Source organism: Candidatus Manganitrophus noduliformans (assembly GCF_012184425.1).
In the GTDB taxonomy this organism is placed as follows: domain Bacteria; phylum Nitrospirota; class Nitrospiria; order SBBL01; family Manganitrophaceae; genus Manganitrophus; species Manganitrophus noduliformans.
On sequence record NZ_VTOW01000005.1, the window covers coordinates 284,795 to 331,920 of the forward strand.

The following is a 47,126-nucleotide window of genomic DNA, read 5'->3' on the forward strand; positions in this document are numbered from 1 at the left end:
TTTTAAAAGTACAAGCAAGCTTCAGGAGATGCCCCGAAAACAAAAGAGAGAGTGAACAGCGATGAGATCCTATGATGCGATGACCAAATCGGAACTGATCAAGGCCATCCGATCGCTCGAAAAAAAGCAGGGAAAGACGGCGGAGCAGCAGAAGAAAGCAACGCGGCGCAAGGGGACGGAGGAGGCGTTCGAAGTCCGCGTGCAAGAGCGGACCGCGGAGCTTGAGACGATCAACCAAGCGCTGCGAAAAGAGATGACGGCGCGCCAGCGGGCGGAGGAGCAGTTTCGCGAGATGATCGAGTCGGCTCCCGATGCGATTGTGATCGTCAACGATCAAGGGCGGATTCTGCGTGTGAATAGTGAAATGGTAAAAATGTTCGGATATCGACGCGAGGAAATACTTCAACAGCCGGTTGAGGTATTGCTTCCGGAGCGCTTTCGAAGGGGGCATATCGGCCATCGGGAGGCCTATGTCATGCATCCGCAAACCCGGCCGATGGGGGTGGGGCCCGATCTCTTCGGTTTGCGCAAGGGTGGGAGCGAATTTCCGGTTGAGATCCGCTTGAGCCCGATGAAAACCGACGAAGGCATTCTGGTCATCAGCGTGATTCGGGACATCACCGAGCGTAGAGCGGTGGAAGATTCCCTTCGTCTTCAGAAAAAGCTTCTGGAAGAAAAGGTCCGGGAGATGGATGATTTTGTCCATGTCGTCTCTCATGATCTGAAGGAGCCGCTTCGCGGGATCGACGCCTACGCCGGGTTCATCCTCGAAGATTATGCGGACCGTCTGGATGACGAGGGAAAGCGCTATTTAAATGCGCTTCGGGCTTCCGCATTGCGGATGAATTACCTCATCCGCGACCTGCTCACCCTCGCCTCCATTTCCCGGAAGGGCTCCACCCGTGCGAGTGTTGACCTTAAGAAAGTCGTCGCCGATGTGCAGCATGATCTGGACTTTGCGATCCAACAGAAGGGAGCCGAAATCCGGGTCGGTTCAAACTTACCGACCGTCTACTGCGATCCGACGCAGATCCGCGAGGTGTTCAAGAACCTCCTGTCGAACGCCATCAAGTTCAATGACAAGACTCCCAGTGTGGAAATCTCCTCCCGAGAGGAGGGAGACTTTCATCACCTCTCGATCAAAGACAACGGGATCGGAATTGAGTCCCGCTACACGGAGCAGATCTTCGGTCTCTTTGAGCGGCTCCACAATCAGGAAGACTTTGAGGGGACCGGCGCGGGATTGGCGATTTGCAAAAAGATGGTCGAGGGCAACGGCGGGACGATCTGGGTGGAGTCGCAGCCGGGAGAGGGGAGCACCTTCTTTTTTACTCTTCCGAAGAGAGAGGGGTAGCACTCAGCCGGCCGTTTTGGGTCTAAATGGAAAATCAGAACCTTACTTTTCAGACATTGTAGGATCAATTCTTCCTTCCTGAAATCAAAAGCATCGAGTATCCACACAGAATAGCGGTTTTATCATTGGAAATCGTTCGCCCATTCTCGCTATAATCGTCCCAGTATTGAGTCCGCCAAATGTCTGCCTCATCATTAGGCAATGGTGAATCCTGGATGAACTCTCCCATTACGGAGAATAAGGATCATTCCTCTCTTCACCCTGCAGGAGGAATGGAAGGCCTTCATTTGATTCGCCTTGCGATCGACCTCGTTGCAGAAGGAGATCGGCTGCGCCAAGAGAGGCCTCGCTATCTGCCAACTCATTGCAGGGAATCAGCCAGAAAAAAAGAGGAGGACTGACATGTCTGAAAAGAAGGTGTCTGATACGAAGAAAGCGACTGCGAGCGTCAGCGAAAGCGAGAACCCGGCCATTCCCTCTCCGACGCCCAAGCGGCATCGGCCCAGGACGAACAAGGACTGGTGGCCGAATCAGTTGGACCTCTCGATTCTCCACGCGCACTCTCCCCTGGCGGATCCGATGGGCAGGGACTTTAACTACGCGGAGGAATTCAAGACCCTCGACGTCGAAGCGCTGAAGCGGGACCTCATCCAGGTCATGACGACCTCGCAGGAGTGGTGGCCGGCCGACTACGGCCACTACGGACCGTTCTTTATCCGGATGACGTGGCACGCCGCCGGCACGTACCGCATCGCCGACGGCCGAGGCGGCGCCGGCAACGGCATGCAGCGCTTTGCCCCCCTCAACAGTTGGCCCGACAACGCGAGCCTCGACAAGGCGCGCCGGTTGCTCTGGCCGATCAAGCAGAGGTATGGCCGGAAGATCTCCTGGGCCGATCTGATCACCTTGGCCGGCAACGTGGCCTATGAATCGATGGGGTTCAGGACGTTCGGCTTCGGCTTCGGGCGAGAGGACCGCTGGCAGCCCGACGAGATCTTCTGGGGGCCCGAGGACACCTGGCTGGGAGACGAGCGTCATGCCGGCGAAGGGGACCTCCGGGAGGCGCTCGGCGCCGATCACATGGGCCTGATCTACGTGAATCCCGAGGGGCCGGGCGGCAACCCGGATCGGGCCCTCGCAGCGAAGTACATTCGACAAACGTTCGCCCGCATGGCGATGAATGACGAGGAGACCGTGGCGCTCATCGTCGGCGGCCATACGGTCGGCAAGGCCCACGGCGCGGCCCCCGCCACCCGGTACGTCGGTCCGGAACCCGAAGGGGCTCCCCTGGAGGAGCAAGGCTTTGGCTGGAGAAACAGCTACCGCAGCGGGAAGGGACCCGACACGATCACCAGCGGGCTGGAGGGCGCCTGGACCAACGAGCCGACGAAGTGGGACAACGGGTTCTTGGACAACGTGTTCAAGTACGAATGGGAGCTGACGACGAGCCCGGCGGGTGCGAAGCAGTGGACGCCCAAGAATCCCGAGGCCCAGGGGACGGTGCCGGATGCGCATGACCCGTCGAAGCGGCACCCCCCCATGATGCTGACGACCGACCTTGCGCTAAAGGCCGATCCGATCTACGCGCCGATCGCGAAGCGCTTCCACGAGAACCCGGACCAGCTCGACGCCGCGTTCGCCAAGGCGTGGTACAAACTGTTGCATCGCGACATGGGCCCCCTCTCCCGCTACCTCGGCCCGTGGGTTCCCGAGCCGCAGCTGTGGCAAGACCCCGTCCCCGCGGTCGATCATGCGCTGATTGGGGAGCAGGACATCGCGGCCCTCAAGGGCAAGCTCCTCGATTCGGGACTGTCCATCTCCCAACTGGTCTCCACCGCCTGGGCGTCGGCCGCCACCTTCCGCGGCACCGACAAGCGCGGGGGGGCCAACGGGGCGCGGATTCGCCTCGCACCGCAAAAGGACTGGGAGGTCAACAACCCGGCCGAGCTCATCAAAATATTGCAGACCCTCGAGCAGATCCGGCAGGACTTCAACCGCTCACAGTCCGGGGGAAAGAAGGTCTCGCTCGCCGACCTGATCGTCCTGGGCGGGTGCGCGGCCGTCGAGCAGGCGGCGAAGAACGCCGGACACGACGTCACGGTGCCGTTCGCGCCGGGGCGCACGGACGCCTCGCAGGAGCAGACCGACGCGGCGTCGTTCGCCGTGCTCGAACCGCGCTACGACGGGTTCCGCAACTACCTCCACGCCGGAGAGGCGCTGCCGCCGGAGGAGCTGCTGGTGGAGCGGGCATTCATGCTGAATTTGACCGCTCCCCAGATGACCGTTCTGGTCGGCGGAATGCGCGCCCTGAACGCCAACGTCGGGCAATCCAAGCACGGCGTTTTGACCGACCGGCCCGAGACGCTGACCAATGACTTCTTTGTGAACCTGCTCGACATGCGAACGCAGTGGAAGGCATCCGCCTCGGATGCGAACCTGTACGAGGGGCGCGATCGCGCGACGGGCAAGGTCAAGTGGACCGGCACCGCCGTCGACCTCGTCTTCGGTTACAATTCCCAACTCCGGGCCTTCGCGGAGGTCTACGCGCAGGACGACTCGAAGGAGAAATTCGTGCGTGACTTTGTGGCTGCGTGGAACAAAGTGATGAATCTCGACCGCTTCGACCTCGCCTAATCATTGCATCAATGTCTTCGAGGTCTTCTAACGGGGTGGCGAAAAAACAGCTACCTTTCAGACATTCTAAGGCTAAACTGTTCTTCCTGAAACTTACTTTTTGGTATACTAAACGTAGCTGAAGAATCCAACCGGAAATTATTTATGTGATCTGAGAATGAAATCAAAATGTCCACGCTGTAAAGGTGTTTTTCGTTACCGAGATTTCTATTGGATCCTTCCTCCTGTTTACCTTCTAAAGTGTCACAAATGTGGCTTGATTACCCATGTTAGATGGTATCAGCATCTACTTACTCAAATAATTGGGACATTGGCTGGAATAATGATTTGGCTCAGTTTAGTCCAAATATTTTTCTCGTTCCACTGGCCGGAATATTTGAGAATCATTTTTCTGACAGCTGGAGTGTTTTTGGGAACTGCGATCGGGTTTTTTACTCACTGTGAATTGTTTTCTTTGGTTAAGGAAAAGTCTCTCTGAAGAGGCTGAGAACAATATACTGTAATTTCGGTGTAGTTATCTCTAATACCTATTTTTTTTACTTCTTGCTGACTTGTAGGTGTAGACATCCCGCTGAGATATTCTTCCTGAAATCGAGTTTCATGAACGTTGCCCATTCACAGCGTATTTTAAGCGGTAATCACTAAACACAAGACGCCCTGATTCTCCGCCCTCGATCCTGGCCGGCATTCGGAAGAATGCCGGCCAGGATCCGTGCGCTGTTATGCGCCGCAGCAGGATCGACCGGCAACCCGGCTGCTTAAAGAATTCTCTCGGGGTCCTGGCTGTACCGATATGGCAGGATAATCCGCCCCGGTGAGGACCTCCTTCATACGCTCAACCGTAATGCGTGTATCGTCGTAGTCGACCTCTGCCTGCTTCGACGGAATATCGACGGTGACCTTTCGCACTCCGTCCAGCGGTTGGAGCGCTTTGATGATCGTCTGCTCGCAATGTCCGCAGGAGATATCTGGAATATTGAAGGTTACTTTCGCCATGTTGTTTCTCCTTTCGTTTTTAATCGACACGGGCCCATTGCCCGACGTCTGTCTCTTTTTCAGAGGCCTGGGTGAATCGTGTGATCTGCCGGGGCGAAATAGAAGGCCGCCGCGCCGATCAGCAGGGCCGCCAGGATGAGGCCCGCAAGAAAGGCATATTCACCGAGCGAATCCCTAAGAGAGGGATGAAGAATCTCCTCTGCGGTTTGAGGCGGCCGGAAACGGCGCAGCCTCAAAGCATTGGCGACCACGCTCACGCTGCTCATTGCCATTGCCGCCGCGGCCAATACCGGATTGAGCAAGACACCCAAGAGAGGATAGATCGCCCCCATGGCGACCGGGATGAGCGCGATGTTGTACGCGAATGCCCAGAAAAGCCCCTGTTTGATCTTGCCGACCGTTTTTCGGGAGAGCGCGATTGCCGTTACGATATTTCTCAGATCTCCCCCTATCAGCGTAATGTCCGAGGCCGCCATCGCCACGTCGGTGCCGGTGCCGACTGCGATGCCAAGATCGGCCTGGGCCAGCGCCGGCGCGTCGTTGATGCCGTCCCCCACCATCGCAACGATTTTTCCCTGAGCCTGAAGGGCTTTCACTTTCGCTGCTTTCTCTTCCGGCCGAACCTCTGCAAGGACATGCTCGATTCCGACCTGTCGTGCGATAGCCCCCGCGGTCGCCCGGTGATCACCGGTCAGCATCCAGACATTCAGACCCAGCGCCTTGAGCTGAGCAACGGCCTCCTGAGATTCGGGTTTCAAGGTATCGGCTACAGCTAACAGACCCGCCGCCTCACCGTCGACCGCAACATAGACCGGTGTGGCTCCTCTTCCAGCAAGCTCTTCGGCCTTTAGGTCGAGGTCCTCTGTGAATATGGTCCGTTCTCTCATCCATGCACGGTTTCCGAGAAGAATCTGTCGTCCTTGCACTTCCGCCCGGATTCCTTTGCCTGGAGCGGCTTCAAACGCATCGACTGAAGGAAGGTTGAGTCCTTCTTCCTCGGCTTTGTTGACAACGGCCTCTCCGAGCGGGTGTTCCGAGCCGACCTCTGCGGCCGCTGCGAGGCGGAGCAGCGCTTCCTTCGTCATCCCATTTCGGACCACGATCTCGGTCACCGTCGGTCTTCCGTGGGTGAGCGTACCGGTCTTATCGAGCACAAGTGTATCGATCCTCCGCGCCTGTTCTAAAGCCTCACCCCCTTTCACCAGAATGCCGTGTTCCGCCGCCTTTCCGATGCCGACCATCATGGCCGTCGGAGTTGCCAGTCCGAGCGCGCAGGGGCAGGCGATAATTAAGACTGCAATTGCAGCTGTCAGCGCAAAGATCAATGATGGCCCAAAAGCGAGCCAGATGACGAACGTCAGCGCCGCCAGAACGAGAACGATTGGAACAAAGTATCCGGAAATCGTATCAGCGAGTCGCTGGATCGGTGCCTTGGAGCCCTGCGCTTCCTCCACGAGTCGGATGATGTGAGCCAGCGCCGTCTCCTGGCCAACCTGCGTTGCCTTAAAGAGAAAACTTCCCGTCTTATTCAGCGTGGCCCCGATCACAGGGTCCTTCGGCCCTTTCTCCACCGGCAGGCTCTCGCCAGTCAGCATGCTTTCATCTAACGTGGAGCGGCCTTCGATGATGACTCCATCAACTGGAACTTTCTCACCGGGGCGGACCCGAATGAGATCTCCGACCTGAACCTGCTCGATTGGAACATCCTGTTCTATTCCGTCCCGAAGGCGTCTGGCCGTTTTCGCCCGGAGTCCCATTAACGCCTGGATTGCGGCCCCTGTTCGACTTTTTGCCCTTGCCTCCAGCCAACGCCCTAACAAGATCAAGGCAACAATGAGAACAGCCGTCTCGTAATAGAGATGAAAGGGGAGCCCCCAACGCGCGGCAAGGTCTGGCCAAAGGGTGACGAAGGCGCTGTAGCCGTAGGCGGCGCTGGTGCCGACTGCTACTAACGTATTCATGTTGGTGGTGCCATGTTTGGCCGCGGCCCAAGCAGCCCGATAGAAATCTCCCCCCGCCCAAAACTGGACGACTGAGGCTGCGATTAGAAACAGCGGGGCCAAGAGGCGAATATCGAGTAGCAGAGGAAGATACATCAACGCCATCATCAGAATACCGATCGGAAGACTGATCTGCCACTTCCGCCGCAGATCGTCTATTTGCTGCTGACGCTCCCGGTCCTGGGACCTGCCTCTCTCATGATCCAAGTCCGTAGGATTGATCGCGGGAGTCTGTTTAGAGGGTGCATCCGGCCCGTCCCGAACTTCGTAGCCCGCTTTCTCCACCGCCGCGCGAAGTTGATCCGTTTCGGCTTCGGTGGCGTCATAAAAGACGTGCGCCTTTTCGGTCACCAGGTTCACAGTGGCCTCTTTTACTCCGGGGACCTTCATGAGTGCCTTTTCAATCCGCCGAACGCAGCTCGCACAGGTCATGCCGCTGATACGGAGCGTCTGTTCTTGGCGGTTCGGTTCAGTCGTTGTTGCCAGGTTCGATTTTTCCATTTGTCGAGTCTCCCTGATCCTTTGCGATGAGATTGTTCTGTCGTTTATCGTTGCTAATTCATGCAGCCTTGGTATGGTGATGGGCATGATGTCCTGCAGCACCGGGTTGTTTCTGAGCAGCCGCAAGGATTCTTCCCTTCTCCGCTTCATTTTGATCCGAGGAGATCTTGGCTCGTCGCAACAGTTGAGCGTTCATCGCCACCACGATCGTGCTCAACGACATCAGGAGGGCGCCGACCGCCGGCGAGAGGACGATGCCGTAGGGTGCCAAGATCCCCGCCGCCAGCGGCAGGGCAACAATGTTGTAACCGGCCGCCCACCAGAGGTTTTGATACATTTTGCGGTAGCTCGCCCGGCTGAGCCGGATGATCTTCACGATATCGAGCGGGTTGCTCCTCACCAAAATGATCCCAGCCGATTCAATCGCCACATCGGTGCCGCTTCCGATCGCGATCCCGACCTCCGCTCGGGTCAGCGCCGGCGCATCGTTCACTCCATCGCCGACCATCGCGACCCTCTTCCCCTGGCGCTGTAGCTCGGCGATCTTCTGATCTTTGTGCTCGGGGAGTACCTCCGCAAAATAGCGGTCGATCTTGAGTTCCTCGGCCACTGTTCTGGCCACCGCATTGCTGTCGCCGGTGAGCATCGCGACCTCCACTCCCATTGCATGGAGTTCCTCGACGGCGCGTTTACTCTCCGGTCGGATGACATCCGCCAGAGACACTCCGCCGATGACCTGCTTGTTTTCGATGACGTAGACCGCTGTCTCTCCTTTTTGGTTTGCCTCCCGCTGAAAGGTCATCAACTCCTCCGGGAGATCAAGCCGGATCATCTCCAACAATCGGGGCCCCCCCAGGAAGATCGCTTTGCCGTCATGATTCGCCCTCACACCCCGCCCCTTGATCGCCTCAAAATCAACGACCTCTGGTACGATAAGGTTTCGATTCTCAGCGGCCTTCCGAATCCCTTGGGCGATGGGGTGCTCTGAATCTCTTTCCAATGCCGCAGCAAGGGTGAGGATTTCCGCGTCACTCCTTCCGGCAACAGCGGCGATCGTTACGACGCCGAAGGCTCCTTCGGTGAGGGTTCCCGTTTTATCAAACACCACCATGTTTATTTCGCGGGCTTTCTCCAACGCCATCCGATCCCGCACGAGAATGCCGTTTCGAGCGCCCATCGCTGTGGTGATCGCCACCACCAATGGAACAGCCAGGCCTAACGCGTGGGGGCAGGCGATGACTAAAACCGTGGCGACCCGAGCGATGACGTCCACATTGAGCCCCACCGCAATCGTCCAAAGGAGGGCGGTCAATGCCGCAACACCAAGCGCTACATAGAAAAGAAGATTCGCCGCTTTATCAGCGAGAACCTGGCTCTTTGACTTGCTCTCCTGGGCCTGCTTTACCAGCCGCATAATCCCCGCAAGCGCCGTCTCTTGCCCGGTGGCGGTGACCCGAATACGAAGGCTGCCGTCGGCATTGATTGTGCCTGCGATGACGCGATCTCCAGGACGCTTGAAGACCGGCTTTGACTCTCCGGTGATCATCGATTCATTGACTTCCGATTCTCCCTGTTCCACCTCGCCGTCGGCGGGAATGCCGGTTCCGGGGCGAATCAGGAGGCGATCCCCGCCCCGCAGATCAGTCGCCGGGATCTGAGCGATACTTCCGTCTTCCTCGATCCGCTCTGCCGTATCGGGCAATAGCCGGGCGAGTTCATCCAGAGCGCCGGATGCCTGACGGACACTTCTCATTTCGATCCAATGGCCCAGCAGCATCATGTCAATTAAAGTAACCAGTTCCCAGAAGAAGCCCATCTGCCCCGGCATGAACAACGCTGCCACGCTGTAGCCGAAAGCGACCGTGATGGCGAGCGAGATGAGCATCATCATCCCAGGCCGACGCCGGCGCCATTCGGGAATCGCCATCCTGAGAAATGGAAGACCGCCATAGAAGAAGATGAAGACGGCCAAAAGGGGAGTCATCCATCGGCTTCCAGGAAAATAAGGCATTGTAAATCCGAGCCACTCTTGGATCATCGGATCGTACAGAACGGTTGGGATAGAGAGAAGCAATGAAATCCAGAACCGTTTTCTGAAAGTCTCCTCGTGACCGGTGTGATCGATGTGAGTTGCGTGGTTCTCCTCCGTTTTTCCATGGGACATATTCATATCGCTTCCGTGTTGATGAGATTCATGATGGTGTGCGTGCTCTTTCATCGCCTTCTCCTTTGTGGATAAAATGTACTGATTTGTTCCCGCCGTCTCTATAGACGTGCAACTGATATTTCGGTTACATCATTTTGATCAAGTCCTGTTGTCTCCATAGACGGAAGAGGTGCCTCGCGGTTACACCTTGGGAGGCTGTATTGTAAGTTTCTGAGATTAAAAGGAAATCAGCAAGGCGCTCAAAGTGCTTACGACAAAAGGATAGTAATAAGGGGCATCCGGAATCAAAAAATGGAAGGCGAGAAAAATTATCCTCAGCGGCAAATCTGCTGAATTTGGTAGGAAGTTGGACGACCTCTTAATTGTGCTTGCAGGTGCAGTCGAGGCAGCCGTGCTTCGCACACGAGCGGCAGGTCTCCTCCAAGCGTTCGCGTAACGCTTGGCGGGCCCGGTGTCGGCGAACCTTCAGATTATTGAGGGTGATTCCGAGCCCTTCGGCTACTTTCTTTGGATCCCGCTCGTTCAGATCGAGTGCTTCAATCAGTTCGCCATATTCTGGCTTCAATGTAGGGATGAGCTCTCGAAAACAGTTACAGAGGTTCTCCTCATCCTCAGGGGTAATGGCAAGATCCTTCTCTTCAGAATAGGGCTCAAGATGTTCTGTTTCAATGTGTTTCCGTCGGTAAACGTCGATGATTGCATTGTTCAGGATTCGGTAAAACCATGGAAGGAGCTTCTCCTCATCTCGTAAATCTGGCGCTGCTCGGAGCGCCTTGATTAGGCTCTCCTGGAGCACATCTTCCGCTAACTCGGGGCTTGAGAGTCGCTTCCTTACGTAGCCGAGCAGCTTTTCCCGATGGTTAAGCAGTTTAGAAACGACTTCGTCGTTCATCCGAAAATCCTACAGGTTCCGCTTACTGCTATATAACACTGGCATTGAGACAGAGAGCGAGGTGATCTTAACATATGACTATGTTTTAGATCTATTAGATCTGTTAGATCTGTCGGGAGCAAGCTTAAAGATCAGTCACAACATAATTTTTCTTCTTTCAAAGCCTCGTATCCCTCTTTAGCGGCAAAAAAGACGATGATCAAACCATCCACCGGGTCCGCCCACCTTTTTCGGGGAAAGGTCAAGGTGTAGCCGCGGTTGCCTTTGACATCGCTTGAAAGTTCAAGTTCTGTTTTCAATGGCAAATTGAATCTCCCATTCGTCGCAAAGTGAAGGGCTGCTGCCCATTCCTGCTTATTAACCCGGTTTCACCTTCACCCCCTCCTTCACCGCATCACTCGGATAGACAATCACCTGTTCTCCAACTGAAAGCCCCCCCTCGATCATCGCCTCGGCCCCGCTTCGCCGTTCCACTTCGACCGTCCGTTTCCGCGCCCGTCCATCCGAGAGGGTAAAGGCGGCCCAGCGATCTCCTTCCCTGAAGAGCGCGCCGGAAGGAACCTTTAGAGCGTCCTCTTTGGTAAAGACGAAAATCTGCGCCTCCACCCGGTATCCGTCTCCCAACGTCTCCCATCGCTCCCGGGGGGAGGTCAGGTCGATCACCACGTTGACCCGTTGCTCTTCCACACCGAGGGCCGAGATCTTCGTGAAGGCGGAGGGCTCCACCCGGCGGACGCGCCCTTCCAGCGGGGCTTCCCCGCCGTACCGGACGATCCGCGCCGGCATTCCGGGCCGGATGTCGACGGCATCGGTCGTGAGAACATCGACGACGACTTCCAGATCGGACGGATCGGCGATTTCCAGCAACGGGGTTCCGAGGGGGACGACCCGCTCGCTTTCTTGCAGAATGCGCAGCACCTTTCCATTCACCGGCGAACGAATTTCCAAGCGCTCCCCCGCGCCGGCCCCTTGTTTGGCGCGGATCAGCGCCGCGCGCGCCAGGTCGACCTGATGCTCGGCGACTTGAGATTCGAATTGCGCCGCCTCCAACTCCCGCGTCCGGAGGGTGACCGTCAGCTCTCTCTGCTCTCGTTCGGCGGCCGAAACCAGTCCTTCCTCCGCCAACTGGCGGGCCCGTTCAAGATCGCTTTGCGCTTGCGCGAGGGCCGCTTTCGCCCGCTCGACGGAGGCGCGCGCCCGCATCCGCTCCGCCTCCGCCGCGCCGAGCCGCTCCTGCAGTTCCCGTTCCGTCCGGACATCGAGCAGGGGAGGGGCCGCCGGAATCATCGCCGCCAGGACATCGCCTCGTTTCACCGAATCGCCCGCTTCAAGTTGAATCCGCAGGAGCTGTCCCGCCAGCGGTGCGGAGATCAGATAGCGCTCCCGGACGCGTGTCATTCCCTCCTCTTCCACCGACTGCGCAAAGGGGCCTTGAGCCACCGGGGCGGTCTCCACCTCCACCGGCTTCGGCAAGAAGGCGACGATCAGGAGAGCAAGGAGGCCGAAGAAGATCGCCGCCGAGATTCCTCTTTTGATCCATCTTCGCATCATTCCCTCGTTTTCAAAACCCCGACCAGATCGAGATGATCAATCCGATTCCGCACGATCAGCGCGCTGACGACCCCGGCGATCAGAATCGCTAGAACCGCATAGGCGTAGGTTCGCGGGGCAATTACCATCGGAATGATAAAGTTCTCGGAGTGGGCCGACCGAACCAGTCCCAGGGCGAGGAGATACCCAAGCCAGAGGCCGAATGGGATTGCCAGAATCAGCTCCGCCGCCAGCTCGCCGAGTAAAAGGGCCGAGACCTCTCCTCGCGTGAAGCCGAGGATCCTCAGACTGGCGAGCTCCCACGCCCGCTCCGCCAGCGCGATCCGGGCGCTGTTGTAGACGACCCCCACCGCAATCGCGCCGGCGAAGATCGTCACGATTGTCGTGAAGAAAAAGATGTTCCGGGCCGATTCCTTCTCAAACGTCTCCAGCGCGGTTCGCTTCATCCCCACCGTCGCGACGGCGGGAATCTCCTTCAGGCGGGCGTTGAATGCATCGACCCCGGCGCGATCGACCCGGACCGCGACCGAAGAGATCAAGTTTCCTTCTCCCATTGCCCGATTCAACGCGCCGATTTCCATATAACCGACCATGCCGACGAGGTCATTCACCAGGCCGGCAACGAGAAGCGTCCGCCGGGTCCGCTTCCCCTCCAGCGATTCCACCTCGATCCGGTCGCCCGGTTTTACGCCGAGACGCGCCGCCAGGCGATCGGTCAAGAGCAGCCCGTCGTGGGGGAGCGGGATGGGGTTTCGATCGGCATCGAGGAGCTGCCTCAGCTTCCCCTTTTCGGGAAGTCCCATGACGGCGGTTCGATAGCTCCGGTGTCCGGCGCGCAGTTGGACCGGAACGCTGCGCGAGGGCTCCGCGTAGAGAACGCCGGGAATTTCGTCGATCTCATAGCGGACCGCTTCGGAGAGCGGCTCGATGAAGTTGATGTCGGCGTCTTCCCGCTGAATTTCGTCGAACTGGACTCGGATCAAATAGTCCACGGCGTCGCCCCAGAAGGTCCCGCCGATGATGATGGCGATCGACGAAGCGATCCCGAACGTCGTCAAGGCGGCTCGCAAGGGGCGGCGCTCCAGTGTCCGGACGACCATGCGGGTTTGTGAAGAGAGAAGATGCGCCCATCCGAGCCGTTCCAGAATCATTCTCCGGAAAGTCGCCGGCGCCGGCGGGCGCATCGCCTCGGCCGGAGGGAGGGACGCGACGCGCCGGACCGTCTGAAGCGCCGCCGCGACCCCGGCCGTGAGGCTGATCGCGGCGGCCAAAAGCGGAATCCAAGGTTGAATCCGGTAGGTCAGCTGAGGAAAATGAAAGAAGCGGGTGTACATTCCGGTCATGTAATATCCGAGCCAAGCGCCGATCCCGATCCCCCCCGCGATTCCGGCCGAGACGATCACCAGAACGAACTTCAGGTAGTGAAGCGCAATCGTCCGGTCGGCATAGCCGAGCGCTTTGAGAGCGGCGATCTGCTCCCGCTGCGTGCTGATCTGGCGGGCCAAGACGACGTTCAGCAGAAAGGCGGCGACCCCGAGGAAGATCGTCGGAAAGACGGTGGCGTTCACCTTCAACTGATTGAGCTCCTGGTCCAGAATCCGATGCGAGATCTGATCCTCGCGGCCATAGGCGCCGAGCCCGCCGTAAGGGGCCAGCAGCCGGTCGAGAGCGCTGATCACGGCGGGGGCGTGGGCATGCGGCGCCAGCCGCAGCGTCACGAAATTAAAGGCCCCCTCCATATTGAAGGCCGCCTCGACTCCGTCCCGCTCCATCCAGAAGATGCCGAATCCCTTGTCGTCCGGGAAAGCGCCTCCCCGGTTCGCGTAGATATACTCCGGGGAGAGAGCCACCCCGACGATGCGAAGTTCCTCTCTTTTTCCGTTCAAGAGCGCCGCCAGGCGATCCCCCGGCTGAAGCCCCCGGGCGATCGCAAAGCCTTCGGAGACGAGGACTTCGTTCCGCTCCCCCGGCTCGATCCATCTTCCTCTTCGGAGGGTCAGCCGGTTCAAACGGGGCGGGCGGCCGTCGGTGAGACCGATCATCCGTCCGGTCACCGGTTCGGCGACATTCGGAATGTCGAGGGTGACATCGAAGAGGGTCGTTGTCTCGGCGTCCGAAACGCCGGGAAGCTGCACGATCGGGTCGGCGAGCGATTCGGGGGCCCGTTTCACGCCGGAGAAGAGGTCGGCGAAGCGGGTGCTTTCATAGTAGGATTGGCGCGACCCGTTGAGCGAATCGTAGGCGGTCAGCATCCCGATGAATCCGCCGATGCCGGAAGCGACCACCAGCGCGATCGTCACCGCCTGGCCCTTCATCCGGGAGAGGTCCCGGAGCAGCTTGACGTTGAGCATCTTCACCAGCGAAGCTCCCCCGGGGTGAGTTTGCGCGCGTTTTTCTCGATCGACGCGATCTGGCCGTCGGCGAGATGCATCACCCGGTCGGCCATCCCGGCGATCGCGGCGTTGTGGGTGATCACGACGGCGGTCGTTCCGAATTCCTGATTGATCCGCGCGATCACCTCCAGCACGACCTTCCCGGTTTCATAATCGAGCGCCCCCGTCGGCTCGTCGCAGAGAAGGACTTCCGGGCGCTTGGCGATGGCGCGGGCGATCGCGACCCGCTGTTGCTCTCCTCCCGAGAGCTGGGAGGGGAAATGGTCGAGCCGATGCTCCAGCCCCACCCGCCGCAGCGCCTCCTCCGGTTTCAACGGGCGCTCGGCGATTTCGGTCACCAAGGTCACGTTCTCCCGCACCGTCAGGCTGGGGATCAGGTTGTAGAACTGGAAGACAAAGCCGACATGCTCCCGGCGATATTGGGTGAGGCCCCGCTCGTCGGCCCGCCCGAGGTCGTGGTTGCGCCAACGGGCTTCTCCGCTCGTCGGCGTGTCGAGACCGCCGAGAATGTTCAAGAGGGTCGACTTGCCGCTTCCGGAGGGGCCGAGCAGGACGATGAATTCACCTTCGTAAATATCGAGATCGACCCCGCGAAGCGCATGAACCTCCACCTCACCCATCCGGTAGATTTTTGCGAGTCCCCGGGCATAAAAAACGGTTGTCTGTGTCAGCTCATTCAATGGCGTTCCTAATGGAGGGACCGAGGCCGCCGCGCGGACGGCGGAAAATGGCCTTGTCGATTCTATTTTGAGGGAGGACTGAAATAGGGGCAATCCCCCGAAGGGGGTGTTCGATGCGCCGATGGGATTAGAGAGAATTCGTTGATAGGAGGTTTATCGCTTCGGCTAAAGTTTTTCCCGAGAACCTTTGAATTCTCCGTTCGTTTCGACAAAAAGAGGGGGTGTTGGAAGATCCGCCGGGTGTTCCCTGCCGGCGATGATACGCATTCTCTCCTCCATCTCATGCAGACGCTTCATCACCGCCGCATTTAGCGTCCCCTCCGGATAGGTTCCGTCCGGCTGCAGGGTCCCGGCCGGTTGTCCCGTCAGAATTTCGATCGCCTCATCGACGTTCGAAACCGCATAGATATGAAACCGTCCGGCCGCGGCCGCTTCGACCACTTCCTCTTTGAGCATCAAATGTTTTATATTTTGTCGCGGGATGATCACCCCTTGCTCCCCCGTCAGGCCCAAGATCGTGCAGGTGTCGTAGAAGCCTTCGATCTTTTCATTCACCCCGCCGATCGCCTGGATCTCTCCGCGCTGGTTCATCGAGCCGGTCATCGCGATTCCCTGCCGGAGGGGGATCTCCGTCAGCGCCGAAAGAAGGACGGCCAGCTCTGCGGCCGAGGCGCTGTCTCCTTCCACTTCAGCATAACTCTGCTCAAAGCAGAGGGTGGCCGAAAGCGAGATCGGGTTGTCGCGACCGTAGCGCCCGCCGAGGTAGCCGGAGAGGATCATCACCCCTTTGTTGTGTGTCTTCCCGCTCAGATGCGCCTCCCGCTCGATGTTGACGATGCCCGATTCTCCCATGAACACCCGGGCGGTGATTCGAGAGGGACGGCCGAATGAGAAATCTCCCAGATCGATCACCGAGAGCCCATTGACTTGACCCACCGCGGTCCCGCCGACATCAATCATCAAGGTTCCCTCCGCAATCCACTCTTGGATTTTTTCTTCATAGAGATTGGACCGGTAGGTTTGCTCTTTCACCGCCCTGCGCACGTCGCTGCAAGAGACCGTCGCTTTTCCCTCTTTGTGCGCCCAGTGGCTCGCCTCCCGGATCAGGTCGGCGATCGGGCTGAATTGCAGGGAGAGTTTTTTCTGATGTCCGACCATTCGGGCGGCCTGCTCCAAGAGGGCGGCGACGGCGGTTCGATCGAGGTGGAGAAGTCCTTCCTTCCGGCAGAGCCATGCGGCGAAGCGGCCATATTGGAGGGGGGCTTCGTCGGTCCACTCCTGCTCCAGATCAAAATCGACTTTGACCTTAAAGAGCTTCGCGAAGTCTTCATCGAACGTTCGCAACAGGTGGTAGATCAAAGGGCTTCCCACCAGAATCACACGGAGACGGACCGGGATCGGGTCGGGCTTGAGCACCGTGGTGGCGCTGATGCCGTAGAGGTCTCCGAGATCTTCGATCTTCACCTCCCGGTTTTTGATGGCCCGTTTGAGCGCCTCCCAGGAAAAGGGATTGCGCAGAAGGTCGACAATGTTCAACAGCAGATAGCCGCCGTTGGCCTGAAGGAGAGAGCCTGCTTTGATGAATGTGAAATGGGTGAAGAGGGTTCCGAAGCGCCCCCTTTTCTCGATCCGGCCGATCAGGTTGTTATAGGTCGGATTAACCTCTTCGACCCAGGGGGCTCCTTGGGCGCCGCTGTTATCGACCACCACGTTGACGGCATAGCGGGTCATCAACGCCTGGGCCGGCGCGGCGTCGATTCCGGTGAACGGGAGAGGGGTCTCCGGTTGGGGAAGAAAATCGGCGAAGTTCGCCACGATATTTTGCTGCAATGAAGCGATATATTCCGCCACATGGGGGAGGTCGTGATATTTTTCTTGGAGGCGCTCGAAGGCGTCCTCCGAGGCGTAGCGGACCACCCGGCGATTGAGCTCATCCAGCTTCCGGTTCACCTCTTCCCGAATCACACGGACTTGTTGGACGAAGCGGTGGACCCGCTCATGAACCTCCTTCTCCTTTTTCTCGATTTCCACGCGGGTCTCGGGGTCTAAATTTTTGATCTCCTCCGGCTCCAACGGTTTTCCTTTGAGGAGGGGGGTCATCATCACCCCCAGAACCGAGAAGTTGATTGCAAAACCTTCTTCTTCGGCCTGTCTGTTCAACTCCTCCGCCGCCTTCGAAAACGCTTCCTCGATCAGGCGGCGCTGATCTTCATACTCTTTGCTTTGGAACGCCTTCTGAAACGCTCCTTTCAGAACGCCGATCAGTTGGTCGACATCTCTCTGAAAGAGTCGTCCCCGGCCGGCGGGGAGGTTCAGCGCCTTTGGGCGATCTGGGTCGTGGAAGTTGTTGACGAAACACCAATCGTCGGGGGTCGGCTGCGTCATTGCCAGGCGAGCGATCATCGACTTGATGATCGTGCTCTTCCCCGTTCCGGGCGTTCCCGAGAGATAGATATTGTAACCCTGATCCTGAATGGAGAGACCAAAGTCGATCGCCCTGAGGGCGCGCTTCTGGCCGATAATGGTCTCCTCGGGAGGAAGCTCCTCCGTGGTTTCGAAAGGAATTTGCAGGGGGTCAAAACGATGCGTGAGCTCTTTCTCCGCCACCTTCCAGCGATGATCAGCCATGGATTCACCCTCCCGTTCGATCACATTCGCATCTATCCCGCACAACATTAAACACGCCACGCTAGTATCAATATGAAGAGATGAGGGGAAGATCACAATACCCCCTTTGGGGGGTTGCTCCTTTCTCGGGTTCTGCGTGAGAATGAGACAGAAATTCCGATCATCTCAACGTTGAGATAAGGCAGCCGATGTCGATGGAAAGCAAACAGCAGACCTTCTCATTCTGGTATTTCATCATCGCCATGATTGCCCTTTTGGCGGTGGAGAGCTATTTCGTTTCACCCCACGCGGAGACCCTTTCCTACAGCGAATTCAAGGTCCTTCTGAAAGCGGGGAAAGTGTCGAACCTGACACTGGGTGAACGCGACATTTCCGGTCAGTTTCATTCGGAGGGGGTGCAAGGGCTTTTCCCCGAAGAGAGGGGAAAGGAGCTGGAAGAGCTCGAAGGGAGCGAACATCGTTTTATAACGACACGCGTTGACGATCCGTCTTTGATCGAGGAGCTGGACCGGATGAAGGTGCAATACGCCGGCAAGGTGGAGACGACCTGGATCGTGACCCTTCTCTCCTGGATCATCCCGGCCTTGCTTTTCTTCGGTCTCTGGGCGTTTTTCTTCCGAAGGATGGGAGCCGCCGGCGGGATGATGGAGATCGGCAAGAGCAAGGCGAAGGTCTACATGGAAAAGGAGACAAAAGTCACCTTCGACGATGTCGCCGGCATCGACGAGGCCAAAGCGGAGCTAATGGAAGTCGTTGAATTTCTCAGAAGCCCCGAAAAGTATCGCCGGTTGGGTGGGAAGATCCCGAAGGGGGTGCTGATCGTCGGGGCCCCCGGCACCGGCAAGACGCTGCTCGCCAAAGCGGTGGCGGGGGAGGCGAAGGTCCCTTTTTTCTCGATGAGCGGGTCGGAGTTCGTCGAGATGTTCGTCGGGGTCGGCGCCGCGCGGGTGCGCGATCTCTTCGCCCAGGCGCAGGAGAAGGCCCCCTGCATCATCTTCATCGACGAGCTCGATGCCTTGGGCAAGGCCCGCGGGATCAGCCCGATGATCAGCCATGACGAACGGGAGCAGACCCTCAACCAGCTTCTGGTGGAGATGGACGGCTTCGACACCGCCAAAGGGGTCATTATCATGGCGGCGACGAACCGGCCGGAGATTCTCGACCCTGCGCTGCTTCGTCCGGGACGGTTCGACCGGCATGTCGCCCTCGACCGGCCCGATCTCAACGGCCGGGAGAAGATCCTCAACGTCCATGCGAAGCAGATCACCCTGGCGCCGGAGGTTGATCTTCGCGCCATCGCCGCCAAAGTCCCCGGATTCGTCGGGGCCGATCTGGCGAACCTGGTCAACGAGGCGGCGCTGCTGGCGGCCCGGAAGGGAAAAGAAGCGGTGGAGACGGCCGACTTTGACGAAGCGATCGACCGGATCGTCGCCGGCCTTGAGAAGAAAAACCGGGTGATGAATGCGAAGGAGAAAGAGACGGTCGCCTACCATGAGGCCGGGCACGCTTTGATCGCAGAGTGCCGTCCCCATGCCGATCGGGTTTCCAAGATCTCGATCATTCCGCGGGGGGTGGCCGCCCTCGGGTATACGCAGCAGCAGCCGACCGAAGACCGGTATCTGCTCAAGAAAACCGAACTGCTCGATCGGCTCGATGTGCTTCTCGGGGGACGGGTGGCGGAGGAGATCATCTTCGGCGATATCTCGACCGGGGCGCAGGATGACCTGCAGCGGGCGACCGATCTGGCCCGTCACATGGTCACCCGGTTCGGAATGAGCGAACGGCTCGGCCTGGCCGCTTTTGCGTCGCCCGCCGGAAATTCTTTTCTCCGCCTTCCAACCTTTTCGGAGGGGAGAGAATACAGCGAGCGGACCGCCCAGGCGATCGACGAAGAGATCGGAAGGCTCCTGGAGGAGGCGCATGCCAGGGTCAAAGAAACGCTCGTCATGCAGCGGGGGAAGCTTGAAGCGTTGGCGAAACTTCTCCTTGAAAAGGAGGTCATCGATCGACCGACCCTGGAACAGGCGCTCGAGATCGGGGAAGAAACGGTCGGCGCGGCGGTGACGGAGGGCAGGCCATCCAACGAAGAGGGAGGGAATCATCATGCCGCTTTATGAATACAAATGTCTTAACTGCGATAAGGAGTTCATAGTCGCCCTTACCCTTTCGGAAAGGCAGCGGGGCGTGATCGTCCAGTGTCCCGGCTGCGACAGCAAGAAGGTGAGGCAGATGATCAGCCCCTTTATCGCGAAGACCGCCAGCAAGACGGCTTAAGAGGAAAAGGGTGTCCCTGTCCACCTTTACGGAGGTGGCATTATCCAAGGAGGATCATATGAAGCTGACTCCGAACACAAAATGGGACGGGTTAAAAAAGTGGTTTTTTAATCTGTTCGAGAAGGAAAAATACCCCGCCGTGATGGTACGCGTTGAGGCGTTCTTACGCGAGAACGAAATCCCATACCGAATTCTGCAACATCCGGAGGCATCGAGCGCTTCGGAACTGGCCGAGTCGCTCCATGTTTCCGGAAAACGGGTGGCGAAAGTGGTCATTGTCCGCGCCAAGGGGCGTTACGCGATGGTGGTATTGCCTTCGCATCTGCAGATCAATCTTCAACGTTTGGCGCGTTTGCTGAAGGTAAATCATCTGCGTCTGGCCGCCGAAGGGGAGTTAAAAGCGCTCTTCCCGGACTGCGAGGTCGGGGCGATGCCCCCTTTCGGCAATTTGTACGGGATTCCCGTCTATGTCGACGTCTCGATGAGGCTCGATCCCCTTTTTGTTTTTGCGGTCGGGACGCGCCATGACGCCATCGAAATCTTCTATCGGGATTTCGAGAAATCGGTCAAGCCGAAGGTTGGAATTTTCGCGGCGGTTCCGATCGAGCGGCTTGCGGTTTGATCGTCTCACAGGAGAAAAGAATGAAGCAAAACAAAAGAGGGAAGAGCGACGTCTCCCGGATTTTGGTCCCGACCGATTTCTCCGAGTGCTCATCCGATGCGCTTGATTATGCAATGGCCCTGGCCAAGCCGCTTAACGCGGAACTTATTTTGGCCCATGTGATCGAGCCGTTCCCGTATACGGCGGTGAATGCGATCGCTTTCATCAATTATGAGGAGCGCCTGATTCCTGAAGCCCGGTCGCTGCTCGATGAGCTGTCGAAGCGGCCTCTCAGAGAAAAGCTTTCGGTGGAAACACACCTGAGCACCGGGATCGCTTCTCGGGAGATCATCAGACTGGCTGAACGTGAAGAGGCCGACCTGATCGTGATGGGAACCCACGGCCGCACCGGAATCGATCATCTCTTCACCGGAAGCGTCGCGGAAAAGGTGGTCCGTCTTTCGCCCTGTCCCGTCCTGACCGTTCACTTCCGGTCGTCGGGCTCCAAGCGAAAGACGGCCGCACCGAAACGAAAGAGCGCAACGAAGTTATAAATCGCCCCCTGCGAAAGCAATGGGTTATCTTGATGAAAAAAAGCGATCGTTTCATCCTGAAATTTTCGAAACGCCGGCTGGCGATGACGGCCGGGGCGCTCTTTGCCGTTTTTGTATTGTCGGAGGCGCTCCCCCAGGAGCGCGACCCGATCACCGGCCGAGACTATACGGGGGTTTGCGCCAGCTGCCATGGATCGAAGGGGATCAGCACCAACCCGATGGTTCCCAGTTTGGCGGGTCAAGACCGCTCCTATCTGATCGGGCAGCTTCAGGCCTTGCGGGATAAGCGCCGTCGGCATGCGGCGATGGAAGGAATCATCGCGGAGATGGCCGACGGAGACATCGCGTATATGGCGACTTACTATTCGAAACGGATTCCGATGACCGGCAAGAAGCAGCTTATTTTTAAAAAGCGGGAGAAAGGGGAGCCCTTTTACAAGAAATGCCGGGGGTGCCATGGCGATCGCGCCGAAGGTCGTGACGGGATTCCTCGCCTGGCCGGTCAGCAAGCGGTTTATCTTGAAAAGACGCTGTTGGCCTATCGGGCAGGAGAGCGGTCAGCAGCCGGAATGAATGAGTCGGTTTTTGCCCTAAGCCCTGAAGAGATCAAATCGCTCTCACGCTTTCTTTCAACCCTGAGATAAAAGGCCGGACTGATCATCAAAACACCACGTTCGAGGGATTGAGATGAGGAAGGGATCTCTGCAAGATAGAAACAAGGATACAGTTTTAAACCAAGGAGGGAGCCGTGATGATAAGGCGCAATAATCGATGGATCGGCATGGGTTTGATCCTTATTTTTCTCGTCGCGGGGTCGGCTTCGGCTTTGGTCGAGATCTCCAAGAAGGCGGAGGTGCGGGCCGATCAGGACGACATCGATGCGATCCTGGATACCTTCGATCAGGCGGAGGAGTCACTGCAAGCGGAGAATCTTTCCGTGATCATGTCGGTCTATTCCGACGGCTACCTCAATCGGGGTCTCCGAAAAGAGGAGACCTCTCGAATCTGGCAGGATATCTTCAAGCGATATGATCGGCTCTCTTCCCGTCATCTCTTTTCTCGGATCGTCGTAGACCCGAACGGCAAGACGGCGAAAGTGACCTGCACCGGATCGCTGTTCGGCGTCTCGGTCTTCAAAGGTGGAGCCCGTTCGGAGGCGGTCCAAATCGACACCTGGTTCGAAGCGATCCATCATCTGGCGTTCGAAGAGGGAGAGTGGCGGATTATCGGCCATGACCCTTCAGAAAAAGAACGGGATCTCTTCGGGTCGGCGATTCACCTATTGTTCTGAAAGGAGGGAGAGAATGCAGCTTCCATTAAAAATCACGGATCGGAGCATGGATCTTTCAGAGGCAGCGAGAGAGGAAATTCGGGAGAAATCGGAGCTGCTCAATAAATATTATGACCGGATCATCCGGTGTGAAGTGATTGTTGATGCGCCACATCGTCATCATTCGAAAGGGCTGCTTTATGAGGTGCGGATCAATATTACCGCCCCCGACGCGGAAATGATCATCAAACGTGAGACCGATGAAGATATTTATGTCGCCATCCGAGATGCTTTCGATGCGGCGCGACGCCGCTTGGAGGATCTTGCACAGCGGCAGAGGGGAGACGTCAAGAGACATGAGCCTCCTCCCTATGGTCGGGTTGTTCAGCTTTTTCCCGAAGAAGGGTACGGTTTTCTGGAAACGCCGGACGGCCGGGAGATCTACTTTCACCGAAACAGCGTATTAAACGGCGGCTTCAAGCAGCTGACGATCGGATCGGAGGTCCGCTTTGCCGAGGAGGAGGGAGAGAAGGGACCCCAGGCGAGCACCGTGGTAAGCATATAAAATTCCGGAAGAGGAGAACGATGATGTATTTTAGAAATCGCCGGCATGCGGCGGCACTTCTCGCTGAAAAGTTAGCCCGATACAAAGGGCAACGTCCATTGGTGCTCGCCATCCCGCGCGGTGCGGTCCCGATGGCAAAGATCATTGCCGAGCAGCTTGAGGGGGAGATGGATGTGGTGCTGGTTCACAAACTGGGAATGCCGGGCAATCCGGAGTTGGCCATCGGGTCGGTTGATGAATCAGGTCACGTTTATCTTCTTGAATACGCTCACACCATCGACTTTCCCGATCGCTATATTTCAGCCGAGCGAGAGCGCCAGGTAAAGACGCTGCGGGAGCGGCGCGCCCGCTACACCCCGGTCCACCCGCCGATCGATCCGGCCGGACGGATCGTGATTGTGGTGGACGACGGAATCGCGACGGGAGCGAGCATGATGGCGGCCCTTCTTTCAATCCGCACAAAGCGGCCGAAGAAGATCATCGTTGCCACGGCGGTGGCGCCGTATGACAGTCTCCAAAAGATTCAAGGGCTGACAGACGAGGTCGTCTGCCTGGACGTGCCCCGTAATTTTTATGCGGTGGGAGATTTCTTTCAGGAGTTTTCTCAGGTGACCGACGAGGAGGTGATCGACCTTCTCCGGCAAGGCCGATCCGAATCGGAGAAGACAAAATCGATGAGCGAGGTGTCGCCATGACAACAAAAACAAGAGGGAGCGGAATTCGAAAACCGGGCGGAGAGCGGATTACCCACTGGCTGGGGCTGCAGAAAGAATATCTGCACGATACTTACAAGGCACGCGGCAAACCGGCGTCGCCGACCGTTTGCCCCGAGTGCGGGGCGATCTTCCGCAGGGGCCGCTGGAGCTGGGGGGTGCGACCCGCCGGTGCTAATGAAGAGAGCTGCCCCGCCTGCCATCGGATCCGGGATCGTTATCCCGCCGGGATCCTTCATCTGAGCGGGCCGTTTTTCAAGGCTCACAAGGAAGAAATATTAAACCTGGTCCGCCATAAGGAAGCCGAAGCGAAGCGGGAGCATCCTCTTTGCCGGATCATGACAGTGGCGGAAGATGAATTCGGCGTGATTGTCACGACGACCGACACCCATCTTCCCCGCCGGATCGGCGAGGCGCTCTGGCATGCCTATCATGGGGAGCTCGATCTCCATTATGGGCAGGATCCGAGGTTGATCCGGATGAATTGGAAGGCTTAGACGATCGCGGTCCTATTCGTCAGCAGATCCGTGGGAGTTGATTGCCGGCCAACATGTCGACCCTTCGGTCGGTCCCGATCGTGCTTTTCATGACGACGGAGACGCCGCCGTCCTCGGTGACGCGGCCGATGAGGGAGGCGTGGATCCCTAAAGGATCGGCGCGCAGAATCGATAAGGCGCGCTCGGCATCGCGCGGCGCGACAAAGGCGACAAACCTCCCCTCATTCGCGACGTAGAGCGGATCGAGGCCCAATATTTCACACGCCCCCCGGACCGCTTCTTGGATCGGAATTCGATCCTCCTCGATTCGGATCGTCACCCCTGCCGCTTCCGCAATTTCGTTCAAGGCGCTCGCCAAGCCCCCGCGGGTGAGATCGCGCAGGCAGTGAAGCTCGATCCCCCGGGAGAGGAGCGCTTCAATCAAATCGGCCAGCGGGGCCGAGTCGCTCTCAATCGCCGTCTCGAACGCCAAGCCCTCTCGGGCCGCCATGATGGCGATGCCGTGCCGTCCGAGATCGCCGTTGACGAGGAGAAGATCTCCCGGCCGCACTTCTCCAGGCCCGATCTTTTGAGAATGCCGCTTGATCCCGATCCCGGCGGTGTTGATGAAGATCCCGTCCCCTTTTCCGCGATCGACGACTTTGGTGTCTCCGGTGACGATCCGGACGCCCGATTGCTCGGCCGCCCGCTGTATCGAGACGACCACCCGCCAGAGTGTTTCCATCGGAAGCCCTTCTTCCAGAATAAACCCGACGCTGAGATAAAGCGGCTTCGCCCCGGCCATCGCCAGGTCGTTGACCGTTCCATGGACTGCGAGCGATCCGATATCTCCCCCCGGGAAGAAGAGGGGGTGAACAACGTAAGAGTCGGTGGTAAAGGCGGTCTCGCCGTTTAAGGAGAGCAAGGCGGCATCATGAAGAAGAGAGGGGGAGGCCGGACCGAAGACCGGTAGGAACATCTTCTCGATCAGCTGCTTCATCAATCGCCCTCCCCCGCCGTGGGCGAGGAGGATCTGCGGGTACTCTTGGATCGGAATGGGGCAGAAGGGGGATTCCATTTGCCATTTTCCATTGATCATTTTTCATTTTCCATGAACTTACGGACAAGATCGGGGCGGGGCAATTTTATGCGGTCGGCTCCGGCGACGGGTCTGGGTTGGCATCGAGTTCGGCAACCCTCTTGGACAGCTTATCGATCAAAGATCGGCCCCCTGTCTGACCGGCTAACGATGAAGCTAACACACCGCGCAATTATTCTAGATTTTCAATCTGAAAAGTTAAGCTTTTTTTGCCAGTCTAAGAAAAATGGGATTTTAGTTTCCCAAATATTGCCTTGTGACTCAACCTCGATCGTTTGTAACTTCAATTTGTCTTTAACTTTTCCCAGAAATTCTTCCGATAAGGTGATCATACAGTCACCACTAAATGTTACAAACCATCCACTAACTTGAGTTAAATCTTGAAAAACATCAAACATGGCGTCCTGAAGAGTTGTATCTTTACTTTTGACCTGATTTAGCATGAGATTCGAGATGACTTCTTCCGACATATAGTAATTTGTATTTGCATTGCACTCACCAAGGAAAAACTGGAAATTTGTATCATTTGGAATTGCTTTCAATTGTTTATTTATTTCGTCAAAAGATGGATAGTGGAAAGAAAAATTATTACGAATTGATTTTATAAGATTCTTTTTGCCGAAGTACTTTTTCAGATTTCTCAAAGCTTGTTGCCCATCGTTTGTAAGTTTTGACTCATATTGCTTAGATAATTTAGATTTAAAAAAGTTCATTTCTAGAAGGACCCAACTCTCGTATAACTTTCCAATAATAATCCTGGCTATTATTGATGCTTGCATTGAGTATGCTTTTCTTACAACTTCGGTCTCTGATCTATTTTCAGAAAGGATCATCAATTTTGTAAGAACACTTATTTCATTTGCGAGATGGCCCAAGAGTATGAAGAAAACTCTCTCTTTTTCAGGAAATAGACTAAGGTGATCTTTGGTCAGATAAAGTTTTTGAATAATCATTTAGTCTCGTAGTAATAATCAGTCGGGGCCAGGTCTACAGAGGCCGAAAAGGGGACAGGCTAGTTTTCTCTCAGTCATTCTTAAGATTCACTGCCAGTGATTTCAGAAAAATCAGCCTGTCCCCTTTTCTCTTTTCTAGCCGTGCGTAGCTTTGTCAGCTTCATCTTGGTGTTGGGCGTCGTTCTGCGGCTCGCATCGCACACCCGCGAGCTCATATCGAGTCCACGGTTTTTCCGCGTTCCCCTCCTTCGGAAGAAGCCGGTGCTCCGCCTCGGTAACCACTACCCCAATGTTCAGTTCCTGCAAGCGGCCTTGAACGACTTCCACTGAAGGATTACTGAGCGCGAACAACGCAGCGATCTGCGATGCCCGTGGGTACAGGTGCTCGTGGCGTAGCGCCTCCCCCTCATATTTAAGCTTGCTGGTTACGATGCGACCGTGTTTCTTCTTGCTTGCGAGGGCGCCCACGCTCCAGTAGCGGCACCCCTGGTACTTACCGGACGCCTCCGAATACTTCCACAACAAGAGAGAGCACAGTTCACGGAAGTGGCGATCCATCGTGGGCGTCAGCGCATCCGCCGCTTCTCGCCGCTTTCGTTCCTGTAGGAGCACTACCAGGAGATCGGCTGCTGACGAGCGTTCCTGGTCAGGTATCCGATGCATCGTTCACCGAGGCTCTTTCCTACGCATGCCCAACCAATGATTAGACAGTTAGGGAACGGTAGCAAAAAGTTTTTGCCGCGTCAATATCCCGGAAGGAATTATTGACATATCTCTTCAATATCATCATTATGCTTTGCAACCGACCAATACGCGATTTTGGATATTCCATCTAGGCAGATATCGATGCTTCCTATCCCTGACGATATTTTGAAATATGAAACCGTTCTTAAAAACGGGCGATTCCCGTTTCTCGCTAGGCCGATTGCCAACTGAGGGATTCCATTTGCCATTTTCCATTGATCATTTTTCATTTTCCATTTTTAGCGAACCGTTGGTTTATCGATTTTGGGTCTACCAGAGCGGATTGTTTTTATTGAGGCGGTGATGATTCGACACAATTCGTTATTCTCATTCATCAATTCGAGAACATTTTCAGAAGAAATGAGATTACTTTTATCGATCATTCGAAGCCAGATTGAGGTTTCATTCAACTCTTTTAAAACAATACTTAACTTGTGGATGAAATCTGACCGGCTTTCAGCTCCTCTGGCTTCGCCATAGTTCGGGGCAGGAGAAGTTCCGGATCGTAGGATCTGTCCGGCAATATGTTTGCCGGACGGTGTATTCGGTAGTTTGTTAGAAAGCCGTATGATACTGACCGCAAACTCAATCAACCTTTCCTCAAGCCCATCGGCCCTTTCCTGAGTTTGCTCTGGTTGATTTGCCATTTGCCATTTTCCATTTGTTATTTTCCATTTTTCAAATGGCAGATGATAAATGGCAAATGAAAAATGGAAAATTTCTTTTATGATCGGTATCGATAATACGCCGCGCACGCTCCTTCGGACGAAACCATTGTCGCGCCGAGCGGGTGCTCCGGGGTGCAACGGAGACCGAAGGCGGGGCACTCATTCGGCTTCTTCAGTCCTTGGAGAATCAAACCGCTGAGGCATTCCGAGGATGTTTCGGCGGCGCTTTCCTTCAGCCCGAATCTCCGCACGGCGTCGAAGGCTTCATACCGTCCGCTCAATCCGAGCCCGCTCTGCGGGATCTCGCCGACCCCGCGCCATCGGCGGGGAACGATCTGGAAGACCTCCCGGATTAACTGTTGCGCCGGCTGGTTTCCCTCGCGCAGGACGGAGCGGGTGTATTGGTTCTCGACCTCACAGCGTCCTTCCTCCAGCTGTTTGATGCAGAGGTAAATTCCTTGCAGAATGTCGATCGGCTCGAATCCGGTGACCACGATCGGAACCCGGTAGCGCGCAGCGATCGGCTCATATTCGGCATATCCCATCACCGTGCAGACATGCCCCGCGGCGAGAAAACCTTGGACGAGACGGTCCGGGGAGGAGAGGATCGCCTCCATCGCCGGCGGAACCAGGACGTGGGAGACGAGCATGGAGAAATTTTTAATCCCTTGTCGATCGGCTTGATAAACCGCCATCGCCGTGGCGGGGGCGGTCGTTTCGAATCCAACGGCAAAGAAGACGACCTCCCGTGCCGGGTTCGCCCTCGCGATCTCAACGGCATCGAGCGGGGAGTAGACGATCCGGATCTCTCCGCCGCGCGCCTTCGCCGCGAGCAGATCTCCCGACGTCCCGGGAACCCGGAGCATGTCGCCGAAAGAGCAGAGGATCACATCGGACCGGGAGGTCAGCGCGATGGCCAGGTCGATCAATTCGACCGGGGTCACACAGACGGGGCACCCCGGCCCGTGCAAAAGGGTGATCTCTTTCGGCAGCAGCGCATCGATCCCGAACTTCACGATGGCATGCGTCTGGCCGCCGCAAATCTCCATGACGGTCCAGGGCCGCGTCACGATCCGGGCGATGGCGTCCGCATATTTGCTGGCCGTTTCGGCTTCGCGGTACTCGTCAATGAAACGCATCTAATTTCTCCGGATGATTATTTTCCATTTGTCATTTACCATTTTTCATTTTCCATTTTTTAAATGATCAATGACAAATGGTAAATGGAAAATGGCAAATCATCCCCCCTTCTCCATTTCGTCCATCTCTTTAAGATACTCGAAGACACGCGTCGCCTCTTTCTCATCGACGATGCTGATGGCGAACCCGACGTGGACGATCACGTAATCACCGACCTTCGCCTCGGGGAGATAGGCGAGATGGACCTCCTTCACGATTCCGCCGAATTGAACTTTGCCGGTCCGGAGGATCGGCTCCGCGTCCTCAATCGTCAAAATTTTTCCGGGGACGGCGAGGCACATCCTTCATCTCTCCTTCTGCGAGCGAAGGGCGGCGAGGATCTGCCCCACCGCCAAGCCGCCGTCGTTCGGCGGAATCTGCTGATGCCGGTAAGGCTGGAAGCCTTCGGCGTAGAGCCGTGCAACCGCTCTCTCGGTGAGAACCTTGTTTTGAAAACAGCCCCCGGTCAGGACCACCTTCTCTTCGCCGATCCGTCGGGCGACCGACACCATGATTTCGGAGAGGGTGTTGTGGAAGAGGGCGGCGATCTCTCCGATGGGACGGGATTGTTCGAGCTCTCCGAGAATCGCCTCGATGAGCGGCGCCCAGTCGATGATGAGTGGGGACTTCGGCGTCCCGCGCTCCAGAATCCGAAATGGATAAGCCTCTTCCGTCTCGATTCCTTCGCAGGAAAACTCCAGCGCCATCGCCGCCTCTCCTTCGAACCGGCTCGTCTGTTTCAGGCCGAGGAGGGAGGCGACTGCATCGAAGAGGCGTCCGGCGCTGGAGGTCAATGGCGCATTGAATCCGGCTTCCAGCATCTTTTTCAGAATACGGCGCTCTTCCGCGTTGAATGCGGAAAGAGCGGCCCGTCCCTCAAAGGCGCGCTCCCCGAACGTTTCATAGAGAAGACCGAGCGCGGATCGTCGCGGCTCCCGCATCGCCCGCTCGCCCCCCGGAAGGCGGAAGGTTCGGAAGTGGGCGGCCCGTTGAAACGAGCGCTCGTCGATTTTCAAAAATTCCCCGCCCCAGAGGGTCCCGTCGGGACCGAGGCCGCTTCCATCCCAAGCGATCCCTAAAAGAGGTCCTTCCAATCGATGCTCCGCCATGCAGGAGAGGAGATGGGCATAGTGGTGCTGAACGGGCCAGAGCGGCAATCCGGTTTCTCGGGTGAATTGGGTCGAACGATAATCGGGGTGGAGATCGCAGACGACGGCGTCGGGGGAATGATGATACAGTTTTTTCAGGTCGGCGATCGCCTGCCGGAAGGTTCGGTCGGTTTCGGCATTCGCAAGATCGCCAAGATGTTGGCTGAGCGTGATCTTCCCTCCGGCGGAAATCGCGACGGTATTCTTCAGATGTCCTCCGACGGCAAGAAGGGATCGGTTCGACTCGATCTGAAACGAGAGAGGGGCATACCCGCGTGCCCGTCGCAAGATGAGCGGACGTACTGCAATCACCCGGACAACCGAGTCGTCGAGAGGCCGGACGATCGGCCGGTTATGGACCAAGAAGAGATCGGCGATTCCGGCGAGCCGCCGAAGGGCGTCGTTTTCATCGGTGCAGATCGGTTCCTCGGACCGATTGCCGCTGGTGGCGACGACCGGAAAGCCGAGCTCCGACATCAGGAGATGATGAAGCGGGGTGTAGGGGAGGAGGACGCCGAGGTAAGGATTATCGGGAGCCACGGAAAGGGCGATTTCGGATTGCGGATTGCGGATTGCGGAGTGGGACGCCGACAACTTTTTCAGAAGGACGATCGGCGCTTCCGAGGAATGGAGGAGGGCGGCTTCCAGCTCGGAGACGTGACACGCACGCTGAATCGATTCCAATGTCGGGAACATTAGTGCGAGCGGCTTCGCCTCGCGTTCTTTGCGCGCACGCAGGCGGCGAACAGCGTCTTCAATTGCGGCATCGACCATCAGGTGAAATCCGCCGAGCCCTTTGACCGCAATGATTTTCCCCTGACGCAGCGCGTCGGCGGCCGCGCCGAGCGCCGGACCATGCGACGCGATGACCCTGCCATCCGGCTCCCATAATTCAAGATGCGGTCCGCAGGCGGGGCAGGCGTTCGGCTCGGCGTGGAATCGCCGGTCGGATGGATTTTCGTATTCCATGCGACAAGCGTCGCACATCGGGAAGTGCCGCATGGTCGTATTGGACCGATCATATGGAAGCGACTCGATCATGCTGAAGCGGGGGCCGCAATCGGTGCAGTTCGTGAAGGGATAGCGGTAGCGGCGGTTCGCAGGATCGAGGGTCTCTCGGAGGCAGTCGGCGCAGGTCGCAAGATCGGGAGGAACCGAAGTCTCCCTCGCGCCGGCGCAGTCGCTCTCGCGGATTTCGAAGCGCGCTTCCCCGATCGGGTCGAGGGGGGTGCTGTCGATTCGGTCGATCACCGCATGGATCGGCCGCTCCTGTTCGATTCGAAGGAGAAAGGTTTCCAGGTTCGGTCGAGCCCCTTCGATTTCGATCGTCACCCCTTCCGGTCCATTCCAGACCGCGCCGGAAAGCCCCAGATCGGTCGCCAGCCGAAAGACAAACGGACGGAATCCGACCCCCTGGAGAAGTCCCTTCAGTTGAATCCGCCGTCGTTCGATCGGTTCGACCCTCACTCCTCCACCTCGATGCTCCTGAGAATGACCGACGCGGCATTCGGGTCTGCGGGATCGTCTATTGTCTCGACCTTCAGTTCCGCTCCCTCTGCGATCGTTCCCTTCGCGGCAAGAAGAAAATGATCTCGAAGATGGTCCGGATTGGTGGCGCAGAGCGGACCGATCCGAAGGGTCACCCCGACCACTTTACGGACCGGTGGAGGGTGAACAATCGATTCGATTTGCCGTATCAGTCCGGAGATAAGCGACGATTCATGCATGGGCCGTTACCATTTGTCATTTTCCATTTTCCAATTTTCATTTTCCATTTGTTTTAATGACAAATGATAAATGGTAAATGAAAAATTATCCCTTCTTAATGATCTCTTCTCGAAGCCGTGCTTCCACCTCGGCGACCGCTTTCTCGACTGCAGGTGAGAGACCCACGCCTGCATCGAACCGCTCTCCCTCAATTCCGTAGATAATCAGCCGGGGAGGAAGCTGATGAAGCACCCGGGCCAGCTCGACCGCTTCGGCGATCCCGAAGGCATGCGTCGAATGACGGAAGAGAGAGGCCGGAAGCGGCTGTGTCGACACGTCGATCCGATGAACGGTCCCCGGCGGCGCGCCCGACTGAACGGCATCGATCAAGAAAACATCTTCGGCCCCCCGCCAGGCCTCCAGAAGGGACGTCCCCTCGCCGGTCTCCTCAAAAATTTCGGTGCTGAGAGGGGCCCCCGTTTTGAGCCTCCGTGCGACGATCCGTCCGGCGGCGTCGTCCCAACGGTAGTCGTTTCCGATCCCGACGACAAAGATCTTTGAAAGACGATTTTCCATTTGCCATTTTCCATTGGTCATTTGTCATTTCCAAAAATGGAAAATAAAAAATGGTAAATGGCAAATGGAAAATTATCCCCTCCTGATCTCCAGCCGAAGAAAGTGGGTCGAACAGGAGATACAGGGGTCGTAGTTTCGAATTGTCTGCTCGCATCGCCAGGTCAGCTTCTCCTGGGGGAGATCGATCTCTTTCTCAACCACCCGGCGCAGATCGTCCTCCATCACCTTTTGATTCTGGGAGGTCGGCGGGACAATCTTCGCATCGAGGATCGTCCCCTGTTCGTCGATCCGGTAGCGATGGTAGAGGGTCCCGCGCGGCGCCTCGGTGGCGGCATAGCCGACCGCCGGACGAGGCAAAACCGGAACGGCCGGATGTTCCGGCGCTTCATAGGCGGCAATGATCCGCAACGCTTCATCGAAGGCGTAGACCACTTCGACTCCCCGGATCAGGATCCCCTTAAACGGATTCCGGCAGGCCGGTCCCAAACCGGCGGCGCGGGCCGCCTCCTGCGCGAGCGGGGAGAGGCGATCGAAATTGAGATTGTATCTTGCCATCGGGCCGACAAAGTAACCGCCGCGGCCGCGGATTTTCGAGTGGAGGGCGTTGGAGTGGGGGACCTGCTCCTCCTCAAAATGTTCGTCGTACTCCCGGACCGAGAGATCCAATCCTTTGTTCGAAACCAACCGGCCCTCATTGAATGGGTATTCGTCCGGGTGGCGCAGCGCCACGAACTCATAGTCCCGCTCGTAATCGGGGAAAGGGAGGGTGGCCGCCCACCGAACGGTTTCAACGGCGGCATCGCGCGCCCATAACAGACGATCGGTCAGCGAGGCGAGCTCGCGCTTCGTCGGTGTTTTGAAAAAACCGCCGAGCCGGACATTGATCGGGTGGATCGATCGGCCTCCCATCAGGCTGATGATCGCATTCCCGGCCTTCTTGATCTGGAGCCCGCGTTGAACGATGCCGGCATGGTCCTTCGCCATTTCGATCGCCCCGGCATAACCGAGGAAGTCGGGAGCATGGAGCATATAGATGTGGAGGACATGGCTTTCGATCCACTCGCCGCAGTAGATCAGCCGCCGCAGTGCGCGGAGCGAACCGTCGACTTTGACCCCGCAGGCATCTTCCATTGCGTGTACGGCGCTCATCTGATAGGCGACGGGGCAGATGCCGCAGATCCGCGAGGTGATGTCGGCCGCCTCGGTGAAGCTGCGGCCCCGCAGGAACGCTTCGAAGAAGCGGGGGGGCTCGAAGATCCGAAGCTGCGCATCGACGACCTGACCGTCTTTGATCGTGACGGTGAGCGCCCCTTCCCCTTCGACCCGGGCGAGGTGATCAACCCGGATGGTCTTTTTCTTCATGGCGCAGGCTCTCCTTGCGAAACGCTTCGGCATCGGCGTTGAAATTTCGAAAGACGCGGAGAAGATCGGCCTCGTTCGTCCCGAGCCGGCGCCACCCTTCGCTGAGCGAGCCGGTGTTCGGCGTCTCCATCGGTCCGAAGCAGCCGTAGCAGCCGCGGTTGTAGCTGGGACAAAGGACGCCGCAGCCGGTGTGGGTGACCGGTCCGAGACAGGGGGTGCCGTGCGCGACCATCACGCAGATGTTTCCCTTCCGCTTGCAGTCGATGCAGACGGAATGGGAAGGGATCACCGGTTTTCGTCCCTGCAAATAGGCGCGGATCACCTCGATCAATTGGTTCTTGTTGATCGGGCAGCCGCGCAGCTCGTAATCGACCGGAACATGCGCCGCGATCGGGGTCGATTTCTCCAGCGTGTTGATGTAGGCGGGGGTGGCGTAGACCATCGAGACGAACTCCTTCACATCCCGGAAGTTCCGAAGCGCTTGAATTCCTCCGGCCGTCGCGCAAGCGCCGATCGAGACGAGATACTTCGACCTCTTCCGGATCTCCTGAATCGCCGCCGCATCCCGCGGGGTGGTGATGGAGCCGTCGACCAGAGAGAGGTCATAAGGGCCTTTTCCGTCGGCGCGGGTCGCCTCCCGAAAGTAGACGATCTCGACCTCGCCGGCAATCGGAAGGAGCTCGTCCTCGCAGTTCAGCAGGGTGAGCTGGCAGCCGTCGCAGGAGGCGAACTTCCAGACGGCCATTTTTGGTTTGAGGTTCAAAGGATTATTTTCCATTGTTCATTTGTCATTTATCATTTGTCATTTAAAAAATGGAAAATGAAAATTGGTAAATGGCAAATGGCAAATTTACTCTCCCTAAATCTCTCTCATCTCGAACCACGGCTGAATCCGGTCATATCGGTAAACCGGTCCCTCCCGGCAGACGAACGTCGGGCCGATCTGGCAGTGTCCGCAAAAAGCGATGGCGCACTTCATGTTCCGCTCCAACGAGACGTAGATCCGATCGGCGGCGACCCCGCGGGAGAGGAGGCTTCGGGCGGTGGCGCGCATCATGATCTCCGGCCCGCACATCATGACAATGGAATGTCGGGGATCGATCTCGACCTGATCGAAAAGATTCGTCACCACGCCGACGTTGTACTTCCACGCTTTGTCGGGATGATCGACGGTCAGGTACACCTCCGTGTTCGGATGGCGCTCCCAGGCCCGGAACCGCTCCCGGTAAAGAAGGTCTTTCGGTGTCTTCACCCCATGAAGGATTTTTAATTTACCGTATCGCTCCCGCCGTTGGGCGATGTAGTTGATCACCGAGACGACCGGCGCGCAGCCGAGACCGCCGGTTACGACGATGACCTCTTTCCCTTCGGCCTCTTTCAGCGGCCAGGCGCTTCCGTAAGGACCTCGAAGTCCGATCGTATCCCCCTCCTTCAGCCGCTCCAGCGCGCCGGTGACATTTCCAACGATCCGGATCGTGTGGTCGAGCAACTCGGGATCATCCGGATCGGAGACGATCGAGATCGCCACCTCTCCCACGCCGAAAACATAGACCATGTTGAACTGGCCGGGGAGAAAACGGTAGCCCCGTCTCAGCGCTTCGTCTCGAAAGCGGAGACGATAGGTGTAGACCCCCGGCGTTTCCCGGCGGACTTCGGCGATCTCGGCGGGATGAGGGAGAAAGGGATCATTTACCATTTGTCATTTTCCATTTTGAATTTTCCATTTTTTAAATGACAAATGAACAATGACAAATGGAAAATGGTAAATATCTCCTCCTCATCCTTTTTCTCCTCGGATCGCCCGGACCTCTTCGGTGATGTCGATGGCGACGGGGCACCAGGTGATGCAGCGGCCGCAGCCGACGCAGCCGGATGTTCCGAACTGATCCCACCAGGTGGCGAGCTTATGGGTCATCCATTGACGGTAGCGGCCCTTGTGGGTCGATCGAACGCTTCCGGCGCCGTGAATGTAAGAGAAGTCCATCGTAAAGCAGGAGTCGAGCTTTCTCCACCGCTCGGTTTGGTTTCCGGTCAGATCGGTGACATCTTCGACCGTCGTGCAGAAACAGGTGGGGCAGACAAGGGTGCAGTTGCCGCAGGCGAGACAGCGGGCGGCGACATCGTCCCAACGGGGATGCTCCAGATTGTTGTAGAGCAGTTCCTTCACGTCGTCTGTTTTCATGGATCGCCCCATCTGTTGGGCGGTGCGAGAGATGACCCGATCGGCCGCCGCCGCTTCTTCCTCGCGCGCTTTTTCGTGGGGGATTTCTCGAAGGAGGGCTTCCCCCCGCTCCGAGCCGGCCTCGACGACGAAGTAGTGCCGATCTTTTTCCAGGACCTCCGTCAGAGCAAGGTCGAACCCGAACGTCGCCTTCGGGCCGCTCTTCATCGAGACGCAAAAACAGGTTCCGCCGGCGACACTACAGTTGAGGGCGACGATGAAGACGTTCTCCCGCTGGGCCTTGTAGTAGGGATCGACGTAAGCCCCTTCCAGGAAAACCTTGTCTTGAATGGCGATGGCGTGCAGCTCGCAGGCGCGGACACCGATCAAGGCAAGCTTGGGAATTTCCTCTTTTTCAGGAATAATCTGAAAACCACCGTCTGTTCGCTCGGCGCGCCAGAGGCGTCTCGTGGAGGGGAGGAAATATTTTTTCCAGGAATGGGGGCCGACGGCATAGCCGAAGAAGGCGGCATCGTCTCTTTTTTTCAGACGATAGGTGGCCCCTTCTTGTGCATCGGTCCAGCCGATCGGGAGGTCGTTGATGGAGGTTAATTCGTCGTAGACGATCGCGCCGTCCTGAAGGGTCGGCCCGACGAGCCGGTATCCCGATTGCTTCAGCGAATCGAAGCAGCGTTGAAGGTGGCCGGCTTCGAGAATTTCTTTTCGGTTTGGGATCGGTTCCGATGTTTCCATCCTGCTCCATGATGATGGGAATGGTCCGCCGCCGGAAATGCAAGCCAGGAAAGGATCGGTTTCGAGGTCAGTCTATTCTTTTCCTGCTAAAACAGTCAAGCAGGTATGCCATCCTTGGCGCCTCATGAGTCGTCACCCTTTGTTTTACACCGAGACGCTAATACCGCTCGATCAGAACGAGACAATATTGGAGGGCGTCGATCTCCGTGAAGATCCCGACCAGTTTGTTGTCGATATCAACGACCGGAAGCGCCCCGATCTTATGTTCAACCATCAGCTTAATGGCGTCGTGGATCGAGGTTTCTTCCCTGACGGAAATCGGATGACGGGACATCAGATCGGAGACGATCTGTTGATCGACATCGCCGAATTCCTTCATCTCTCCTCCGGTGATTCTCCAGTTCTGCCGAATGTCGCGATCCGAAATCATTCCGACCAATCGGTCCCCCTCCACGACGGGCAGATGCCGGATTTCGTGATCCAACATCAACCCAAGCGCCTTGACCGTCGAATCTTCCGGGTGGATTGAGAGCGGTTTGAAAGTCATCCGATCGTTCATCGTTGGAATTTCATACGGTTTCATACCTCCTCCTTGCCGTCGGGTGAATGGGGGTCACCCCATTGTCGAACATTGTTTCATCTGTTCCAACGCCGCTTCCCGCTCCTCCTTGCCGAGAGAAACATCGATCCAGGGATAAAGAATCCTTTCTTCCTCCCGGCTGTGAAGGGCCAGCAGACCGGTCAACTCTTTGAGCACCTCCTCGGTTCCACCTTCTTTATCGATTTGGGCCGAGATCTTCTCAAAGAGGGCTTTGATCTGCCGATGTTGGGATTGGACGAGCACCGTGGGGCCGGGGAGGTGCATCCCGGTCCGGCGCTCGATCGCCGGGAAGAGAATCTCTTCCTCCCAGGCCATATGCTTTTCGACGCCGGATTTAAACGCATTAAACAACTCCCGGGCGCGGACGCCGTCTTGATCCCTCGCTTTTAAAAAATCTCTCAGGATCTGTTCAAGCCGTTCATGATCGTGCGTCATGAAATCTTTTATTTTCATCGATCGTCTTCCCTCTCCATCGGAACCCTCATTCATCTTGAAGCAATCACATGGGAAAGACAACCCCCCGAAAGGGGTGGCTTCAACGTGACATCGCGGCATCAACATAGATAAACACCCCCTTCGGGGGATTGTCTCTTCGATTGAATCATTTCAAAATGAGAATCAATCGGATGATTCACTCGCGGGTCATCCAACCTTCCTTTCGGGAAGGGGTGCGGAAAAGGACAGGTCAGCCGGATGATTCAGGGCGAAGTGGGCGGGGGCTTCGTCTCCAGAAAAAAAAGACCCGCGTCAAAAAGGAGGTGCAAAATGGACGTGGCACGCTGGGAACCGTTTAAAAAGATCAAACGCTGGGACCCGTTTCGAGAGATGGAAGAGATGTCGGCGCGTCTGAGGGATCTGATGGGGAAGGGATCGATGACCCGGATCAACGGGGAGGAAGCGCTGACCTCGATCGACTGGGTGCCGGAGGTCGATATCATCGAAAGCGAAAAGGAGTATCTGATCAAAGCCGAGCTTCCTGAGATCAAGAAAGAAGATGTAAAGGTTTCGGTGGAAAAGGGGGTCCTCACGATTCAGGGAGAACGCAAACAGGAAAAAGAAGAGAAGGGAAAGAAATTCCATCGAATCGAGCGCTCTTACGGCGCCTTCGAGCGAAGCTTCACCCTTCCCGATGACGCCGACCAGGGAAAAGTCTCCGCCGAATTTAAGGACGGAATCTTGAGCGTCCATCTGGCGAAATCGGAAAAAGCGGCCCCGAAGCCGATCGAAGTAAAAGCAGCATAAACTTGTCCGGGTTAATCCGGGAAGACGGATGCAGACGATTCCTCCAGGGGCGGGGCCGATGTCTCCCACGGCCCCCCCTGGAGGGGATTCTTATCCACCTTGGGCCGTTGGATTAAGGAGAGGGCGGTCTTGAAGGATCAAAACGGCATACATCAAAGAATCATCTCAGCACCCGTCTTTCGTCGTGAGCTCACAAAACGAGAGATCGAAGTCCTAACGTTGGTGGCGCAAGGTTATAAGAACAGAGAAATCGCTAAGAAACTCGGGGTGGCGGTCAAGACCTTGGAGAACCATCGGGTCAACATCATGAACAAGCTCGGTCTTCGAAACACCGTTCAGATGATCCGCTACGCGATCGAAAAGGGTATCGTTCCGATTGAGGATAGATAAAAAGGCTTAAAGCTCAAGGTCTCACGCGGGATGTTTTTTCTCTGAAAGAAGTGAGGGTAATAGTGGAGAGAAAGGGGATGAATCAACGGAGCGGATCAAGGTGGATCGGCGGAAGCGTCGGCGTATTGGGACTGCTTCTGCTTCTGGCCTGGATGCAGGGGTGGCTGAGCGGGGAGCGGGTTTCTCCGGGGCGTGAGATTCCCGCCCCGGTCTCCGCGGCGGGCCTGAAAACGGTCCCGGCGCAAGAAAGGGCCGATCCGGTCGTCACCGGTTGGCCGGGTACCGTCGTAGCCAAAACCAAAGCCGTTCTGTCGGCGCAGATTCCGGCGCGCGTTGTGGAGGTGACGGTTCGGCAGGGTGATCTTGTGAAGAGAGGAACGGTCCTGGTCCGCCTCGATTCGGAAGAGTCCCTTGCGCGTTTCAAGCAGGCCGAGGCGGCGTGGTCGGGAGCAACAGCCCGCCGCAAGCAGGCGGAAGCGACTTACCGAAGGATGAAGACGCTGATCGTGGAGGAGGTCGTCGCCCCCCAGCAGTTCGAGGCGGCCGAGGCGGCTTTTCAGACGGCCCAAGCGGAGGAAGAGGCGGCCCGTCGCCAGCGGGAGGCGGCGGAGGTGGTCTTGGACTTTACGACGGTGACCGCCCCCTTCGACGGCCGGGTGACGCGGAGGGAGGTCGAACCGGGAGAGTTCGCCGCGCCGGGGCGTCCGCTGCTGGCGCTCGATGCGACCGATCTCTTTCAGCTGGAGACGCCCCTTCCGCTCGCTGAAGAAGGAGCTCTTCAAATCGGCCAGCGCCATCCGGTCGAGATCGCCGGCCTGCCGGCGATGCAGGGGACGATCGATGAGATCATTCCGGCCGCCGATCCGGAGACCCGGACGGTAACGGTGAAGGTCCTCCTCCCGAGGGGCGCCGCGGTTCGCTCCGGGCTGTTCGGACGGTTGCTCCTCTCCGGCGTTGCGACGAAGGGGGTCTTTGTTCCGAAGCGCGCCGTCCGTGAGATCGGTCAGCTTGAAACGGTCCGGGTGCTTGAATCGGGAAGGGTGATCACCCGACATGTCCAGACCGGGCGGGAGGCGGGGGAGGAGATCGAAATTCTCTCCGGGCTTCGGCCGAACGAGCAGGTTGTTGTGGAAGGGGGCGCTTAAGAATGGAAGAGACCCCTCACGGTTGGACATCGAAAATCGTCCGGACCTTTTTGACCTCGAAATTATCGGTCCTCTTTATCATCGCTTCGTTTTTGGCCGGCGCCGTCGCGTTGATCGCGACCCCGCGGGAGGAGGAGCCGCAAATCGTCGTCCCGATGGCCGATCTTTTGGTGGAGTGGCCGGGGGCGTCGTCCCAAGAGATCGAGCATTTGGTGACCACGCCGGTGGAGTCGCTTCTTTGGGAGATCGACGGCGTCGAAAATGTCTACTCCATCTCGAGGCCGGGACGCTCCCTCTCGACGGTTCGGTTTTATGTCGGCGAAGACCGCGAGCGGAGCATGGTGAAGGTTTACAACAAGCTCTCCGCGAACACCGATCGACTCCCTCCGGGCGCGCGGGGGATCGTCCTCAAGCCGCGGGAGATGGACGACATCCCATTTCTCACCCTCGCCCTTCACAGCAACGCCCTGGACGATCATCAGCTTCGGCGAATCGCCGAGGAGCTGGCGGTCCGCCTTCGAGAGGTGCCGCAATCGGGACCGGTCTCTGTCATCGGCGGACGCGCCCGGCAGGTCCAGATCAATATCAATCCGGTCGCACTGGCGGCGCACGGCCTCACCCTTTCCGACCTCTTCCGCGCCCTTCAGGGGGCGAATCTCTCTCTCCCGTTGGGAGATCTCACAAAAGAAGGGCATCAGTTCCTGTTGGAAGGGGGAAGCACCCTTCGCTCGGCGGCGGACGTTTCGGCCACCGTGATCCGTGCCGAGAAAGACAAGGCGGTCCGGGTCGGCGACATCGCCGAGGTCGTCGACGGTCCTCAGGAGGTGACCCATTACACCCGCATCGGCTTCGGTCCTGGGGAGGAAAAGGAACCGGTTGACACGCAACCGGCGGTGATGGTGGCGGTCGCAAAGCAGAAGGGATCGAATGCCGTTTCGGTCGCGGAGGCCCTTCTGCATAAGGCCGACGCGTTGAAAGGGACGGTGATTCCGGAAGAGGTTCAGGTCACCGTCGTGAGAAACAATGGGGAGACCGCCGATGAGAAGGTCAACGACCTGGTCAAGCATCTCCTCTTGGCGATCGCGACGATCCTGGTTTTGATCGCACTCGCCCTCGGTCCCCGGGAGGCGTTGATCGTCGCGCTGGCCGTCCCGATGACCCTGGCGATCACACTCCTGGCCGATTACGCCCTGGGATACACGATCAACCGGGTGACCCTCTTCGCGTTGATCCTTTCGCTCGGTCTGCTGGTCGATGACCCGATCGTCGATGTCGAGAACATCCATCGCCACTTCAAGCTCAAGCGGCTTCCGCCGCTTCAGGCGACGCTGGCGGCGGTGGAGGAGGTCCGGCCGCCGACGATCCTGGCGACCTTCACCGTCATCCTCTCTTTCCTCTCGATGTATTTCATCACCGGGATGATGGGGCCGTACATGCGGCCGATGCCGTTCAATATCACGGTAGTCATGCTGATGTCGCTTGTCGTCGCCTTTACGGTCACCCCCTGGGCCACCTATCACCTTCTCAAGGGGGAGTACGGGAAAAAGGAGGCGGCGCCCCCGCCGCTGGAAGAGAGCCGGACCTATCGGCTCTACCGGCGGATCATGATGCCGCTGCTTCATCGGAAAAAATGGCGGCGTCTCTTTTGGGCGGCCCTGATCGCAATGCTCGCCCTCTCCTTTCTCCTGGCCGGAATGCGTTGGGTGCCGATGAAGATGCTCCCGTTCGACAATAAAAACGAGCTGCAACTGCTGATCGATCTGCCGGAGGGAAGCCCGCTGGAGGAGACCGACCGGGCGGCCGCCGCCTTCACCGACTATTTGCGGACCGTCTCGGAGGTGGAGAACGTTCAGATCTACGTCGGGACCGCCTCTCCCGTCGATTTCAACGGGTTCGTCCGCCACTACGATCTGCGACAGCAAGCCAATCAGGCCGATCTTCGGATCAACCTCCTCCCGAAAGAGCGGCGGGTGGCCCAGAGCCACGCGATCGCCCTTCGACTCCGACCCGACCTGGAAAAGATCGCCCAAGACCATCAGGCCCGGATCAAAATCGTGGAGGTGCCGCCCGGCCCGCCGGTCCTCGCCGGGGTGGTCGCGGAGGTGACCGTTCCGGTCGATGCGACCCTTGCGGAGCAGATCTCCGTTGTAGAAGAGGTCCGGCAGGCTTTTTCCGAAACAGCCGGGGTGGTCGACGTCGATGACGGGATCGAGGCCGACCAGGGGAAGATTCACTTCGACGTTGACGCCGAAAAGGCGGCGCTCCATCGGATCTCGGTTGAGGAGATCGCCCGAACCCTGCAGGCGGCGATCGGCGGGGCCCCGGCGGGGATCGTCCACCGCCCGGCCGAGCGAAATCCTCTCCCGATCGTTATTCGCCTCCCGCGGGAGGGGCGGGTCCGGCCCGAAGACTTTCGCGGAATATTTATGAGAAACCCAAACGGAAGGAATATCCCACTCGCCGAATTGGTCTCCGTTCGAACCGCGATCGAAGACAAAACGATTTATCACAAAGATTTAAAGCGGGTCCATTTCGTCACCGGCGAGATGGCGGGGCGCAGTCCGGTGGAGGCGATCATCGACCTGACCCGCCGCTTCAAGGAGCGGCCGCTGCCGCGGGGATACGCGCTGACGTTTACCGGGGAAGGGGAGTGGCAGATCACCGTCGATGTGTTTCGCGATCTGGGAATCGCCTTCTTCGCCGCCCTGGCGGCGATCTACATCCTTCTGGTTGCGTGGACCGGCTCCATGGTGATTCCGCTCGTGATGATGGCGGCGATTCCGTTGACGATGATCGGCATTATGCCCGGCTTTTATTTATTGAATCTTCTTTTTGCGAATCCCGTCGGCCCCTATGAGAACCCGATCTTTTTTACCGCGACGGCGATGATCGGAATGATCGCCCTGGCGGGGATCGTCATCCGGAACTCGATTATTCTGATCGACTTCATCCAGATGGCGGAGTTAGAAGGCCGGTCGCCGGACGAGGCCATCGTCGAAGCCGGCGCCGTCCGCCTTCGGCCGATCTTGTTGACGGCGGGGGCGGCGATGCTCGGATCGTGGGTCATCACCTTGGACCCGATCTTTTCCGGGCTCGCCTGGTCGTTTATCTTCGGGATTTTTGCTTCGACCCTCTTTACCCTCCTGGTCATTCCGCTTCTCTACTTCACGATTTATGGGGGAAAGGGGAAGGAGACCGTCCAGGAAAAATCAGCGGCGCCTCCCGAATCGATCGAGCCCGACATGCGGGCCCTTCGGGACATCGCCGAAGAAGTCAGGAGGTGAATCATGGATGTGAATGCGTCGATTCGATTGATTGCCGGCACGTTTGTTCTCGTCAGCGTGGCGCTCGGTTATTGGGTGAGCCCATATTGGTTTCTCTTCACCGCGTTTGTCGGAGCGAACCTGGTCCAGTCGGCTTTTTCCGGAACCTGCCCGATGATGTTCTTCTTGAGGAAGTGCGGCGTTCGGGGATAACGGAACAGGGTATCGAGCGGGGAACCTGCAAAGTAAAACGGATCTCAGGAAACACCTCCTTCGGGGGATTGTCCTTTTTTACAGGTTATTTGATGATGGAAAACAGCGGAGCGGTGATCCTCTCCGGGATTGCCTCGCTTCCCGGCTCGAGCCGATCGGTATCGGACGCAAAGCAATCATCGGTTGCTTGAAACCAAAAAAGGAGAAATCAAGATGAGACGATTCATCCTCTTTCAGTTTAGCTCGGTTTGGGTTTTGGTCTTTCTGATAACCGCGCCGGCTTTTGGACAGGAGGCCGACCTGATCCGGCAGGCCGGCAATTTCTTCAAGCCGCTTCCGGAGAAACTCTCGGCGCCGGAGAATAACCCGGCCACCCCCGAGAAGGTGCTCCTGGGGCAGATGCTTTTTTTCGAGCCGCGCCTCTCGAAGAGCGGCGCGATCAGCTGCAACAGCTGCCATAACCTGATCACCGGCGGGGTTGATAATCTCCCCACCTCGCCCGGACACATGGGCCAGCTGGGGGGAAGAAACTCCCCGACGGTCCTGAATGCGGGGGTGCAGTTCGCCCAATTCTGGGACGGGCGCGCCGCCTCGCTGGAAGATCAAGCGAAAGGGCCGATCCTCAATCCGGTGGAGATGGCGATGCCCGATGAATCGTCGGTCCTGGCGCGACTGCGCTCCATTCCGGAATATGTCGCCCTCTTCAAAAAAGCCTTTCCGGGGGAGAAAGAGCCGCTCACGTACGACAACGTCGCCAAGGCGATTGCCGCCTTCGAGCGGACCCTCTTGACCCCTTCGCGGTTCGACGATTTTTTGAAGGGAAACGCAAAGGCCCTGACCGACGCGGAAAAGAAGGGGCTCCAACTGGTCATCCAGAAGGGGTGTATCGCCTGCCATAACGGCGTCGGCGCCGGAGGGGGCCAGTACCAAAAATTCGGGATCGCCGAGCCCTACGCGTCGAGCGACGACCCGGGAAGGTTCAACGTGACGAAGAAAGAGACCGACCGCTTCATCTTCAAGGTCCCTCTCTGGAGAAACGTCACCCGCACCGCCCCTTATTTTCATGACGGCGCGGTCTGGGATCTTCGGGAAGCGGTCCGGACGATGGGAAAGCTTCAGCTGAAGATCAATTTGACGGAGGAAGAGATCGACCTGATCGTCGCCTTCCTCCACTCCCTGGAGGGAACCGTTCCCGAGGCGGCCTTGAAGCTGCCGGTGCTTCCGACCTCGGCGTCCGCCACTCCGAAACCGGTTCTAAAGTAGAACGGCCCGGTGTGGAGAGGGCTCAGCGGGATCTCTCCACACTCGGCAAGTGAAGTCCTTCAGCAAGAGAGGAGAGGCGATGAAAGTAATTTTATGGGCGGCGGTGCTATTCGTGATTTGGACGGCCGGTGTTTCGGAGGCGGTTGAGACAAAGGTGATCGTCCGGGCGAAGTCGAAAGATGCCAAGTTCATCGGCTCCTCAATGGGAGGGGCGAGGGTGGTGATCAGAGAGAGCGACACCGGCGCCCTCCTTCGAGAGGGTTTCACCTCGGGAGGGACCGGGGACACCGAGAAGTTGATGGTCGAGCCGATCCAACGCGGCGTCCCCCTCTCCGATGCCACCGCGGCGAAATACGAAACCACCCTGGAGATCGATCGTCCGACCCGAATCACGGTCGAAGTCTCGGCCCCGGCCGCGCCGCTCCAATCGACCTCGCGGAGCAGCACCGAGGTTTGGCTGATCCCAGGGAAGGATCTGACCGGAGATGGGATCATTTTGGAGATCCCCGGATTCGCCGTCACGCTCTTCTCCCCGCAGATTACGGAGGGATTCAAACTGACAGGGGAGAAGGCAACAATTCCGATCCGGGCCAACATCGTCATGATGTGCGGCTGCCCGATCACGCCGGGAGGGCTTTGGGATGCCGATCAGTACGAGGTGAAAGCGCTCCTCCGGCGCAACGGGAAGCCGCTCGAACCGCTCCCCCTGACCTATGCGAACAAGAAGAATACCTTTGAAGGGACCCTGGAGGTCTCTCAAGATGGGGTTTACGAAATCTCCGTGTATGCATACGACCCGCGCACGGGGAATACCGGCGTCGATCAGACGACGATCCTTGTCTCTCGATGAATTTCTGGCCCGATTCGGCCGCCGGCAATCGAAAAGGAGATCAAGCGGGACCGTTTCCGGCTTCAATCGCTCGGGAGCGGGCATTGATCGTACCGGGCGCTTTTAATACAATAACATCATGGAGGGAACGACCATGTATGAACGAAATGTATGCGGCGCGGACAGATCCGTTCGGATGATCCTCGGGGTGATTTTCGCCGCCCTTGGACTCTTTTTCGTCGGATCGGCCGTCGCCAAGGGGATTTTCTTCGCGCTGGCGGCGATCGCGTTCATCACCGCCTTGACAGGCTTCTGCCCGCTCAACAAACTGCTCGGCCTCAATACCTGCAAAAGACCGGTTTGGGTCAGAAAGTCGACAGACTGATTTCTCCCCCCGGCTTCTCTGTGTTGTTCTCTGTTGTGTCGATGTGATGTTTTTTGTCTTATTGTTCTTCCCGAGTTGAGGGAGGAATTTCGATCATTTCCTAGAAGCGGTAGCCGATCCCTCCGGAAATAAAGTTGTCGGTGTAATTTTCCAGATCACTCACGACAAAAGAGTAGGCATACCCCAATCGAAGGTAGATCCGTCTGTAGAGGTCCTGATCCCAATCGACTGACAGAATATGCGCCGTCGTGTCCGTTTTTAGAACGACCTGGTTCGTTCCGAAGGTGTCGGAGGGACGTTTCCCCTTCCCGCCCGGTGAGGTCGGCGCCGTCGCCGTCTGGTAAAAGGGACTTTGGCTGAAATTTGCGGCATAGCCGAAGGTCAGGTAGGAATCGGATCGCACCTTGATCTCTCCGCTGACGCCGAGCCGGTGGGAATCGTAGCTGAAAACCGATTCTTCCGCGTCGTTCCGGGTATACCGGTAGGCCGCCCTCGCGGAAAACGCCGGAGAGATTCGATCCCTTACCGAAATCAGGGCTCCGTAAACGGTTGCATCCCGGTCGGAATCGCCGTAGTAGCGAACCCCCCCGCGTGGGGAGAGATGGATCAGGGTGGTGTCGGTGATCGAATAGAGGAAGCCGGCCTTGGCGGTGAGCGCGCTCACGGTAAGATCGCTGAAATCGGCAAAGTAGCTCCCCTCATAACCGCCGTCGAGATAGAGGCTCCCTTTTTCAAAAACCTTTTTCGAAACGCCGAGTAAGACCCACGTCGAAGCAAAGGCCGCTCCCTCCTTTTGATCCCCCGAAGCGTTGTTCAGGTTGTCGTCATATCCTCCCCCCGCGCCGAGATCGAGCATAGGCTCGGCCGATTCCGCAAAGGACACCCCGGAAAACAGAATGAGCAAGGAGAGCAGCCGTCCGATTCGTTTCATCGCAATTTCCTTGGAAGAGAACCGGGGGAAAAGGCGATCGCCTTTTTCCCCCGCCCTTATCGAGAGCCCCCTTTTTCGGCGCCGCCTCCCTTGGAACCCCGTTCGTGTTCCATCTCCCGGCGTTCCGATTCCATCATTTGTAAAAACCAAGATTTGATCTGACATTTTATGTTGGGGTTCCTGGATGTTTGGTTTCTCCTGATTGTCAGATCGTCTTATGCGACGAGCATCTTCTCCTTGGCCAGAGGCAGACTGTCGATGAATG

General features: G+C 57.5%; 44 protein-coding genes. 19 read left to right on the plus strand and 25 right to left on the minus strand.

The window, feature by feature from the left end:
• Nucleotides 1–61: 61 nt before the first annotated feature.
• Nucleotides 62–1,354 carry a sensor histidine kinase gene (locus MNODULE_RS21300; RefSeq protein WP_168063192.1) on the plus strand — a complete coding sequence of 431 codons (1,293 nt, stop codon included), beginning with the start codon at nt 62–64 and terminating at the stop codon, nt 1,352–1,354.
• A gap of 402 nt (nt 1,355–1,756) precedes the next feature.
• The gene (gene katG, locus MNODULE_RS21305) at nt 1,757–3,988 is read left to right on the plus strand and encodes a catalase/peroxidase HPI (RefSeq protein ID WP_168063193.1); all 2,232 of its coding nucleotides are present in this window, start codon (nt 1,757–1,759) and stop codon (nt 3,986–3,988) included.
• A gap of 720 nt (nt 3,989–4,708) precedes the next feature.
• On the opposite strand, the gene MNODULE_RS21310 is transcribed toward katG, so the two are convergent.
• The 9 genes from MNODULE_RS21310 to MNODULE_RS21350 all read right to left on the minus strand — a co-directional run bounded on the left by MNODULE_RS21310 (nt 4,709) and on the right by MNODULE_RS21350 (nt 17,796).
• On the minus strand, nt 4,709–4,984 hold the full coding sequence (locus MNODULE_RS21310; RefSeq protein ID WP_168063194.1) for a heavy-metal-associated domain-containing protein: 276 nt from the start codon (nt 4,982–4,984) through the stop codon (nt 4,709–4,711).
• Nucleotides 4,985–5,043: 59 nt separating this feature from the next.
• Nucleotides 5,044–7,485, minus strand: a complete 2,442-nt coding sequence (locus MNODULE_RS21315; protein ID WP_168063195.1) for a heavy metal translocating P-type ATPase — start codon at nt 7,483–7,485, stop codon at nt 5,044–5,046.
• 58 nt (nt 7,486–7,543) lie between these two features.
• On the minus strand, nt 7,544–9,655 hold the full coding sequence (locus MNODULE_RS21320) for a copper-translocating P-type ATPase (protein WP_422666767.1): 2,112 nt from the start codon (nt 9,653–9,655) through the stop codon (nt 7,544–7,546).
• A 355-nt stretch (nt 9,656–10,010) separates the two neighbouring features.
• Nucleotides 10,011–10,544, minus strand: a complete 534-nt coding sequence (locus tag MNODULE_RS21325; RefSeq protein WP_168063197.1) for an RNA polymerase sigma factor — start codon at nt 10,542–10,544, stop codon at nt 10,011–10,013.
• Nucleotides 10,545–10,675: 131 nt separating this feature from the next.
• Nucleotides 10,676–10,849, minus strand: coding sequence for a hypothetical protein (locus MNODULE_RS21330; protein ID WP_168063198.1), 174 nt, complete (start codon nt 10,847–10,849; stop codon nt 10,676–10,678).
• Nucleotides 10,850–10,901: 52 nt separating this feature from the next.
• The gene (locus MNODULE_RS21335) at nt 10,902–12,095 is read right to left on the minus strand and encodes an efflux RND transporter periplasmic adaptor subunit (RefSeq protein ID WP_202882304.1); all 1,194 of its coding nucleotides are present in this window, start codon (nt 12,093–12,095) and stop codon (nt 10,902–10,904) included.
• Nucleotides 12,092–14,446: an ABC transporter permease gene (locus tag MNODULE_RS21340; RefSeq protein WP_181071161.1), complete on the minus strand. Its 2,355-nt coding sequence runs from the start codon at nt 14,444–14,446 to the stop codon at nt 12,092–12,094. Before MNODULE_RS21340 ends, MNODULE_RS21335 begins: the two co-directional genes overlap by 4 nt.
• A 2-nt stretch (nt 14,447–14,448) precedes the next feature.
• Nucleotides 14,449–15,108, minus strand: a complete 660-nt coding sequence (locus MNODULE_RS21345) for an ABC transporter ATP-binding protein (RefSeq protein WP_168063251.1) — start codon at nt 15,106–15,108, stop codon at nt 14,449–14,451.
• A gap of 225 nt (nt 15,109–15,333) precedes the next feature.
• Nucleotides 15,334–17,796, minus strand: coding sequence for an ATP-binding protein (locus MNODULE_RS21350; RefSeq protein WP_168063200.1), 2,463 nt, complete (start codon nt 17,794–17,796; stop codon nt 15,334–15,336).
• 194 nt (nt 17,797–17,990) lie between these two features.
• On the opposite strand from MNODULE_RS21350, the gene ftsH reads away from it, so the two are divergent.
• The 9 genes from ftsH (at nt 17,991) to MNODULE_RS21395 (ending at nt 24,270) form a co-directional block, all read left to right on the plus strand.
• Nucleotides 17,991–19,913 (plus strand): ATP-dependent zinc metalloprotease FtsH, encoded by a 1,923-nt coding sequence (gene ftsH / locus MNODULE_RS21355; protein WP_168063252.1) that lies wholly within the window; start codon nt 17,991–17,993, stop codon nt 19,911–19,913.
• Entirely contained in the window at nt 19,900–20,070 is a 171-nt protein-coding gene (locus MNODULE_RS21360) for an FmdB family zinc ribbon protein (RefSeq protein ID WP_168063201.1), read from the plus strand. Before ftsH ends, MNODULE_RS21360 begins: the two co-directional genes overlap by 14 nt.
• 58 nt (nt 20,071–20,128) lie before the next feature.
• Nucleotides 20,129–20,692: an aminoacyl-tRNA deacylase gene (locus MNODULE_RS21365; RefSeq protein ID WP_168063202.1), complete on the plus strand. Its 564-nt coding sequence runs from the start codon at nt 20,129–20,131 to the stop codon at nt 20,690–20,692.
• 20 nt (nt 20,693–20,712) lie between these two features.
• Nucleotides 20,713–21,225: a universal stress protein gene (locus MNODULE_RS21370; RefSeq protein WP_168063203.1), complete on the plus strand. Its 513-nt coding sequence runs from the start codon at nt 20,713–20,715 to the stop codon at nt 21,223–21,225.
• Nucleotides 21,226–21,257: 32 nt separating this feature from the next.
• Nucleotides 21,258–21,869, plus strand: a complete 612-nt coding sequence (locus MNODULE_RS21375; protein ID WP_168063204.1) for a c-type cytochrome — start codon at nt 21,258–21,260, stop codon at nt 21,867–21,869.
• A 107-nt stretch (nt 21,870–21,976) separates the two neighbouring features.
• Nucleotides 21,977–22,516, plus strand: a complete 540-nt coding sequence (locus MNODULE_RS21380) for a hypothetical protein (protein ID WP_168063205.1) — start codon at nt 21,977–21,979, stop codon at nt 22,514–22,516.
• Nucleotides 22,517–22,529: 13 nt separating this feature from the next.
• Complete coding sequence (locus tag MNODULE_RS21385) at nt 22,530–23,060, plus strand: HPF/RaiA family ribosome-associated protein (RefSeq protein ID WP_168063206.1); 531 nt, start codon at nt 22,530–22,532, stop codon at nt 23,058–23,060.
• Between the two features lie 20 nt (nt 23,061–23,080).
• Complete coding sequence (locus MNODULE_RS21390; RefSeq protein ID WP_202882306.1) at nt 23,081–23,755, plus strand: phosphoribosyltransferase; 675 nt, start codon at nt 23,081–23,083, stop codon at nt 23,753–23,755.
• A complete protein-coding gene (locus MNODULE_RS21395; protein WP_238339676.1) occupies nt 23,752–24,270 on the plus strand; it encodes a BCAM0308 family protein in 519 nt (172 codons plus the stop codon). Before MNODULE_RS21390 ends, MNODULE_RS21395 begins: the two co-directional genes overlap by 4 nt.
• Nucleotides 24,271–24,289: 19 nt before the next feature.
• Here MNODULE_RS21395 and hypE read toward each other — a convergent pair whose 3' ends face one another.
• The 15 genes from hypE to MNODULE_RS21470 all read right to left on the minus strand — a co-directional run bounded on the left by hypE (nt 24,290) and on the right by MNODULE_RS21470 (nt 37,653).
• Complete coding sequence (gene hypE / locus MNODULE_RS21400) at nt 24,290–25,348, minus strand: hydrogenase expression/formation protein HypE (RefSeq protein ID WP_238339677.1); 1,059 nt, start codon at nt 25,346–25,348, stop codon at nt 24,290–24,292.
• Between the two features lie 185 nt (nt 25,349–25,533).
• The gene (locus tag MNODULE_RS21405) at nt 25,534–26,301 is read right to left on the minus strand and encodes a hypothetical protein (RefSeq protein WP_168063207.1); all 768 of its coding nucleotides are present in this window, start codon (nt 26,299–26,301) and stop codon (nt 25,534–25,536) included.
• Nucleotides 26,302–26,436: 135 nt separating this feature from the next.
• Nucleotides 26,437–26,859: a hypothetical protein gene (locus tag MNODULE_RS21410; RefSeq protein WP_238339678.1), complete on the minus strand. Its 423-nt coding sequence runs from the start codon at nt 26,857–26,859 to the stop codon at nt 26,437–26,439.
• A 425-nt stretch (nt 26,860–27,284) separates the two neighbouring features.
• Nucleotides 27,285–27,800, minus strand: coding sequence for a four helix bundle protein (locus MNODULE_RS21415; protein ID WP_202882307.1), 516 nt, complete (start codon nt 27,798–27,800; stop codon nt 27,285–27,287).
• A complete protein-coding gene (gene hypD, locus MNODULE_RS21420; RefSeq protein WP_168063209.1) occupies nt 27,770–28,852 on the minus strand; it encodes a hydrogenase formation protein HypD in 1,083 nt (360 codons plus the stop codon). The genes MNODULE_RS21415 and hypD overlap by 31 nt, the downstream gene beginning before the upstream one ends.
• A gap of 99 nt (nt 28,853–28,951) precedes the next feature.
• A complete protein-coding gene (locus tag MNODULE_RS21425; RefSeq protein WP_168063210.1) occupies nt 28,952–29,194 on the minus strand; it encodes a HypC/HybG/HupF family hydrogenase formation chaperone in 243 nt (80 codons plus the stop codon).
• Nucleotides 29,195–29,197: 3 nt separating this feature from the next.
• Nucleotides 29,198–31,507, minus strand: a complete 2,310-nt coding sequence (gene hypF, locus MNODULE_RS21430; protein ID WP_202882308.1) for a carbamoyltransferase HypF — start codon at nt 31,505–31,507, stop codon at nt 29,198–29,200.
• A complete protein-coding gene (locus MNODULE_RS21435) occupies nt 31,504–31,767 on the minus strand; it encodes a hydrogenase maturation nickel metallochaperone HypA/HybF (protein WP_168063211.1) in 264 nt (87 codons plus the stop codon). The genes hypF and MNODULE_RS21435 overlap by 4 nt, the downstream gene beginning before the upstream one ends.
• Before the next feature lie 85 nt (nt 31,768–31,852).
• Entirely contained in the window at nt 31,853–32,323 is a 471-nt protein-coding gene (locus tag MNODULE_RS21440) for a hydrogenase maturation protease (protein ID WP_168063212.1), read from the minus strand.
• A 72-nt stretch (nt 32,324–32,395) separates the two neighbouring features.
• On the minus strand, nt 32,396–33,685 hold the full coding sequence (locus MNODULE_RS21445) for a Ni/Fe hydrogenase subunit alpha (RefSeq protein WP_168063213.1): 1,290 nt from the start codon (nt 33,683–33,685) through the stop codon (nt 32,396–32,398).
• Nucleotides 33,660–34,430 (minus strand): NADH-quinone oxidoreductase subunit B family protein, encoded by a 771-nt coding sequence (locus tag MNODULE_RS21450; protein ID WP_422666768.1) that lies wholly within the window; start codon nt 34,428–34,430, stop codon nt 33,660–33,662. The genes MNODULE_RS21445 and MNODULE_RS21450 overlap by 26 nt, the downstream gene beginning before the upstream one ends.
• A 114-nt stretch (nt 34,431–34,544) precedes the next feature.
• Nucleotides 34,545–35,381, minus strand: a complete 837-nt coding sequence (locus MNODULE_RS21455) for an FAD/NAD(P)-binding protein (protein ID WP_168063215.1) — start codon at nt 35,379–35,381, stop codon at nt 34,545–34,547.
• Nucleotides 35,382–35,462: 81 nt separating this feature from the next.
• Nucleotides 35,463–36,599 carry a 4Fe-4S dicluster domain-containing protein gene (locus MNODULE_RS21460; protein ID WP_168063216.1) on the minus strand — a complete coding sequence of 379 codons (1,137 nt, stop codon included), beginning with the start codon at nt 36,597–36,599 and terminating at the stop codon, nt 35,463–35,465.
• Nucleotides 36,600–36,756: 157 nt separating this feature from the next.
• Nucleotides 36,757–37,182 (minus strand): CBS domain-containing protein, encoded by a 426-nt coding sequence (locus MNODULE_RS21465; protein WP_168063217.1) that lies wholly within the window; start codon nt 37,180–37,182, stop codon nt 36,757–36,759.
• A 30-nt stretch (nt 37,183–37,212) separates the two neighbouring features.
• Complete coding sequence (locus tag MNODULE_RS21470) at nt 37,213–37,653, minus strand: hemerythrin domain-containing protein (protein WP_168063218.1); 441 nt, start codon at nt 37,651–37,653, stop codon at nt 37,213–37,215.
• Nucleotides 37,654–37,965: 312 nt separating this feature from the next.
• Here MNODULE_RS21470 and MNODULE_RS21475 point away from each other — a divergent pair, with 312 nt between their 5' ends.
• The 8 genes from MNODULE_RS21475 to MNODULE_RS21510 all read left to right on the plus strand — a co-directional run bounded on the left by MNODULE_RS21475 (nt 37,966) and on the right by MNODULE_RS21510 (nt 45,930).
• Entirely contained in the window at nt 37,966–38,442 is a 477-nt protein-coding gene (locus MNODULE_RS21475; protein ID WP_168063219.1) for an Hsp20/alpha crystallin family protein, read from the plus strand.
• 129 nt (nt 38,443–38,571) lie between these two features.
• Nucleotides 38,572–38,832 (plus strand): response regulator transcription factor, encoded by a 261-nt coding sequence (locus MNODULE_RS21480; RefSeq protein ID WP_168063220.1) that lies wholly within the window; start codon nt 38,572–38,574, stop codon nt 38,830–38,832.
• A gap of 77 nt (nt 38,833–38,909) precedes the next feature.
• The gene (locus MNODULE_RS21485) at nt 38,910–39,977 is read left to right on the plus strand and encodes an efflux RND transporter periplasmic adaptor subunit (RefSeq protein ID WP_168063221.1); all 1,068 of its coding nucleotides are present in this window, start codon (nt 38,910–38,912) and stop codon (nt 39,975–39,977) included.
• A 2-nt stretch (nt 39,978–39,979) separates the two neighbouring features.
• Complete coding sequence (locus tag MNODULE_RS21490; RefSeq protein WP_168063222.1) at nt 39,980–43,261, plus strand: efflux RND transporter permease subunit; 3,282 nt, start codon at nt 39,980–39,982, stop codon at nt 43,259–43,261.
• 3 nt (nt 43,262–43,264) lie between these two features.
• Nucleotides 43,265–43,453, plus strand: coding sequence for a YgaP family membrane protein (locus MNODULE_RS21495; protein WP_168063223.1), 189 nt, complete (start codon nt 43,265–43,267; stop codon nt 43,451–43,453).
• A 213-nt stretch (nt 43,454–43,666) separates the two neighbouring features.
• Complete coding sequence (locus tag MNODULE_RS21500) at nt 43,667–44,716, plus strand: cytochrome-c peroxidase (protein ID WP_168063224.1); 1,050 nt, start codon at nt 43,667–43,669, stop codon at nt 44,714–44,716.
• A gap of 79 nt (nt 44,717–44,795) precedes the next feature.
• On the plus strand, nt 44,796–45,566 hold the full coding sequence (locus MNODULE_RS21505; protein ID WP_168063225.1) for a hypothetical protein: 771 nt from the start codon (nt 44,796–44,798) through the stop codon (nt 45,564–45,566).
• Nucleotides 45,567–45,699: 133 nt separating this feature from the next.
• Complete coding sequence (locus tag MNODULE_RS21510; RefSeq protein ID WP_168063226.1) at nt 45,700–45,930, plus strand: YgaP family membrane protein; 231 nt, start codon at nt 45,700–45,702, stop codon at nt 45,928–45,930.
• A 100-nt stretch (nt 45,931–46,030) separates the two neighbouring features.
• Here the strand turns inward: MNODULE_RS21510 and MNODULE_RS21515 are convergent, their stop codons facing one another.
• The gene (locus MNODULE_RS21515) at nt 46,031–46,861 is read right to left on the minus strand and encodes a hypothetical protein (RefSeq protein WP_168063227.1); all 831 of its coding nucleotides are present in this window, start codon (nt 46,859–46,861) and stop codon (nt 46,031–46,033) included.
• Between the last annotated feature and the right edge of the window lie 265 nt (nt 46,862–47,126).

Bases quoted from the DNA above. Each gene is read 5' to 3' on its own strand.
- MNODULE_RS21300 (WP_168063192.1), top strand. From the start codon at position 62: ATGAGATCCTATGATGCGATGACCAAATCGGAACTGATCAAGGCCATC.
- MNODULE_RS21410 (WP_238339678.1), bottom strand. From the start codon at position 26,859: ATGGATCGCCACTTCCGTGAACTGTGCTCTCTCTTGTTGTGGAAGTAT.
- MNODULE_RS21390 (WP_202882306.1), top strand. From the start codon at position 23,081: ATGATGTATTTTAGAAATCGCCGGCATGCGGCGGCACTTCTCGCTGAA.
- MNODULE_RS21345 (WP_168063251.1), bottom strand. From the start codon at position 15,108: ATGGGTGAGGTGGAGGTTCATGCGCTTCGCGGGGTCGATCTCGATATT.
- MNODULE_RS21335 (WP_202882304.1), bottom strand. From the start codon at position 12,095: ATGATGCGAAGATGGATCAAAAGAGGAATCTCGGCGGCGATCTTCTTC.
- MNODULE_RS21510 (WP_168063226.1), top strand. From the start codon at position 45,700: ATGTATGAACGAAATGTATGCGGCGCGGACAGATCCGTTCGGATGATC.
- MNODULE_RS21405 (WP_168063207.1), bottom strand. From the start codon at position 26,301: ATGATTATTCAAAAACTTTATCTGACCAAAGATCACCTTAGTCTATTT.
- hypE (WP_238339677.1), bottom strand. From the start codon at position 25,348: ATGATCAATGGAAAATGGCAAATGGAATCCCCCTTCTGCCCCATTCCG.
- MNODULE_RS21455 (WP_168063215.1), bottom strand. From the start codon at position 35,381: ATGGTAAATGATCCCTTTCTCCCTCATCCCGCCGAGATCGCCGAAGTC.
- MNODULE_RS21450 (WP_422666768.1), bottom strand. From the start codon at position 34,430: ATGGCCGTCTGGAAGTTCGCCTCCTGCGACGGCTGCCAGCTCACCCTG.
- MNODULE_RS21505 (WP_168063225.1), top strand. From the start codon at position 44,796: ATGAAAGTAATTTTATGGGCGGCGGTGCTATTCGTGATTTGGACGGCC.
- MNODULE_RS21385 (WP_168063206.1), top strand. From the start codon at position 22,530: ATGCAGCTTCCATTAAAAATCACGGATCGGAGCATGGATCTTTCAGAG.
- MNODULE_RS21500 (WP_168063224.1), top strand. From the start codon at position 43,667: ATGAGACGATTCATCCTCTTTCAGTTTAGCTCGGTTTGGGTTTTGGTC.
- MNODULE_RS21395 (WP_238339676.1), top strand. From the start codon at position 23,752: ATGACAACAAAAACAAGAGGGAGCGGAATTCGAAAACCGGGCGGAGAG.
- katG (WP_168063193.1), top strand. From the start codon at position 1,757: ATGTCTGAAAAGAAGGTGTCTGATACGAAGAAAGCGACTGCGAGCGTC.
- MNODULE_RS21325 (WP_168063197.1), bottom strand. From the start codon at position 10,544: ATGAACGACGAAGTCGTTTCTAAACTGCTTAACCATCGGGAAAAGCTG.
- MNODULE_RS21315 (WP_168063195.1), bottom strand. From the start codon at position 7,485: ATGGAAAAATCGAACCTGGCAACAACGACTGAACCGAACCGCCAAGAA.
- MNODULE_RS21350 (WP_168063200.1), bottom strand. From the start codon at position 17,796: ATGGCTGATCATCGCTGGAAGGTGGCGGAGAAAGAGCTCACGCATCGT.
- hypD (WP_168063209.1), bottom strand. From the start codon at position 28,852: ATGCGTTTCATTGACGAGTACCGCGAAGCCGAAACGGCCAGCAAATAT.
- MNODULE_RS21460 (WP_168063216.1), bottom strand. From the start codon at position 36,599: ATGGAAACATCGGAACCGATCCCAAACCGAAAAGAAATTCTCGAAGCC.
- MNODULE_RS21485 (WP_168063221.1), top strand. From the start codon at position 38,910: ATGAATCAACGGAGCGGATCAAGGTGGATCGGCGGAAGCGTCGGCGTA.
- MNODULE_RS21475 (WP_168063219.1), top strand. From the start codon at position 37,966: ATGGACGTGGCACGCTGGGAACCGTTTAAAAAGATCAAACGCTGGGAC.
- MNODULE_RS21445 (WP_168063213.1), bottom strand. From the start codon at position 33,685: ATGAAGAAAAAGACCATCCGGGTTGATCACCTCGCCCGGGTCGAAGGG.
- MNODULE_RS21490 (WP_168063222.1), top strand. From the start codon at position 39,980: ATGGAAGAGACCCCTCACGGTTGGACATCGAAAATCGTCCGGACCTTT.
- MNODULE_RS21435 (WP_168063211.1), bottom strand. From the start codon at position 31,767: ATGCATGAATCGTCGCTTATCTCCGGACTGATACGGCAAATCGAATCG.
- MNODULE_RS21425 (WP_168063210.1), bottom strand. From the start codon at position 29,194: ATGTGCCTCGCCGTCCCCGGAAAAATTTTGACGATTGAGGACGCGGAG.
- MNODULE_RS21515 (WP_168063227.1), bottom strand. From the start codon at position 46,861: ATGAAACGAATCGGACGGCTGCTCTCCTTGCTCATTCTGTTTTCCGGG.
- MNODULE_RS21370 (WP_168063203.1), top strand. From the start codon at position 20,713: ATGAAGCAAAACAAAAGAGGGAAGAGCGACGTCTCCCGGATTTTGGTC.
- MNODULE_RS21495 (WP_168063223.1), top strand. From the start codon at position 43,265: ATGGATGTGAATGCGTCGATTCGATTGATTGCCGGCACGTTTGTTCTC.
- MNODULE_RS21320 (WP_422666767.1), bottom strand. From the start codon at position 9,655: ATGAATATGTCCCATGGAAAAACGGAGGAGAACCACGCAACTCACATC.
- MNODULE_RS21465 (WP_168063217.1), bottom strand. From the start codon at position 37,182: ATGAAACCGTATGAAATTCCAACGATGAACGATCGGATGACTTTCAAA.
- ftsH (WP_168063252.1), top strand. From the start codon at position 17,991: ATGGAAAGCAAACAGCAGACCTTCTCATTCTGGTATTTCATCATCGCC.
- MNODULE_RS21365 (WP_168063202.1), top strand. From the start codon at position 20,129: ATGAAGCTGACTCCGAACACAAAATGGGACGGGTTAAAAAAGTGGTTT.
- MNODULE_RS21340 (WP_181071161.1), bottom strand. From the start codon at position 14,446: ATGCTCAACGTCAAGCTGCTCCGGGACCTCTCCCGGATGAAGGGCCAG.
- MNODULE_RS21440 (WP_168063212.1), bottom strand. From the start codon at position 32,323: ATGGAAAATCGTCTTTCAAAGATCTTTGTCGTCGGGATCGGAAACGAC.
- MNODULE_RS21310 (WP_168063194.1), bottom strand. From the start codon at position 4,984: ATGGCGAAAGTAACCTTCAATATTCCAGATATCTCCTGCGGACATTGC.
- MNODULE_RS21375 (WP_168063204.1), top strand. From the start codon at position 21,258: ATGAAAAAAAGCGATCGTTTCATCCTGAAATTTTCGAAACGCCGGCTG.
- MNODULE_RS21470 (WP_168063218.1), bottom strand. From the start codon at position 37,653: ATGAAAATAAAAGATTTCATGACGCACGATCATGAACGGCTTGAACAG.
- MNODULE_RS21360 (WP_168063201.1), top strand. From the start codon at position 19,900: ATGCCGCTTTATGAATACAAATGTCTTAACTGCGATAAGGAGTTCATA.
- MNODULE_RS21380 (WP_168063205.1), top strand. From the start codon at position 21,977: ATGATAAGGCGCAATAATCGATGGATCGGCATGGGTTTGATCCTTATT.